This window comes from Bifidobacterium vansinderenii (assembly GCF_002234915.1).
Classification (GTDB): domain Bacteria; phylum Actinomycetota; class Actinomycetes; order Actinomycetales; family Bifidobacteriaceae; genus Galliscardovia; species Galliscardovia vansinderenii.
In genome coordinates this window covers 1-45,069 of the sequence record NZ_NEWD01000012.1, presented here as the reverse complement: position 1 = coordinate 45,069, position 45,069 = coordinate 1, and the positions used below count along the sequence as shown (strand labels likewise).

General features: G+C 60.8%; 27 protein-coding genes, 1 tRNA gene and 1 pseudogene. 16 read left to right on the top strand and 13 right to left on the bottom strand.

Features of this window, described 5'->3' with window-relative positions; all coding sequences use genetic code 11:
- Both Tam10B_RS13510 and Tam10B_RS05685 read right to left on the bottom strand, forming a co-directional pair.
- Positions 1–254, bottom strand: a 254-nt coding sequence (locus Tam10B_RS13510) for a hypothetical protein (RefSeq protein WP_093960296.1), incomplete at its 3' end; no start/stop codon positions are given.
- 422 nt (positions 255–676) lie between these two features.
- A complete protein-coding gene (locus Tam10B_RS05685; protein WP_093960293.1) occupies positions 677–1,207 on the bottom strand; it encodes a type III secretion system chaperone family protein in 531 nt (176 codons plus the stop codon).
- A gap of 394 nt (positions 1,208–1,601) precedes the next feature.
- Here Tam10B_RS05685 and Tam10B_RS05680 point away from each other — a divergent pair, with 394 nt between their 5' ends.
- From Tam10B_RS05680 to Tam10B_RS05645, 8 genes are all read left to right on the top strand, one after another.
- Positions 1,602–2,945: a hypothetical protein gene (locus Tam10B_RS05680; RefSeq protein WP_093960292.1), complete on the top strand. Its 1,344-nt coding sequence runs from the start codon at positions 1,602–1,604 to the stop codon at positions 2,943–2,945.
- Between the two features lie 87 nt (positions 2,946–3,032).
- Positions 3,033–4,541: an Hsp70 family protein gene (locus tag Tam10B_RS05675; RefSeq protein ID WP_093960291.1), complete on the top strand. Its 1,509-nt coding sequence runs from the start codon at positions 3,033–3,035 to the stop codon at positions 4,539–4,541.
- Between the two features lie 51 nt (positions 4,542–4,592).
- Positions 4,593–6,161, top strand: coding sequence for a serine/threonine-protein kinase (locus tag Tam10B_RS05670; protein ID WP_158214142.1), 1,569 nt, complete (start codon positions 4,593–4,595; stop codon positions 6,159–6,161).
- 2 nt (positions 6,162–6,163) lie between these two features.
- Positions 6,164–7,579: a replicative DNA helicase gene (gene dnaB / locus Tam10B_RS05665; protein WP_093960289.1), complete on the top strand. Its 1,416-nt coding sequence runs from the start codon at positions 6,164–6,166 to the stop codon at positions 7,577–7,579.
- A 346-nt stretch (positions 7,580–7,925) separates the two neighbouring features.
- Positions 7,926–9,398 (top strand): Mur ligase family protein, encoded by a 1,473-nt coding sequence (locus Tam10B_RS05660; RefSeq protein ID WP_233133614.1) that lies wholly within the window; start codon positions 7,926–7,928, stop codon positions 9,396–9,398.
- Positions 9,399–9,562: 164 nt separating this feature from the next.
- A complete protein-coding gene (locus tag Tam10B_RS05655) occupies positions 9,563–10,291 on the top strand; it encodes a type 1 glutamine amidotransferase (protein WP_233133613.1) in 729 nt (242 codons plus the stop codon).
- A gap of 280 nt (positions 10,292–10,571) precedes the next feature.
- Entirely contained in the window at positions 10,572–11,060 is a 489-nt protein-coding gene (locus Tam10B_RS05650; protein ID WP_093960286.1) for a phasin family protein, read from the top strand.
- 568 nt (positions 11,061–11,628) lie between these two features.
- A complete protein-coding gene (locus tag Tam10B_RS05645; RefSeq protein ID WP_233133609.1) occupies positions 11,629–13,623 on the top strand; it encodes an ABC1 kinase family protein in 1,995 nt (664 codons plus the stop codon).
- A 284-nt stretch (positions 13,624–13,907) separates the two neighbouring features.
- Here Tam10B_RS05645 and Tam10B_RS05640 read toward each other — a convergent pair whose 3' ends face one another.
- Positions 13,908–15,323, bottom strand: coding sequence for a DUF5067 domain-containing protein (locus tag Tam10B_RS05640; protein WP_158214141.1), 1,416 nt, complete (start codon positions 15,321–15,323; stop codon positions 13,908–13,910).
- 313 nt (positions 15,324–15,636) lie between these two features.
- Here Tam10B_RS05640 and Tam10B_RS05635 point away from each other — a divergent pair, with 313 nt between their 5' ends.
- The gene (locus tag Tam10B_RS05635; protein WP_093960284.1) at positions 15,637–16,368 is read left to right on the top strand and encodes an HAD family hydrolase; all 732 of its coding nucleotides are present in this window, start codon (positions 15,637–15,639) and stop codon (positions 16,366–16,368) included.
- Between the two features lie 261 nt (positions 16,369–16,629).
- Here Tam10B_RS05635 and Tam10B_RS05630 read toward each other — a convergent pair whose 3' ends face one another.
- The gene (locus tag Tam10B_RS05630) at positions 16,630–17,724 is read right to left on the bottom strand and encodes an aldose epimerase family protein (RefSeq protein WP_093960283.1); all 1,095 of its coding nucleotides are present in this window, start codon (positions 17,722–17,724) and stop codon (positions 16,630–16,632) included.
- A 147-nt stretch (positions 17,725–17,871) separates the two neighbouring features.
- Between Tam10B_RS05630 and Tam10B_RS05625 the strand changes: the two genes are divergently transcribed.
- From Tam10B_RS05625 to Tam10B_RS05615, 3 genes are all read left to right on the top strand, one after another.
- Positions 17,872–18,729, top strand: coding sequence for an AraC family transcriptional regulator (locus Tam10B_RS05625; RefSeq protein WP_158214139.1), 858 nt, complete (start codon positions 17,872–17,874; stop codon positions 18,727–18,729).
- A 193-nt stretch (positions 18,730–18,922) separates the two neighbouring features.
- A complete protein-coding gene (locus Tam10B_RS05620) occupies positions 18,923–22,204 on the top strand; it encodes a tetratricopeptide repeat protein (protein WP_158214138.1) in 3,282 nt (1,093 codons plus the stop codon).
- Positions 22,205–22,237: 33 nt separating this feature from the next.
- Positions 22,238–23,902, top strand: a complete 1,665-nt coding sequence (locus Tam10B_RS05615; RefSeq protein WP_332881261.1) for a sugar porter family MFS transporter — start codon at positions 22,238–22,240, stop codon at positions 23,900–23,902.
- 424 nt (positions 23,903–24,326) lie between these two features.
- Here the strand turns inward: Tam10B_RS05615 and Tam10B_RS05610 are convergent, their stop codons facing one another.
- From Tam10B_RS05610 to Tam10B_RS05595, 4 genes are all read right to left on the bottom strand, one after another.
- Positions 24,327–26,882 carry a glycoside hydrolase family 31 protein gene (locus Tam10B_RS05610; RefSeq protein ID WP_093960279.1) on the bottom strand — a complete coding sequence of 852 codons (2,556 nt, stop codon included), beginning with the start codon at positions 26,880–26,882 and terminating at the stop codon, positions 24,327–24,329.
- 110 nt (positions 26,883–26,992) lie between these two features.
- Positions 26,993–27,883, bottom strand: a complete 891-nt coding sequence (locus Tam10B_RS05605) for a YdcF family protein (protein WP_093960278.1) — start codon at positions 27,881–27,883, stop codon at positions 26,993–26,995.
- Between the two features lie 244 nt (positions 27,884–28,127).
- The gene (locus tag Tam10B_RS05600) at positions 28,128–28,937 is read right to left on the bottom strand and encodes a GntR family transcriptional regulator (protein WP_093960277.1); all 810 of its coding nucleotides are present in this window, start codon (positions 28,935–28,937) and stop codon (positions 28,128–28,130) included.
- A 221-nt stretch (positions 28,938–29,158) separates the two neighbouring features.
- Positions 29,159–31,735, bottom strand: a complete 2,577-nt coding sequence (locus Tam10B_RS05595) for a glycoside hydrolase family 31 protein (protein WP_093960276.1) — start codon at positions 31,733–31,735, stop codon at positions 29,159–29,161.
- Positions 31,736–32,077: 342 nt separating this feature from the next.
- Between Tam10B_RS05595 and Tam10B_RS05590 the strand changes: the two genes are divergently transcribed.
- The gene (locus tag Tam10B_RS05590) at positions 32,078–33,103 is read left to right on the top strand and encodes a LacI family DNA-binding transcriptional regulator (protein WP_093960275.1); all 1,026 of its coding nucleotides are present in this window, start codon (positions 32,078–32,080) and stop codon (positions 33,101–33,103) included.
- 379 nt (positions 33,104–33,482) lie between these two features.
- Here Tam10B_RS05590 and Tam10B_RS05585 read toward each other — a convergent pair.
- From Tam10B_RS05585 to Tam10B_RS05570, 4 genes and pseudogenes are all read right to left on the bottom strand, one after another.
- Positions 33,483–33,555 (bottom strand) — tRNA-Ala (locus Tam10B_RS05585).
- Between the two features lie 358 nt (positions 33,556–33,913).
- Positions 33,914–34,660 carry a DedA family protein gene (locus Tam10B_RS05580; protein ID WP_093960274.1) on the bottom strand — a complete coding sequence of 249 codons (747 nt, stop codon included), beginning with the start codon at positions 34,658–34,660 and terminating at the stop codon, positions 33,914–33,916.
- 1,331 nt (positions 34,661–35,991) lie between these two features.
- Positions 35,992–36,705, bottom strand: a pseudogene (locus tag Tam10B_RS05575) (NUDIX hydrolase); the annotation flags it as partial.
- A gap of 181 nt (positions 36,706–36,886) precedes the next feature.
- Complete coding sequence (locus Tam10B_RS05570; RefSeq protein WP_143248556.1) at positions 36,887–38,710, bottom strand: dolichyl-phosphate-mannose--protein mannosyltransferase; 1,824 nt, start codon at positions 38,708–38,710, stop codon at positions 36,887–36,889.
- A 509-nt stretch (positions 38,711–39,219) separates the two neighbouring features.
- Between Tam10B_RS05570 and Tam10B_RS05565 the strand changes: the two genes are divergently transcribed.
- From Tam10B_RS05565 to Tam10B_RS05555, 3 genes are all read left to right on the top strand, one after another.
- Positions 39,220–40,233, top strand: coding sequence for a hypothetical protein (locus tag Tam10B_RS05565; RefSeq protein ID WP_093960273.1), 1,014 nt, complete (start codon positions 39,220–39,222; stop codon positions 40,231–40,233).
- 96 nt (positions 40,234–40,329) lie between these two features.
- Positions 40,330–42,738 (top strand): MSCRAMM family protein, encoded by a 2,409-nt coding sequence (locus Tam10B_RS05560; RefSeq protein ID WP_143248555.1) that lies wholly within the window; start codon positions 40,330–40,332, stop codon positions 42,736–42,738.
- Positions 42,739–42,933: 195 nt separating this feature from the next.
- Entirely contained in the window at positions 42,934–44,160 is a 1,227-nt protein-coding gene (locus Tam10B_RS05555; protein ID WP_198947539.1) for a SpaA isopeptide-forming pilin-related protein, read from the top strand.
- Positions 44,161–44,343: 183 nt separating this feature from the next.
- Here the strand turns inward: Tam10B_RS05555 and Tam10B_RS12915 are convergent, their stop codons facing one another.
- Entirely contained in the window at positions 44,344–44,775 is a 432-nt protein-coding gene (locus tag Tam10B_RS12915; protein WP_143248554.1) for a hypothetical protein, read from the bottom strand.
- Between the last annotated feature and the right edge of the window lie 294 nt (positions 44,776–45,069).

The following is a 45,069-nucleotide window of genomic DNA, read 5'->3' as shown; positions in this document are numbered from 1 at the left end:
TGGACTATTAGCTCCTGATCATAGCCGGCGCGGGATGCGGTTCCGATTTCATACCAGACTGCTCCCGAAACTCCCGGCCCTACGTACATATAGGTGGGTGGGTCTCGATGATAGTTGACGTCCACTGGTCCTCGTGCCATTCGCCAAGCATGCAGGATATCGTTTTCCGATACGCCATGCTTGAATGCGGACGGGAGGATCAGTGGCTCGTCGGGTTCTTCCGGAAGTGTGTTCCCGGCGTTGTCGTAGTGCATTGATCACCTCCATTGGTTGTCGGTGATCGTGACTCTACGGAGATGTCGATGTGGATGGAAGAAAACCGGCCAATGTGGTCGAACGTGAGAAACGCCGAAAATCGAACATGGAAAATGTTCGATTTGAGTGAGATGTGATCTATATCATAAATTTGGATGTTGGCAACTTCGACGATGAAGCGCGCTGATTTATCCCCATGTTTTCCACATAGTTATCCCCATGATGTGGAAAAGTGAGTGGATTATCCACTGAGACACGCCCAAAATGTGGATAACTCCGAATTTCTATCCACAGATAGTGGATAAGTACGTGCAGAGCTGGGGATTACGTTCGATCAAAGTTACGCCATGGTAAACAGAACACAGAGCCCATACATAGGCTCCCCTCCGAAAAGGGGAGCCAAAGCGTGTGAACCTGCTCCTTACAGGATCTCGGGATCGATGGTGGTGGGGGAGGGCTCGGCCGGGGCCTGCGGCTCCGGGTTCTCGGCCTCGTTCACCGCGGTCTCCGGATCCACGCCGGCCAGGCCCACCTTGAGGTAGCCGTCGCCGTAACGCTCCCACATCATGATCGCCACGAACACCACGCGGCCGATCGTGTGGATCGACGGCAGGCTGTCATCATCGGTGAGCATGGCGCTCCAGTAGCGGATCTCGCCGTCACGGAAGTCGAACTGGAAGTTGCCCTGCACCAGACCGTAGTTGGCGCGGGCGGTGTACTCGGCCAGCGCGCGCATGTTCTCCGGGTCCTGGGTGTCGCCGCCGAACTGCGGAACGGCGACCACGCTGAAGTTGTCGTCGTCCACGAAGATGCGCACGCGCACGTTGCGCACCTTGGAGTGAATGTTGATGCCGAACTCGAAACGGCCCTGCGTGGGGTCCTCGTCGTAGTGCAGGCCGTCGGAGTCGAGGTATTCCTTGACGCGAGCGTACAGTGCGGTTGAGTATGCCATGGTGGAGATTCCTTTCCCTAATGCGGTGCCGGCGCGGTGCCGATCGAGATGCCGGGCGTCGTCGCCGTCATCCGTTTGCCGTGTTGTCGTCCAATCGTAGTTCCTGTTATGGCCACTGGCGATTTTCTGCCACGGGAAGCTTGCTCTGTCGAAGATCGTGATCCCGTTGGTCCTCTTTCGCATCATGATGGGATCATGTTGCCTAGATACTTGGAAGGGGGTATGCGGGGCAGGGCAACGATGTGGAGGAAATACGTCGCGGAACACTATGTGACCACTACATTTTATGGGGGATCTTTTTGCTATTCTTGAAGACCTGTAAACAACGACGTAAAGTACACTTGATAGGGGGCAAGATATGGGCGGATGCATCGATGTATGGAAGGATGCGATTATGGCGTTGTTCGGTAAAGGAAAATCCGGTAGGGACAACACGGCCATGCCGGGAAGTCTACAGTTTTATGAGGATGCCCGAATAGCCTATGACGGCAAAATGCGGGACAAAACCGCCAATGATGATCGGCTTGCTCGGATGGGGACGATAATCGAAACGATGGACCGTGAGGTCATTGCGTGGCAAGAGCATCAAAATGTGAACGCGTTCGACTCCAGTCTCCTCAAGATCGCCTATTTGCTCATGCAGGGTGAGCCGGTGCCAACGCAGTGGAAGCCTACCTCATTTGATCTGTACTATCTATTAGCTGGTTTATATCAGCAGTGGTCCGGGAAGGATTACTCCACAAGTTTTGATGGCAGTAGGGGCAATATCGGGTATCTGTTTACCGGAGCAGTTGAATCCGATGAATGGTTGCAACAATTTGTAGATATGTTCCAGCAGCTGTCTCGGTATCATCATGTACGGGATGGCGGTAGTTTGTCTTTGAATACCGCGTTGAGACAGCTCTGTGAACAGCAAGGGTTATTAAGTGGTGCCGATCGAACTGATGCTGCGGATGGCCGTGTGGCCCACGTCGGCCATGACGACGGCGCCACCGTAAGGTCGACAAACGATCGTATTACAGATGCCGACGCGGAATCTACTGTGCGACTTGATGGGAAGCCGGCTGCGGTGAATCCACGCAGACAGCGTCGTCGTGTTGCGACCACGGGGCGGACCGCGCTGAATGACGCGTCTGCGGTGAATCAGAGTGATCGATTCGTGTCAACGGGATCGGACGGAGCGGGGCCGCGGCATGTGGAAACGTCACAGGATATGCAGGCGGTCACCGAACGATGGTCTGCCACACAGCTTGAGTGGCAAACCACTATGCGGCAGATGCAGAGCGGCGCTCGCGAGCTTGTCAGGAGCATGCGTGATTTCCAGGAGCGATACGTCGCTGACGAAACCATTACGCACGCACGCCAGCTTATTGAAACCTACATCATGCTTGATAGTCAGTACACATATCAAAGCGATATGATCAAGCGCAGGAGAAGCGGCAATGTCGTGGCGGCTTTGGACGAGGACCATCTCAAGGCGGTGAAAACCCTGCAGGTGGTTCGAGATGCTGTGGAACGACAGTTGAATATGTACGGGGTGACTGTGGTCCGTTCGAAGCCGGGAACACCGTTTGACCCGGAACTGCATAAGATCGATAGCGCTGTTGGTGATGGAAGGGTCGGAAGTTTTGACCCCGACACGGCGATCGTCGCATCGAGCATGGCGCCGGGGTTCCATTCGGACCAGTTCGCTCAATTGGACCGTAAGGAGATCGTTGTGCTTGCAGGGCAACGTTGAGCAACAGGGCAGACATATTGGGATATGGAAGTGCATCTTGGCAATGGCGGACTGCGTTGCGGAAAGATGATATGAGGGGAGACAGGCATGAGGATCGGCATAGACTTCGGTACGAGTTTTTCTGAAGCCGCATCCGTCGATGAGGAGTTCGGCGGCACGGTGGTGTTCAAACGCAAAAATGACTATGCCGTGCCGTCGGTATTTTATTATGGGCGGAAAAGGGGCGTGCGCACCGGCAAGGAGGCCGAGAAGAGGAGCTACGGCGAAGAGGCGGAACAGGTGGTGCGAGCAATCAAGCTCAATCTTCTTGACCGGCGTGGTGGTGTTGCCTCCCGAGTGATCGATGGACGATCATTCAGTTCGGTGCAGATCGCCGCGGCAATCCTCAAAGAGGTCGCCGATCTTGTCATTTCGGTGTCTCCCCAGGATGGTTTTGATGGCAGGATCGACGGTGTGGTGCTCTCCGTGCCGGCCAAGTTCACGGATATGGAGAAAGAGATCATTCGTCAGGCCGCATGTCTGCCGGCGGAGGCCGGCGGGCCGGGATTGAATGTGATCGGATTGATCAAGGAACCGGTGGCGGCGGCGCTCAACTATTTTCGCAATACTCTCGACAACGATACACGGGTGTTGGTCTACGATCTTGGCGGCGGTACGTGCGACATTGCCGTGGTCACGGCCGACGGCAGCAAGGGTGCCAAGTTTGATGTGCTGACTTCTGAGATGGAACGTTGCGGAGGTCGAGACTGGGACGATTGTTTGGAGCGGTACCTCATCGAGGAATGCGAGCGCGAGTATGGGCCAATACCGCTTACCCCGATGGATAGGAGCTACATTCGGAACGCCGCCGAAGAGGTGAAATGGGAGTTGTCGGATAGGGATGTGGCGACAGCCATGTTCATCCTGTCGGACAAGAAATCGTATGAGATCGATGTGACGCGTGCCAAGTTCGAGGAGCTGACTCACGATCTTCTGGAACGGACAATGGCTGCGGTGGATAGGGTGATTGCTCATGTGGATGGCGGTGCGGTGCAGCGTATCGTCTGTGTGGGCGGATCGTCGAACATGCCGCAGGTGAAGGCGGCCCTGCAAAAGCGGTTCCCGAGTTTGCCTGTCGTCGTGGAACGTCCTGAGTACGCGGTGGTGTCCGGCGCCGCGTATTATGCGCAACATTGCGATCCAAATGCGCGTGACAATTCATTCCTGCGTGACAGGGCCCCGTTGTCATATGGCATCCGTGCCTTTGAACGTGCGGACTCCGATAAAAGAATCATTTCCAATTTGATTCGCAAGGGTGCGGTGCTTCCTGCGAGTGAGATTCGTACTTATGCCATGCATAGCGATAGCGCGTTGGTGACGATTCGCGTATATGAGACCGATGAGGATGTCGCAGCCAGTGAGATATATAACTCGCTTAATGACAATGCCGTTCTCGAAGTGACTTTTGATTTTGGTGTCGAAGTACCTGCGGGCACGAAATTCAAAGTGATGATGACGTTGAATACTGACGGACTGTTGGAGCTCGAAGCGTGGGACGACGCTGGCCACACCGCACAGGGGAAAGTCAAAATTTCCGGCGATGGGTTTGAGTTTTAAGTCTGAATTTTAGATATACAGGAGTGAGAGAACAAAGACATGGTAAAAAGCGTGAGTGTAGAGACGCGGGTACGTGAGCAGAGGAGCCGGTATCTTCAGGCGGTGTCGCATGTACGGCGTGGTACGAACTCCTACGTCGAAGAGGTCTCATGGAGTCTGGGGGACTGCCTGTATGTGGGTTCGGATCGCGCTATTTTCGCGGTCAATGCCGGATACGATGGTGTGCTGGAGGGCGCCGTAAAGGTGATCGAGATGTTCTCCGAGGAATCATCCCATCCGTTGACGGACAATCAAAAAGCTGAACGTGTCCGTAAGGCGAGCATGGAATGGCAGCTCATGGAAAGCTTGCGGGGACGATCCCATATCGTGCAGATCTGGGATCATGCCACGGTGGCATGGAGGAATGACGATCGTTCCGGTCAGGATCTGGTCATTCTCATGGAGTATCTGCCGCGGACCCTGGCGGACGTCATCAATGATGATCGCGACAAGGCCCATCCATATGATGAGAATAAGGTCTTTGCGGTAGGACTCGACTTGTGTGCCGGATTGTTGCAGTGCACCACGACGACGATGAAGATCGATGGCGAGACGATGCACATTCTTCACCGTGATGTGAAACCGGCCAACGTTTTCTATGATGACATCGACAGGCGGTATAAACTTGGCGATTTCAGCATTTCGCGTTTACTCGCCGACGGTGAGGATGCGCCTACGGCCGTTGCCACCATGCAGTATGCAGCACCGGAACGTCTGCAGCACAAGCTGTATGATTCACGTGCCGATATTTACAGTGTGGGCATTATTCTGTTTCGCATGTGCAACGATGGTGCGCTGCCGTATGCCGAAATGCCGTTGGAAATGTCGATGATACGACGATGCACCGGCCCATTGCCTGAACCGGAACATGGCAGTAAGGCCCTGCGTAAGGTGATCGCCCAAGCGACTGCGTTGCGACCGGAGGACAGGTACCAGACCGTTGATGAACTGCAACAGGCGTTGCTGGAGGCGCGGAACAATCCTCGTGGCCACGTATCGGACAGTCAGGGTACGGACGAGGAAAACGGACTCGGATACAAGCCCGTCCGTTTAAGGCAGGACGGTGGAACTCTATCCTCAGCGCATAAATCGCTGCCTGAAACCAAGGACATCGATAAGAAAGACGATCAGCTCGGCGAGACGAAGGCTGTACACGACGGATCCACGCGAACTCTTGGGAAGAAAACGTCTGAGAATTCTGAGGTGAAGCCGACACGAAAGATGCCGGAATCGTCTCGATATCCCCAATCGTCTCGATATCCCCAATCGCGGAGTGAGCAGGATGTCGTGGCCACTATGAGCGAGGAGGAATTCCGGAGTAAGCGATCAGTGACGGACGGTCAGCAGCGTGGCATACGCAGCACGAATCGTGCGGTTGACTACGAACCCAGTCCGGTGGAACGGTCAAAGCAGGAGCGTCGAAAGCAGCGCAGAAGCAGGGTGCTCGCCGTTGTGATGATGGCACTGATAATCGGCGCTGCATGGAAAATCGGAGGTGGATATCCGTTCTCCGCGGCCAATTTAGAAACCGTGAACATTGAGAGCATGAGTGCCGTTATGGTGTCGTTCCTACAATCGTGAGTATGGCAGAACAGACGTTTGAGAGGAACGAGCGCGGAGACGGAGTCCCCTCCGCGCACAACGGGCGGTCGGATCGCGACCCGATCTTCGACCGTGTCCCCCCGCACGACGACAACGCGGAGATGGCCGTGCTCGGCGGCATGCTCATGAGCAAGGACGCGATCGGCGAGGTCAGCCAGATGATCGACGTCACCGACTTCTATCAGCCCAAGCATCAGACCGTGTATGAGGCGATCATCACGCTGTTCTCCGCCTCGCAGCCGGTGGACGCGGTGATCGTGGCGAACGAACTCCTGAAGGAGGGCAATCTCGAGAAGGTGGGCGGCGCCGACTATCTGCATAGTCTGGTCGCGTCCGTGCCCACCGCCGCGAACGCCACGTATTATGCGGACATCGTGCACCAGCGCGCGATCCTGCGCAACGTGATTGCCGCGGGCACCAAGATCGCGCAGATGGGCTACTCCGCGGAAGGCTCGCAGGCTGAGGATATCGTGAACCTCGCGCAGGCCGAGGTGTACGAGATGAGCGTGGGCAAGGTGCGTCAGGACTACGAGGCCATCGGCCCCGTGGTGGAGGAGACGCTCAACCAGCTCGACGCCCTGCAGAACGGCCTGATCCAGAAGGGCGTGCCCACCGGTTTCCGTGACATCGACGACGTGACCCAAGGCCTGCAGCCCGGCCAGATGATCGTGGTCGCCGGACGTCCGGCCATGGGCAAGTCCACACTCGGCATCGACTTCGCGCGCCACGCGGCCCTGCACGCGAACATGACCACCGTCGTGTTCTCCCTGGAGATGAGCAAGAACGAACTCGCGCAGCGCATCATCGCCGCCGAGACGAACATCCCGCTGGGTGCACTGCGCCGCGCCGACGAGATCACGCCCGAACGCTGGAACACGCTCAACAACTTCTGGGGCAAGCTCGCCAACGCGCCGCTGTTCATCGACGATTCGCCGAACATGAGCCTCATGGAGATCCGCGCGAAGTGCCGCCGCCTCAAGCAGACCAACGACCTCAAGCTCGTGGTGATCGACTACCTGCAGCTCATGAGCTCCGGCAAGGCCGTGGAGAGCCGCCAGCAGGAGGTGTCCGAGTTCTCGCGTGCGCTCAAGCTGCTGGCCAAGGAGCTCGAGGTGCCCGTGGTGGCGCTTTCGCAGCTGAACCGTGGCCCGGAGATGCGCAACGACAAGAAGCCGCAGCTGTCCGATCTGCGTGAATCCGGTTCGATCGAGCAGGACGCCGACGTGGTGTTCCTGGTGCACCGACCCGACTTCTACGACAAGGAGGACCGCCCGGGCGAGGCCGACATCATCATGGCGAAGCACCGTAACGGCCCCACGGAGACGTTCGGACTCGCGTTCCTTGGCGCCAACTCCCGCTTCCAGGACATGCCCCAGGACTTCCAGCAGGGCGTGTGAATCAGGTGCCTTAGCCCTCCCTCTGCCACGGCGTGCCGTGACATCTCCCTCCCTTGGAGGGAGAACGCGGGGCGGGGTGAAAAGCGCCTTATCCAACATGATCATCAGACCCCTGTCGACCCTCATAAACGTGACGTGGAATTGGTATGGTTATGGGCAGTCGGATTGATTGACGATCGGTTGATCAGGACGATAATCAAGCCGAACAATCAGGTCGAACAGACAGAACAGAAGGCAGTGAACAGTGAAGAGTAATGGTCAGGCCGGTCTTTCGGCGAACGACAGCGGATCGAACGGTTCGGGCAGCGGCGCGGGTGCAAAGGGTGCGAACGGCACGCGTCCGGCCATTCCGCGCAAACCGTGGAGCGCCTTCGCCACCCCGCTGATCGGCAAGGGCGTGCGTCTGGCCGCCCGCGTGACCCATCACGGCGGCAGCGCGTTCCCCGGCAAGGTGATCGAGGGCATCGACCCCGGATTCCTCGCCCGCACGCTGAGCCGTCTGCCGTACGGCGTGGTGCTCGTGTCCGGCACGAACGGCAAGACCACCACCACGCGCATGGTCGCATCCATGTTCGCGCAGCTCGGCCTCAAGGTGTTCACCAACCCCACCGGATCGAACTTCACACGCGGCGTGGTGTCCGCACTGCTGCAGCAGGTGTCGATCACCGGCCATCTCAACGCCGACATCGCCGTGCTCGAGCTCGACGAGGCGTACGCCGTGCACTTCGTGAAGCAGGTGCGCCCGCGGTACGCGCTGCTGCTCAACGTGATGCGCGACCAGCTCGACCGTTTCGGCGAGATCGACAACACCGCCCGACTGCTCGGCCACGTGGCCGAGGCGACCGACGGCACCGTGGTGCTCAACCGCGAGGATCCGCGCATCGCCAAGCTCGCCTCGCTCGTTCCCGACGGAACCAAGGTGCACTACTTCGGCCTGTCCGACGACCTGCGCACCTTCTTCCCGTCCGACGACGACATGCACGCCGCCGACATGGTCTCTTCCGGCTCTTCCTCTTCCAAGTCGGAATCCACTTCTACCGGCTCCCCCTCCCAAGGGGAGCTGTCCGGCGAGGCCGGACTGAGGGGGTCCGACGCCCAGTCGTCCCACAACCCCCTCCCCGCCGACGTCACCCTCACCAAGGTGGGCGACCACACCGCCGAATTCCTCATCGACGGCACCACCCAGTCCACCGGCGTCAAGCTCGAAGGCGTCTACAACCTCTACAACGCGGCCGCCGCGCTCGCCGTGGTGCGCGCCGCCATGGTCGACGCCACCGTCATGGAGTCGTCGAAGCTCGCCAAGCCCGCCGCCCGCCGTCGCATCCAGAAGTTCGCGAATGCCGGCACCCACGACCTGATCAACGCCGTGGCGCAGGTCACCCCCGCGTTCGGCCGCGGCGAATCCATCGACGTGAACGGCACGAGCGTGGAACTGCTGCTCGTCAAGAACCCGATGGGCTTCCGCATGTCGCTCAAGTCGTTCGACCCGGCCGGTCACGACACGATGATCGTGATCAACGACCAGTACGCCGACGGTCGCGACATGAGCTGGCTGTGGGACGTGGACTTCACCGGACTGCGTGGCACCGGCGTGCGCATGGTCTCCGGTGTGCGCGCGTGGGACATGGCATTGCGCCTCGAATACGACCAGGTGCCCGTCGGCAAGGTCGAGCCCGACATCGATGCCGCCGTGGACGCGTTCGTCAAGGCGAACCCCGGCACGCCGAAGCGCATCTACTGCACGTACACGTCGATGCTCAAGGTGCGCTCGCATCTGGGCCACCTGACCAAGGTGTCGGACGCCGGCGTGGGCCGCTGAGTGAAACGAAACGAGGACTGACGATGACGAACGAAACCACAAACGTGAACGAAACCGCTGTGAACGAACCCGCCGAGACTGCCGAACCCGCCGAGGCCACTGCGACCGCAACTGCCGCAACCGTCGAGACCGAGACTCCCGCCGAGGACCGCCGCCTCGACATCATGAGCCTCTACCCGAAGGACATGAACATCTACGGCGATTCGGGCAACGTGCTCACCATCCAGCGTCGCATGGCGCTGTACGGATACGAGCCGGTCACGCACTACTACAACCAGGGCGACCAGTGGCCGATCGAGGTGGACCTGATCCTCGGCGGCGGCGGCCAGGACACCGGCCAGAAGAAGATCATCAAGGACTTCTTCGCGCGCGCCAACCTGATCCGCGAGCTCGCCGCCGACGGCGTGCCCATGCTCATGATCTGCGGCATGTACCAGCTGTTCGGCGAGTACTTCGAGACCAGCGAGGGCGAGAAGCTGCCCGGTATCGGCATTCTCGACGCGCACACCGTGGGCGAGGAGGTGCGTCTGATCGGCAATCTGGTGGAGGAGTCCGACGACTTCGGCACGGTGATCGGCTACGAGAACCATTCCGGCCAGACGTTCCTCGGCGACGGCGCGAAGCCGCTCGGCAAGGTGCGCGGCGAGGGCGCGGGCAACAACGGCAAGGACGGATTCGAGGGCGCGCGCGTGAACAACGTGATCGGCACGTACATGCACGGCTCGCTGCTGCCGAAGAATCCGCGTATCGCCGACTTCCTGATCGCCAAGGCCGCCGAGCACCGCTACGGCGTATTCGATCCGCAGGTCACGCCCGCCGCACGTGAGGAGCTCGACCGTCTCGACCGGTTCGCGTCCGAGGCGCGCCGAGTGGCCGAATCCCGCCCGCGGTAACGTTTGACAAGTCGGTAACGCTTAACGAATTGAGTGTTTGGTGATTGTCGTGCCGCCTTTGCTGACGACACTTCCAGCGGGACGGCACGGCAATCGCCGCCGGGCGTTTGAAGCGACGACATGACACCCGAGTGTGTTCAGGGGGAGACGGGGGCTGCTGGGGTAAAGTTGGAGTCGATGCGGGAATCGTGCGCAACCATATACGACCGCGTGCGGTCCGCATAAGCAGTACGTAACAGCCGTATGGCCGGGCATCCGGCGGATATGAAGGAGTGTCATCATGGCTGATTTCAACTTCAACAATCTCGGTGATGGCCTGCGCACCATCTTCCTTGCGGGCGTGGGAGCCGTGGCCGCCAGCGCCGAGAAGAGCCAGCAGATCGTCGATGAGCTCGTGAAGAAGGGCGAGCTGACCGTGGAGCAGGGCAAGGTGCTCAATTCCGAGCTGACGCGCAAGGCGCAGGGCGCCGCCAAGGGCGCGTTCGCCGGTGCCACCGACGCCGCATCCAAGGCTCGCGATGCCGTCGACGACGTGAAGGATGCCGCGCTCAAGGCCCGTCTGTCCGTGATGAGCGAGGAGGAGCGCGCCGAATACGTGGCCCGTGTCGCCAAGATCGCCGAGACCGTGAACGCCGAGAAGGCCGCCGACGCCGCAGCAGCCAAGAGCGCGGATGAGGACGCAGCTCCGGCCGAAACCGACGCACCGGCCGAGGGCGAGCCCTCTACCGACACCGCTGAGGCCGACGGCGCCGAGGCCAAGGCCGAGTAAGGATAAAAGGTTCGGAGTCTATCGAAGCACACCGGTTCCAGCCCTGCGTTCTCCCTCCATGGGAGGGAGATGTCATGGCGCACGCCATGACAGAGGGAGGGATCCAGCCTCCGAAAGGCCCGCAATCCCTCCCTCAGTCCGACTTCGTCGTCCAGCTCCCTCCCTAGGAGGGAGCACGACGGGAATGAGCGTGCCAGCGTCCCGCAAGAATGGACGGCCTGCGGCCGGCCTTCCTTCCGGTTCGTCTGTCGGCTCACCCGAGTCCTAAAAACGCCGCTGGCGTTTTCTCTTAACGGACTCAGCCTCCCTAGGAGGGAGCACACGGATTCCAGCCCTGCGTTCTCCCTCCGGGGGAGGGAGATGTCATGGCGCACGCCATGACAGAGGGAGGGATCCAGAACCGGGAAGGCTCGCAATCCCTCCCTCAGTCCGACTTCGTCGTCCAGCTCCCTCCCTAGGAGGGAGCACGTTGGGATGGCCGATCTTGCCGGCCAGCGTTCCGCAAGAACGGACCTGCCCGTGGCCGCCCGGCCCTCTCGCCACAACCGCGAACTATCATTGGTGAACTATGGCACACAAGGCGCACGCGAATCAGCACAATCAGCGGAAGAAGCACAGCCCGCGCCGTCAGCAGCGGTCGCGGCTGAACCAGTCGTCCACATCACAGACCGCACAGGACGTCACACAAAACCCCGACGTCACACGCAACCCCGACACCATGTCGACCAACACCAACGCCGCCACCGCATCATCATCCGAGCGCAAGCGCCCCAAACTCCCCAGATTCACCGCCCCCGTCACCGACGCCCCCAACGATCCGCTGATCACCGACGAACAGGTACTCGACGCGATCTCCGGCACCCCGGTCACCGAAGAGGAGGACAATCTCACCGACGCCGCCGGTCATGAACGCACGATCGGCCTGTTCGGCAGCAACGAGCCCACGTTCGCGCAGCAGTACCATCTCACACGCAAGGGCCGTATCCACCGCATCCGCGAGATCTTCGGCATCGCCCGGCAGTTCGACATCTTCCACGGCCTCACGCCGGTCAAGATGCGCCTCATGTTCGAGGCGCTCGGTCCCACGTTCGTCAAAGTCGGTCAGAACCTCTCCATGCGAAGCGAGATCCTGCCGCAGGAGTTCTGCGACGAACTCGCCAAACTGCGCGCCGACGCCGACCCCATGCCCTACGAGACCGTGCTCGACACACTCTCGCGCGAATACGGCCGGCCCGTCGACGAGATCTTCGAATCGATCGACCGCACGCCGCTTGGCTCGGCGTCGCTCGCCCAGGTACATCGCGCCCGACTCGTCACCGGCGAGGACGTGGCCGTCAAGGTGCAGCGTCCGGGCGTGCGCGAGACCATGGCGCAGGACATCGACATCATGCGATCGGTGTCGAAATACGCTACGAAATTCGTCAAGTCCGCGCAGATCGTCGATCTCAACGGCGTGATCGAGGAGCTGTGGGAGAGCTTCCAGTCCGAAACGAACTTCCTCATCGAGGCGCGTAATCTGGTGGATTTCCGCGAATTCGCCAAGGACTACAAGTACATGGACTGCCCCAAGCCGTACATCCATCTGTGCACCGAGCACGTGGTGGTGATGGACTACGTGGAGGGCATTTCCGTCTCGCATCCCGATCGTCTGGTGGAGGCCGGCTACTCGCTGGAGGAGATCGGCAACAAGCTCGTCGACAACTACGCGGCGCAGGTGCTCGACGAGGGCTTCTTCCACGCCGACCCGCATCCGGGCAACATCATCATCCACGACGGGCAGATCGTGATGATCGACCTCGGCATGACCGGCCGCCTGTCCGCGCGTACGCGGTCGATTCTGCAGGACATCATCTTCGCCGTGGGCAAGCAGGATTCGCCCGCATTGGCCGAGGCGTTCCTGCGGTTCGCCGGCCCCACCGACACGTCCGAGGTGAACTATCCGGGACTGCTGAGCGATCTCGACGCGATCGTGCAGGACTTCGGTACGGTGAGCCTTCAGGATCTCGACATCGGTGCGTTCGTGAACGCGTTGGTGCAGTTGTCGCGCAAGCATCACGTGGAGCTGCCGGGCATCGTGACCACGGTGGCGCGCGGCCTGGTGACGCTCGAGGGCGTGCTCGACGAGTTCCTACCCGAGACCGACATGATCGCGATCATCACCGCGCACATCGCGAACACGAAGGGTCTGCGTTCCGCCGCCAAGGAGGAGGTGAAGACGCTCGGCATCGAGGGGCAGAAGGCGATTCACGGCGCGTTGGGCGCGCTGTCCGAGTCGCGTACGGCGATGCGTATGCTCACGCGCGGGCAGATCAAGGCAAACGTGGAAATGGTCGGGTCGGAGGAGCCGATTCGACAGATGAGCTACATGGTGGACCGTCTGACCATGGCGTTGATCGTGGTAGGTCTGTTCGTCGGCTCGTCGATCGTGTATTACGCGGGCATGAAGCCGGTCGTGTTCGGCATTCCGGTCATCGGATTCCTGGGATACGTGGTGGCGTTCGTGCTGTCGCTGTGGATCGTGATCGACATCTTCCGCAAGAACCGCCCCAAGCGCCGGCAGTAGGCCGTCCATTCTTGCAGGACGCTGGCACGCTCATCCCCGTTGTGTTCCCTCCTAGGGAGGCTGAGTCCGTCAGGGAAACGCCAGCGGCGTTTTAGGACTCAGGTGAGCCGACAGGCGAACAGACGATATAGCCGGCCATAGGCTGTCCATTCTTGCGGGACGCTGGCACGCGTAGCGTGACTGAGGGAGGGGGCCATGGGCCCTTCTGGTTCCGGATCCCTCCCTCTGTCATGGCATGCGCCATGACATCTCCCTCCCTCGGAGGGAGAACGAAGGGGTTGAGGCTATTCCAGATTCAGTTTCCAGCTGGCTTTGCCGCCGTCGGAGTTCGCGTAGCCCTGCACGTCCACGCTCACCTGGCTCGTGTCGTCGCGCAGCTCGTATGCGATCGTGGTGGTCGTGGGCACGTCCGGCATCACGGGAGCGTCGCGCGTGGCCACCGAATACGTGTCGGTCGGGTCGGAGAACACGGTCTTCTCCAGTTCCACGCCGTTCTGGTACGCGGTCTCGGTCATGGCGTCGTTGAACGTGAGTGGGATCTTCGTGTGGTTGATCCACTGATAGGTCACGATCACCGTGTGCCGGCCGTCGTACGTGTCCGGCCCGCGCTTGGCGCTCACTGCCTTGACGTCGATCTGCTTGTTCGCGCCCAACACGTCGCTATACACGTACGAGTTGCCGATGATCCGCTGCAGTCCGTTCTTGAAATCGCCGGTTGCGGACGACGTCTCGATCGTGCGCGGCTTGGTCACGTCGGTGGGATTGAAATCGTTCGCGTCCTGCGGCAGCGTGATCGTGGCGCCGATCGACGTGGGCAGATTACGTGAGTAGTTGCTGATCCGCACATCGTATGTGAGATCCTGATCGATCTGCGTGATGTCCTGTCCGGTGTTCTGCGATTGGAATGTGCGCACGGCCTGATCGGGCATCTCGTAGGCGACCTTGAACTCGTGCGTGGCCTTGGGCTGCACGTCCTTGGAGATGTCCCTCATGTTGTAGCCGTCCGGGTTGCTTTTGGCGAAGCAGCCGATCTGCCGCAGGCCCATGCCCTGGTGGTACACGCTGTAGGAGAGGTAGTCCTGTGCGCTGGTGATCTCCTTGGACAGGTTCGTGAACTGGTAGGTCACGAGCATGGTGGGCTGACCATTGCAGTCGGACGGCCCGCGCTGCGCGCCGACGATGGCGAACTTGCCGGCCAGCGTCTTGCCGGTGCTACCCGAGCTTTCGTAGTATTTGAGTTCGCCGCTGATGTCGAGCGTCTTGTAGGTGGTGTTGTCCACGGCCTCCGTGGTCTGGGAGGAACCGGACGAGCTGTCTGACGAATGGTTGTCGGTGATGCTGCTGATGAATCCGGGGGCGAACGCGATCGCCATGATGATGAGCGCGGGGATGAACCGTGTGGGGCTGCGTTTGGCGGATGAGGTGTCGTTCGAACTGCGGGAACCGGAATCATCGGATTCGCCGTTGAATACGTTGCCGACGGGATCCGGCAGGGGTGTCTGCTTTGGCGCGGAGGACGGGGGAGTTTCGTATCTTCCGTCGACGCGAGAGGACGACCGTGTCTGCCCATCGTTCGTTCCGCCACGGCGATCATTATGCACGGTACTGTGTGCGGGGTTCTGTCTGGCGTTCTGCCCAGTGTCGTCGCTGTAATTCACATAATTGGCGTCGGCATTGGCGTCCCCATCGTCATGACTCACGTATCCGTCGTCGGAAAACGGCGAAACATATCCGTCGCCGCTGCTCCCAAACCCATCGGAACCGCTGTTTCCCCTGTCCCGTCTGCCCATCACGAACCCCTTTGCTCGCTGTTCTCGGCTTCCGCTTCCAGTCTACCGGCGGAGACGTCGAGTTTTGTGGTTTTCGTTGCCGTCATACCGGCCTAATCGAATCGATTCTGGCGGTTTTCGACGGAAAAGGGACGTGGATTCCGGAACAAAACCACAAAACTCGCATCCCTGCCACGCGAGTCTTCCAGCGAACCGGACCACGGGCCTCCGTAAAGTTGGAGTCATGACGAAAGCGACTGCATCGAAGACGACAACGACCGCTGCCAAGCTGCCGCGCGCGGCGTTCTGGGACATGGACGGCACGCTCATCGACTCCGAACCGATCTGGCATGAGGCCGAGCTGTGGTTCGCCGAACAGTATGGCGGCGACTGGTCGGAGGAGATGGGTTGGAAGGTCACCGGCACACCCGTGCCCAAGGTGGCGCAGATGATGATCGACCGCGGCACCAAGCTCGGCGTGGAGGAGCTGGGTGCGGGACTCATCGACTTCGTGGCCAAGCGTGAGATGGAGCAGATGCCGTGGATGCCGGGCGTGCTCGACGTGCTGGTCGCCGTGCGTGACGCCGGCATTCCCAGTGTGCTCGTCACCGCATCGCCGCGCGCCATGGCGGAGTCGGCCATCGCGCAGGCCCCCGAAGGCGTGTTCGCCGCGTATGTGTGCGGCGACGACGTGAAGGAGAAGAAGCCGAATCCCGCGCCGTTCCTGGCCGCGGCCGCCAAACTCGGCATCAAGGGCGACGAGATCCGCGAGTGCATCGCGCTTGAGGATTCCGCGGTGGGTCTGGAGTCCGCGGCCCGTTCCGGCGCCACCACGATCGCGCTGACCGGCTACATCCATTCCGACAATCCGCCGTCGAAGAACGGTCCCCAGTTTGCCTCCATCGAGACCTGGGACGGCGTGACCCCGCAGATGTTCCGAGACCTGGTGACCCTCCGCCTCAAGTCCGGCAAGTAGTCGTCGCTATTGCGCCTTCCTTGCCTCCTCTTCTCCCCCTTCCCCTTGAGAGGGGAAGGTGTCCGGCGCAGCCGGACGGATGAGGTGGAAGCGGCGTCAGCCGCAATAAAAACATCGCCGAAGGCGATTCCAATCCCCGTGCCGGAGCCCGGCGGAGTTTTGAATCGCCTTCGGCGATGTTGTGTTTTTGCGACTTCGTCGCAATCACCTCATCAGTCGGCTGCGCCGACAGCTTCCCCTCAAGGGGAAGCCAAAAGGGCTCTAGCCGAAGCGGTAGAGGACGGTGAGCTGGTATTCCTTGCCGGCGGGCAATACGGGACGCTCGCAGTCCGTGCGGTTGATGGCGTTCGGCACGAATCCCGGTTCCAGACACAGTCCCGCGGACGGGCCATATCGGTGACCGTTCTTGCCAGGCACATCGTCCAGAAACCCAGCCGTGTACAGCAGCACCGCCGGCGCATCCGAGTACATCGCCATGCGGATGCCACTGCGCTCGCCGACCGCCTTGGCCATGAGTTTTAGCCCTGTCCATTCCTCAGCGCCTGTGCCATATGCGTCTCCGTTCTTGGTCGCTTCGATCGGAAACGCGTGGTTGTAGCCGCGGGCGATGGCAAGTTGTCGATTGTCTCGCAGGGCCCCAATTCGCAGCTGTTCCCCGATGCCGACCGACCTGCGAAAATCCATGGGTGTTCCATCCACGCGACCTGCCGGACCGGCCAGCGGAATGAATTGTTCATCGGTTGAATAAAACCGATCGGCCGGTATACGCAATCGGTGGCCGAACACGTCGCCGCTGCCCTCGCCGTTGAGATTCCAATACGTGTGCGTGGTCAGATTGGCCACGGTCGTCGCATCGCACGTGCCGCGCACGGTGATCGTCAATCCTGACTCGACCAGCGCATACCGAACACTCACCCGGAACCGTCCGGGGAATCCCTGATCCATATCGGGGCTGTCCAGTCCGAACCGCACGAACGAATCGCCGGCCTCGAGAATCGTCCAATTCCGATGCTCGTATCCGTTCGGCTGACTGTGATTGCTGTTCGGTCCCTCGTTCGCCGTCAACCGGTATTCGCGCCCGCCGAGCGTGAACCGTGCGCCCCGAATGCGGTTGGCGTTGCGTCCCACGATCGCGCCCATCAACGTGTCGTCCGCAACGTAATCATGCGGATCGTCCTTGCCGAGCACCACATCCACCGGCTTGCCGTCGCCGTCGGGAATCGTCAATGACATGAGTCGGGAGCCATGATTCGTAAGGCGTGCAGCCATGCCGTTCGGCCCGGCAATGGTCGCCGCGCGAATATCGTTCGATGAGGTAACTAATTCATGATCGTCTGTTGTGCGCCATTGCTCCATGAATCCAGACTAGGGTGACAGCCGAGCGGCATACTATATAGAAAGTGCACTGTCGTTATCGAAAAGTGCGCAATGCGGTCAGTCGTAATGACACCGGTCGTGGCAGACCAACTCGGGTCCGCAGACCGACTCAACGAGGAGTGCATCATGAAGCCAGCGGAACGGAACGTGGTCAATGAACAGTCCGAGCATTACCGGTACCATCCGTCGAATTCCGGCGCGAAGGTGTTCCTCTACCCGGAGTGGCTGGGATCGTACCGATACGTGGCCGGGTACACGCTCAACCGTGGCCCGCTCGACAACTTTCTGCTGTTCTTCATCCGCTCGGGCAGGTTCGGCATCGACATTCCCGGGCGTGATCGCATCGTTGCGCGCGCCGGCGACTTCGTGCTGATCGACTGCTACGAACCGCAGTCGTACGAGGCGCTGGCCGACAGTGAGGTGCTGTGGATCCACTTCAACGGCGTATCCGCGCGCATGTACTACGACTTCATCAGCGAGCGTGTAGGCAACGTGTTCTCCACCGCCAACTCGCAGTTCGCGGTGAACCGTCTGCGGCGCATCGGTGACGGTTTCCGTGAGGGGCAGCGGATTTCGGAGCCGATGATGTCGCGGTATCTGACCGACATCCTCACCGAATGCGCCGGCTCGGCGGAGGAGTCACCCATCGAGGAACCGGAGCATCAGTACGCCATGGATGACGTGCAGGATTTCATCGTGGCGAATCTGGCGCAGCCGCTGACGAACGACGAGCTGGCGGATATGGCGTGCATGAGTCGCGGCTATTTCATCAAGGAGTTCCGCAAGGCGACGGGGATGACGCCGCACGCGTTCCTGGTCAACGCCCGCATGGACGCAGCGAAGCGGCTGTTGGCCAAGACCGACGATTCGCTGAAGCGGATCTGCGCGAAGTGCGGGTTCTCCTCGTCCAGTGCGTTCTGTCTGGCGTTTCGCAAGGCGGAGGGCATGACGCCGTTGGAGTATCGGCGATCGGTACGCGAATAGTGACGATGATGACGTGGCGTGATCGTCGTCGATTCCGCACATCGTCGCTGTTCGTTTCGCTGGATGTTTTTTGCATATCGCAGAGCACTTTTTATAAATAAACGCCTTTGCTTCGCGCATAACGTTGATGGTGACAGCGCAGTCAAGAACAACGCAAACATCAACCAACGCCTACGAAATAAAGGAGTTTCCAATGTCTCACAATCCTGTGGTCACCGGCGTCGAGAAGATGATCATCCCGACCTACGAACCGCCCGCACCCGACGAAATGCCCATGTACTCGGAGTTCCGTCAGCATCAGGGTTCCACCGGCTACGCCTACCCGAACCGTGTGACGCTCGGCGTGGAACGCGACAAGCTCACCGATCACGAGTACACCGTGGTCCGCCTGGAGAACGACTACATCCGCCTGCTGATCCTGCCCGAGCTCGGCGGCCGCATCCTCGAAGGCTACGACAAGGTCAACGACTACAACTTCCTCTACCGTCACCACCGCATCAAGCCCGTCATCGTCGGCTCCTACGGCAACTGGATCTCCGGTGGCATGGAGTTCAACTTCCCGTTCCATCACCGTCCCGGCACGTGGATGCCCGTCGACTACAGCATCGAAAAGCTCGATGACGGCACCGTGATCGTCTGGTGCTCCGAGGCCGCGCCCTCGCCGGGCCAGTACCGTCTCAAGGGCACGTGGGGCGTCAAGCTTCGCCCGGACGTCTCCTACTACGAGACCGTGGTGAAGATCGACAACCGCACGCCCGTCAAGCATCCGTTCCTCTGGTACGAGAACGCCGGCATCCACGTCAATGCCAACTACCAGCTGTTCTTCCCGCAGGACGTCGGCTACGTGCACCACCACTACGACCGCCACCACGCCACCTTCCCGATCACCAAGGGCTGGTACGCGGTGGAGAACCACGAAGAGGAAACCGACATCAGCATCCACAAGAACACGCTGAAGGGCAACTCCTACTTCGCCGCCCCGTCGAAGTACGACTTCTTCGGCGGCTACGACCACGACCGCGACTGCGGCACCGTGCACGTGGCCGACCACCACGTGGTGCCTGGCAAGAAGCAGTTCATGTGGGCACTCGAGGACCTCGGCGACGCGTGGAACGCCAACCTGACCGACAACGACGGCGAGCACGCCGAGCTCATGGCCGGCGCCTACTCCGACGACCAGCCCGACTTCACGTACATCGCCCCCTACGAGGTGAAGACCTGGTCGCAGTTCTGGTACCCGATCCACGGCACCAAGGCCCCGACCTTCGCCAACATCCACGGCGTGGTCAACCTCGACAAGGCCAACAGCGAAGTGCGCATCGCCGTCACCAAGAGCGTGGCCGACGCCGTGCTGGAAGTGTCCGACGGTGAGAACACGGTGCTGCGCGAGACCATCACGCTCGACCCCGGCGACTACCGCGAGTTCGACGTGGCGCTGCCGGCCGACGTCTACACGCTGCGCCTGACCGCCGCCGACGGCACCGTGCTCATGGACTACACCGAGGACAAGCCCGACGTGCTGCGCATCCCCGAGGACAACCCCGGCATCCCCACCCCGCACGAGCTCACCACCGCGCAGGAGATCTACGTGGCCGGCGAGCACATCGACCAGTACCGTGACCCGTCGTTCAAGGGTCGCGACTACTATCTGGTGGCTCTCGAACGCGACCCCGAGCACCTGCCGTCCCTGCTCGCCATGGCCGAGGACCGCTACAACAACGCCCTGTACGACGAGGCGCTGCAGTACCTCGACCGTGCCGACAAGGTGCTCAACAGGTTCAACCACAACCCGTACGACGGCACCTACAGCTACCTCAAGGCGCTGTGCGAGTACGGCAAGGGTCAGGTGGACGCCGCCTACGAGACCTTCTTCAAGGCCGCATGGAGCAACAACGTCATCTCCCCGGCCATGACCTTCATCGCCGGCATCGACGGACAGCGCGGCGACTGGGCCAAGATGAAGGAGCACGCCGAGCAGGCGCTCAAGAAGGAAGCCGACCACGCCGTCTGCGGTGCCTACAAGGCCATCGCGGAGATCAAGCTCGGCGACCGTGAGACCGGTCTGGCGGAGCTCGAAGGCATCATCGCCCGCGACCAGCTCGACCATCTGGCACGCTTCGCGCACCTCTACTACTCCGGCAAGGACCTGGGCGAGTTCTACTCGATCCTGCTGAGCAACCCCGCGCAGACCATCCTCGACGTCACGTTCGACCTGCTGCGCGCCGGGCTGAAGGAGGAGGCCGTCGCCCTGCTCGAAGGCGCCAAGCTCGCCGGACAGTCCACCCCGATGACCCACTACACGCTCGCCTTCGTCTACGACTCGCTCGGCAAGAGCGAAGCCGCCGCGTCCAACCGCAAGGCCGTGTCCGACAGCCCGATCGTGGACGTGTTCCCGTACCGCCTCGAGGAGCTGCCCGTGCTCAAGGCCGCAGTCGAAGCCGACCCGACCGACTACACCGCCGCCTACCTGTACGGCTGCCTGCTGTACAACAAGCTGCAGTACAAGGCCGCGGCCGACCAGTGGAAGAAGGTCACCGAACTCAAGCCCGACTTCTACATCGGCTGGCGCAACCTCGCCATCGCCTACTTCAGCAAGTTCGACCGCCGCGAAGAGGCGCTGGAGCTCATGAAGAAGGCCTGCGAGGTCAACCCCAAGGACGACACGCTCGTGCGCGAGACCAACTACGTGGCCGCCAAGCTCGGCGTGGACGGACGCGAACGCCTCGACTGGCTGCTCGCCAACCTGCCCGACAAGCCCTCCGACACGCTCGCCTGGGAGGTGGCCGACGCCTACAGCAACGTGTTCGAGTTCGACAAGGCGCTCGACGTGCTCAAGAACCACGAGTTCGTGGCCGCCGAATGCCAGGAGACCTACCTCACCGAGTCGTACACCTTCGCCCTGTGCTGCAAGGGACGACTGCTCGAACGCGACGGCAAGGTCGAGGAAGCGCTCGAATGCTACCGCAACGCGCAGATCGTGCCCGCCAACTTCCGCGCAGGCTGGTGGGACACTCAGCAGCTGTACTACGCCCGCTGGTTCGAGGCCGCCGCGCTGCAGAAGCTCGGCCGCGAGGACGAGGCCCGCAAGGCCGCATCCCGCCTGCTGCCCTTCATCCACAGCAACTACAGCCCGTACATGGGACCGGAAACCGACTACTACGTGGCGCTCGCCGAACGACTGCTCGGCGACAACATCATCTCCCGCAAGGACATGAGCGCCTCCGTGGTCAAGTGGGAGGAGGACGTGAAGAACGACCTCGACCGCAAGCCCATCGTCACCTCGCTGCACCTGTCGTTCGTGCCCGACGGCGTGACCGAGCACAAGGCCGAAACGGTTCGCGCGCTCGCCTACAGCCGCCTGTTCTTCAACGACAAGGCCGGCGCCCGTGAGCTGTTCGAGAAGAGCCTGGAGCTCAACCCCGACAACCTCAAGGCCCGCTTCGAGCTGCACCTGCTCGGCGCGCTCGACGCCTGACGGTCAACGCCAGGCACCGGGTTCTTGTTGCCGGTGCGGATCGGATTCCGATCATCCGCACCGGCAACCGAACCCATCCCCATTCATGGGGCGTCCTGTCCTTCACCCTTCAGGACGCCCCTTTTTCGTCTTTTTTGCTTCTACCCTGTGTTCCCTCCCTCTGTCACGGCGTTCGCCGTGACATCTCCCTCCCAAGGAGGGAGAACCCCGGTATTCTCCACCTCGCGGCAACGCAGCCGCTCCCATCAATCCCCATCAACCATCACAGTAAGGACCCCACTCATGTCCACAACCCAGGCCGTCAACGGAGACGGCACGACCAGGGAGGCCGCCCAGCCGGCCGTCGCCCAAGGCTCCATGAAATATGTCATCATCCTGGCGCTCAGCGCCGGCATGGCCGGCCTGCTCTACGGCTACGACGCCGTCAGCATCTCCGGCGCCATCGGATTCCTGCAGGAACTCTACGATCTCACCCCCGCGCATGAAGGACTCATCGTCTCCAGCATCTTCATCGGCGGCGTGGTCGGCGTCGGCGTCTCAGGCTTCCTCAGCGACCGCATCGGACGACGCAAGGTCATGATGTTCGGCGCGCTGTTCTTCTTCATCGCCGGACTGTTCTCCGCGTTCACCCAGTCGCCCGAGCAGCTGATCGCCGCCCGAATCATCGGCGGTCTGGGAATCGGCCTGTCGTCGTCGATCTCCATCACCTACGTCACCGAATGCGCGCCCGCAAAATGGCGCGGCACACTGTCGTCCATGTACCAGTTTCTGTGCATCATCGGCATCTTCCTCACCAACATCATCAACTTCTGCATCGCACAGTCCGGCTCGCACGAATGGGGTGTGAGCACCGGATGGCGTTGGGTGCTGGGCATTGGCGCCGCGCCCGCGCTGGTGCTGTTCGTGTTCATGCTGTTCGCGCCGGAAAGCCCGCGATTCCTGATGCAGTCCGGCAAGGAGGAGCAGGGCTTCCGCATTCTCGAACGCATCAACGGCACGGCCGGCGCCCGCGAGGAGGCCAAGGCAATCGAGGCGTCGATCAAGCTCGACCAGAGCGGCAGCTTCGCCGAACTGTTCGGCCCCGGTCTGCGCAAGGCGCTGCTGGTGGGTATCTTCCTGGCCGTGTTCAATCAGGCGGTGGGCCAGAACACCATCTCCTTCTACGGTCCCACGATCTTCCGCAACGCCGGATTCGGCGGCAACTCGGAGTTTCTGGCCTCCACCATGGTGGGCGGCGTGGAGCTCGTGTTCACCGTCGTGGGCATGGTGCTCATCGACCGTGCCGGCCGCAAGCCGCTCATGTTGTGGGGCACGTCGCTGATGGCCGTGTTCGCCGTGGCGATGGCGCTCACGTTCATGTTCGACGCGCCCGGCGTGCTCGTGGTGGTGTTCGCCTGCGGATTCATCGCCGCGTTCGCGTTCTCCATGGGACCGGTTACGTGGGTGATGATTCCCGAACTATTCCCCACGCATCTGCGCGGCCGTGCATCCGGCCTGTGCGGCGTGTTCATCTGGGGCACCGCATGGCTGATCGGCCAGTTCACGCCTATGATGTTCGCCAGTTGGGGCGGACAGGGCATGTTCCTGTTCTTCGCCGTGCTCGACATCATCGGCTTCCTCGGCGTGCGGTTCCTGGTCCCCGAAACCAAGGGCAAGCGCCTCGAAGAGATTCAGGAATTCTTCCGCCCCGCCAAGTAGCTTTTCCCCTCCTTCCCCTTGAGGGGAAGAGCCAAGCAGTCCTTTCTCTCTTCCCTTCCCCTTGAGGGGAAGGTGTCAGCCAACGGCTGACGGATGAGGTGGCAGCGGCGTCAGCCGCAACAAAAACATCGCCGAAGGCGATTCCAATCCTCATACCGGACTCCGGCAGAGTTGTGAATCGCCTTCGGCGATGTTGTATTGTGCGACTTCGTCGCAGTCACCTCATCCGTCCGGCTACGCCGTCCACCTTCCCCTCAAGGGGAAGGAGAGAAGAGGGACTGTTTCCGTCCACCTTCACCAGTAAGAACGGACGGCCTGCGGCCGAGAATCCTGCTCGCCTGTCGGCTCGTCTTCGCCTATAAACAGTCCACCGGACTGGTTTACTTGACGGCTCAGCCTCAAGGGGAAGCCGGAAGTCGGCCCGCTACTCCCTCGTCAGCACCTCGGTGAGGGCCTGGATCACCGACTGCGGCATGTGGGATTCCGGATAGGAGCGCTCGGTCGGATCCGGTCCGGCTTCGAGCGTGCTTAGTGCGGGCAGCGCGTTCACTCCGAGCTGGTCAATCATACGGCTGGCCTTCTCCTTGGTCAGGTAGCGCATCTGTGCATCTTTGAGCACAGCAAACACGTCATCGGCCACTGGATTGTCGGCGATCTCCAGCGCGTTCGTGAATCTCACCGTAATCGCATCGGTCACAGAAACGTTTTCCACACGCACGATCAGGCTCAGCGTCGATTGGTCGTAACGCACGCTTACCGTATCCGCCACGTCCTTGGCGCCTGTGCCTACGTTCACCACTACGTGTCCCATCGCGTTGCGTGACACCCCGCGGAATACGAGATTCCACGATCGGTGTCCCGGAACGACATCGCTGGCTCCATCCACACCTGCCACGTTGAACACGGCGGAATCGGTGTTCAACGTCAACGTCAGCGCGGTGCTCGCCCAACGGGCATCCGTTTCGACATCGCCGTTATCCTCCCACAATGTAAACGATCCACTTGCGCCGGGGAATACGATCACGTCGAGTTCATCCGGATTGCTTACCGCATTGACCAGACCGTGTTCGGGAACGCGCTGCAGCGGTACGATTGCGCCTGCCTTGGCGAATACCGGTATGCGATCGATCTGGCGCCATGCTTCAATTCGCCGTCCCTCGGCAGGCGTCGAGTCGTATCGACGTCCGGTGAAGAAGTCGAACCACGTGCCCTGCGGCAACCACACGTCGGCCTTGGCCATCTGCACGTCGCGGTCAGCCGGCTGCACGATCGGCGAGACCAACAGCTCGGTGCCAAAGCGGAACTCGCTCGGCACGTTGTATGCCTCCGCGATCTCCGGTGCATCCCAATACATGGGCTGTACCAAGGGCTCGTTGTCGAATGCGGCACGACGATTCATCGTGTACAGGTATGGAATCATGGCATGGCGCAGTCGCAGCACATCGGTCATGGCCATGCGCACCTCGGCATGGAAATTCCAAGGTTCCTTGCCATTGAACGTGGAATCGGTGGAATGCAGACGGTTGATCGGGCTGAATACGCCGAGCTGGTACCAGCGCGCCTCCAGCTCCTCGTCACGGTAGCCGAACATGTGGCCGCCGATGTCATGGCTCCACCAGCCGTAGCCGATGTTGCTCGCCGTGGCGGTGAAATACGGCTGGAATCGCAGGGACTCCCACGTCACGATCGTGTCGCCGGAGAATCCCACGGGGTAGCGGTGCGAGCCCGGGCCGGCGTAGCGCGAGAACGTGAGCGGACGGTTGCCGGCGCGCTCGCCGTCCTGCCTGCCGGAGTCAAGGTAATGCAGATAATTCAGCATCCACAGCGGGTCGAGTCCGCGCTGACGGGTCACGCCGCCCTGCTGCCAGTCCAGCCACCAGAAGTCGACGCCCTCATCCTCGATCGGATGGTGCACCAGATCGAAGTACGCCGCCATGAACTTTGGATCGGTCAGGTCGAACTGCACAGCCTCGCCGGTCTTCGGATCGATATCCATCGCCTTGGCCACGGTCTCGTACGAGTCCTCGAATTCACGGATGCCGTCGCGTGGATGTGTGTTGAGCGTGGTCTTCATGCCGTGGTCGTGCAGCCAGTGCAGGAAGCGCTGCGGGTCGGGGAAGAAGTCCTTGTTCCACGTGTAGCCGGTCCAGCCGGAACCGTACTTCGGATCTACGTCGTCCACCAGATGCCAGTCCATGTCGATCACGGCCGTGGTGAACGGCAGTCCCTCATCCTCGAACCGTTTCACCAGCTGCATGTACTCGGCCTCGGTGTAGCGGTGGTAGCGGCTCCACCAGTTGCCGAGCGTGTATCGCGGCAGCAGGGGAGTGGGGCCGGTGAGCTTGTAGAAGTCGTGCACGGCCTCGCGGTAGCGGTGACCGTAGCCGAAGAAGTAGAAATCCTCGGTTGCTTCCGGCTTGGGGGTGACCCATGTGCCGAACGGATTGGCATGACCATTCACCTCATCGGATTCGATGATGAGGTTCGACTGCGAGTCATCGATCACGGCCCATCCGTCAGTGCCGATGACACCGGGATCGAGCGGTGTGGCCCCGTTGACCATGTCGAGTGTACGGGCCGTGCCGCCGAGGTTGCGACTCTGTGCATCGCCGTAATGCCAAGTGTTGTCGATCACCGACATACCCTTGACGGTGACGTACAGTCCCTCCTTGGTGAACGGCTGCTGGTCGTACGAGACATGCAGATGCGGGGTGTCGATCTCCAGCCAGCCATCACGTTCAAGCACGGTAAATTCAGGGACCGGTTCGTTGTATGCCACCTGGAAGTTGCGTACGAACGCGGTCTGCGTGGGATCGTCGACGAACTTGCCGGAGTCGGACCATTCGAATCGGATGAGCGATTCGGTGATCAGTCCGATGCGCCAGTGCTTGCCGTCTACTTCGCCGCCAAGTACGACCGCCGGATTCATCGTTGTCTTGCCGTGCAGGTTCTTGATCGAGAACAGTGATGCGTCTACCATGATTGCTCCTTTGCTATTGGATTGTGTTGTTTGACGTTGTGCTGGCAGATGGTTGTCGGCGGTCGGCGGAGCGGTGTTCGTTCTCGTCGATGCACCTCAAACGGTGCCCGTCATGCAGATGCGAATGCCGGTTCCGCCGCACGTGTCATATCGCCGAGGGCCGCATTGATGAACGCCGACGCCTGCCGGACCGCATCCGGAATATCCACATGCGTTATGAACCCCTTGCCGCGCGGTCCATATCCGTGCTCGTCATCGGAGAGGCGCGACACCTCGCCCATGAGCAGACTTACATAGCGTTCGATCGACCACATGCCTTCGGGTTCGTCGACGTAGACCAGATGATCAAGTATGGCCACGGGATCGTTGCCGAACTGTATGGTCTCATTCTCGATCGGCGTCACGCGTGTCCGGTACGCAGCAAAGTCAATCGTTGTCATATCGGGCGCAAACTTGCGCAGTCCCGCGGTCATGCGTCGCTGCATGGTGGCGTCTTGACATAGGATCAGTGACCGACAGTCGGGCAGATGGTCTCGCAGCAGGTCGAGCAGATTCGTGATGTTGTTGCCGCAGTTCGTCGATTTCGTTTCCAGCCAATCGGCCGACAGGCCGTGTCGTTCGCGTAGGCACTCGGCGAAGATCTGTGCCTCCGGCTTGCCGTCGGTGCTGATGTTCGGGAATGCGCGGCCTGCCACGTCGCGTAGTGTCTGCGTGGTGTGGCCTGCTCCGCCGACGATCGCGTAATGTTTGGCCACGTCATTGCGGATGCCCTGCGCGAGCACGTCAACGCCATGAAGAATACTGCCGCCGAACAGCACCATCACGTCGGCTTGGTCGGCGTTTCCCGTCGGTGCCACGAGTGTTGCCAATTGTGTGCTGACCGCGGTCTGTGTCAGCGCCGACACGTCCCGTGGGCCGCAGAACTCGCTGATCGTATTGATCGCCTGGGTCAGTTCGCCGAGACGTACCGCAGTCGTGTCTTCGGTCTCGGTGTAGTACATGACGCCTCCTTGCGGGTTTTGCAACGTTCGAGTCAACAACAATTTGAACGATATATACTAAATGTATCAAACAAATAAAACAAATGCAATGCGGCGCGAGAGAGTTATTGAGATTTCCATCAGGGTTACCGAGACCAGAATGATTGCCTGGCGCGGCATCGCTGGGGGTACAGACGTCGTCTACGACTCCAGATGATTGTGTGGTGGAGGCTACATGATGAAAGCTGCGCGTGGACGAACTCGCCTACAGGCTCACTTTGCGTTCCACTGCCGTGGATTTCTTTGCTGCGGCAGGGTTGCGGTACAGCTCCATCTGGAACATGCAGCGTTCGGCGTTGGTCACCGATTTTGTGTATTCGAATACCAGTCCGGTATCGAGGTGCGACGTGCGCGTAATGCGGTAGCCCGGGGCCGGGCTCTTGCAGTCCAGCAGTTGCGCGTCGCTGGTGTTGATGATGATCGCCTCGATGGTCTCCGTTGCGTGGAACAGATTCAGCGAGTAGCTGGTGGCGAGAGTCTGATACAGCGAATGCGTGGAGAAGTCGGTGTCTTCGATGCCTGGACACAGGTGATAGGGGACGAACGTGTCCTCCAGCAGAATTGGATTGCCGTCGGCGCAGCGCAGACGCCATAGGTGGAATACCCGACGCTGCGTGTCGGGCAGCTGCAGTTTTTCGGCGATTTCCGGTCGGGCGTCGTCGACCGTGCAAGCCAGTACGCGGGATTGCGGCGTGGCGCCGAGCTCCCGCATGTTTTCGGTGAAGTTGTAGAGGTAATTGAGTGGTCGGCGCATCTTGGGGCTGGCCACGAATGATCCTCGTCTGCGCTGTCGGATAATCAATCCTTCATTGACCAACGAATCCATGGCCTGCCTAATGGTGGTGCGGCTGATGCCGAGATCCTGCGACAGCGACGTTTCGGTGGGAATCCTGTCTCCCGGATTCAGCGCACCTGACTGGATCTTCTGCTTGAAGAATGAGGCCACTTGCTCATACAGGGGAATATTCCCGATCTGCGATGGAGTGAACGATGCCATCAAATCATTCTCGGTCATGGCCCATCCTTGCGATTGCGATAATGGTTCCGCGGCGCGGAGTCAGTGCACGATTATATCGTGCGGTACCAATTGCCATGATTTGTTATATATGTATAAAGCATTATGCGCCATACTTTGCGCCGGATGGAAGAGAGCCGGATGGAAGAGAGCCGGGCGGTCGGTGATGTTGGCCGCCCGGCACGCGTGTGCTACCGGCGTCTGATGCCGATGAGCATCGGCTACTCCCGCGTCAGCACCTCGGTGAGGGCCTGGATCACCGACTGCGGCATGTGGGAGTCGTTGAAACGGCTCTCGTCCACGCCGTGCATGTCTTCGAGCGTGGCGAGACCCGGCAGCGCGGCCACACCCAGATCGTCGATCAGCGCCTTGGCCTTCTCCTTGGTCAGGTAGTACATCTGCGCGTCCTTGAGAATACGGAACACATCGTCGGACGTCGGGTTGTCCGCCACGGCAAGACCGTCGGTCAGCGTAAGCGTGACCGACTCCGTCGTGCTCACGGCAGGCAGCTCCACCACCAGGCTCAGCGTCTCCGGATCATACGACGTGCGGGCCTCGATCGACGCCGAACCATCGACGGACACCGCCACCGCGGACTCCTTCACGCCACGGAACACTACCGTCCACGTGCGCTCGCCGGGCACCACGTCGGTCGCGCCCTGAGCCGCGCCGATCGTGAACGCAGCCGTCTGACCGGCACCGGCACCCACGTTCCACGTGAACGCCGTGGTGGCCTTGCGTACGGCGGACTCCACCGCACCGTCGTCCTCCACCATCGTGAACTCGCCGTTCGCGCCGGGGAACACGACCACGCGCAGAGCGGACGGGTTGGCCACGGAGTTCAGCGCGGTGCCCTCCGTCTCCTCCTGCAGCGGTACGATCGCGCCAGCCTTGGCGAACACCGGCACGCCGTCGAGACCGCGCCATGCCTCCAGGCGACGACCATCGGCCGGACGGGACACGTAATGGCGTCCGGTGAAGAAGTCGAACCACGTGCCCTGCGGCAGCCACACGTCGGCCTTGGCCATCTGCACGTCGCGGTCGGCGGGGGAGACGATCGGCGCGACCAGCAGCTCGGTGCCGAAACGGAACTCGTCGACCAGCTTGTACGCGTCGCGGATCTCCGGGTAATCCCAGTACAGCGGCTGCACGATCGGCTCGCCGTCCTCGGCCGCACGCCAGTTCATCGTGTACAGGTACGGGATCAGCGCGTGACGCAGACGCAGCGTGGCGGTCATCGCGTCGCGCACCTCGGTGTGGAAGTTCCACGGCTCCTTGCCGTTGAACGGAGAATCGGTGGAATGCAGACGGTTGATCGGGCTGAACGTGCCGAGCTGGTACCAACGTGCCTCCAGCTCCTCGTCACGGTAGCCGAACATGTGGCCGCCGATGTCGTGGCTCCACCAGCCGTAGCCGATGTTGCTCGCCGTGGCGGTGAATTCGGGCTGGAACTTCAGCGACTCCCACGTCACCACGGTGTCGCCGGAGAAGCCGATCGGGTAGCGGTGCGAGCCCGGGCCGGCGTAGCGCGAGAACGTGAGCGGACGGGCATCCATGCGCTGCGCCGGATCGTCGCCCTCACCGCTACGGCTGGCGTCAGCGCGCGCCGAATCCAGGTAATGCAGATGGTTGAGCATCCACAGCGGGTCGAGCCCGCGCTGACGGGTCACGCCGCCCTGCTGCCAGTCCAGCCACCAGAAGTCGACGCCCTCATCCTCCATCGGATGATGCAGCTTGTCGAAGTACGCGTTCATGAACGTCGGATCGGTCAGATCGAACTGCACGGCCTCGCCGGTCTTCGGATCGATGCCCACGGCCTCGGCCACCTCGGGATACAGCTCCTCGAACGCGCGCACGCCGTCGCGCGGATGCACGTTCAGCGTGGTCTTCATGCCATGGTCGTGCAGCCAGTGCAGGAAGCGCTGCGGGTCGGGGAAGAACTCCTTGTTCCACGTGTAGCCGGTCCAGCCGGAACCGTACTTCGGATCCACCGCGTCCACCAGATGCCAGTCCATGTCGATCACGGCCGTGGTGAACGGGATGCCCTCCTTCTCGAACCGCGTGACGAGCTCCTGATACTCGGCCTCGGTGTAACGGTGGTAGCGGCTCCACCAGTTGCCCAGCACGAAGCGCGGCAGCAGGGGAGTGGGGCCGGTGAGCTTGTAGAAGTCGTGCACGGCCTCGCGGTAGCGGTGACCGTAGCCGAACACGTAGAAGTCCTCGGTGGGCTCGCTCTTCGGCGTGACCCACGTGCCGAACGGGTTCTCGTGGCCGTTCACCTCGCTGGCCTCGACGATGATATTGGACTGCGAATCGTCGATCATCGCCCAGCCGTCGGTGTTGATCACGCCGGGGCCGACGGGCGTGCGGCCGTTCACCATGTCGAGCGTGCGTGCGGTGCCGCCGAGGTTGTGCGTCTGCTCGTCGCCGTAATGCCACGTGTTGTCGGTGGACTTCACGCCCTTGACGGTGACGTACAGGCCTTCCTTGGTGAACGGCTTCTGGTTGTACGAGATGTGCAGGTGCGGGGTGTCGATCTCCAGCCAGCCGTCGCGCTCGATCGCCGAGAACTGCGGCAGGTTGTCGCCGTACGCGGTCTGGAAGTCGCGCACGAACGCGGTCTGCGTGGGCGCGTCCACGAACTTGCCGGAGTCGGACCATTCGAAGCGGACGAGCGATTCGGTGATGATGCCGATGCGCCACTGCTTGCCTTCCGTCTCGCCGCCGAGTGTTGCGGCGGGGTTCATGGCGGGGGCGGTGCCGAGTGCCTTAAGTGAGAAGAGGGATTTGTCGACCATATGAACTCCTTCGTTGCATGTGTCAGTAAAACGCGCACTATTATGCTAGCGCTTGCGCAATTGATACGCAAGCGGTACGTCGTGTTGTTGCCTTTATGTATGCAAACGTTAGTATCGTGTTCGGCATTGTGCGTGGCGCTATGCTCGGCGTTGCCTGCGACGTTATGCATGACGTGAGATTGCGCACGGTTGCCGACTTGCGCAAATCACTTGCGCACGCCTATGCTTGTTTGCGGTTCATCCGTGTATTTCGAGCGGAACAAGCGTTTGAATAATTCGTTTGAATAATTGGGTGGCCGGGAAGTCCTGCGTATACGACATCGAGCATAAAGGAGTGGGGGCGTGGCGAGTCTCAAGGAAGTGGCGGAACAGGCCGGAGTCTCCGAATCCACGGTATCGCGTGCGTTGCGCGGCACCGGACGAGTGAGCGCCAAGACGCGCGCCCACGTGCAGGAGGTCGCCAACCGCCTGCATTTCACGCTGTCGCGCAGCGCGTCGTCGCTGGCCAGCGGCAAGACCATGCGTGTGACCATGGTGTTCACCGATACGCTCAACACGTGGTTCAACTCCGCCGCGCTCGAAGGCGCCTACGAGGTGCTCAGTGAGGCCGGGTACGACCTGGTGCCGATGATCGTGCGCACGCAGGCCGACATGCAGCGCTTCTTCGAGCGACTGCCCGGCAACCGCAATCTTGACGGCATGATCGTCGTGTCCATCATGCTCGACAACGCCCAGGTGGGCATTCTTGAGGATCTTACGATTCCGTCCGTGGGCCTCGACGCGCGCGCCATCGGCGGGTATAGCGCCACCGTGCGCGTGGACGACGCCGACTCCATGCATCAGGCCGTGCAGCTGCTGCACTCGCTCGGTCATGAGCGCATCGGATTCGTGGAAATGCCCGACAACCCCGACTTCCTGTTCAGTGCCAAGCTGCGTTCCGGCGCATTCATGGACGCCGCGCGCGAGATGGGGTACGAGGAGAAGAATCTGGCGCTGTTCGAGGGGCGCGACTCCAGCAAGTTCCGCAGCTTCCAGGACGCCGTCTCGGAGACCGCGAACCGTATCATTTCGCGTCCGAACCGGCCGACCGCCATCTGCGTGGAGACCGACGACTTTGCTATCGCGTTGATCTATGCGATGCGCCGCGTGGGCATCCGCGTGCCCGAGGATCTGGCGATCATCGGCTTCGACGACAACGACCGTTCCTCCATGGCCGAGCTGACCACGCTGCATCAGGACCCGGTGATGATGGGCCGTATGGCAGCGGAGAAGGCGGTCGCGCTTATGCACGGCGAAACCCTGCACGAGCCTCACAGCATGTTGCGCACCTCGCTGATCATGCGCTCCACCACCTGCCGTCGAGGCTAGTACTTGGCCGTTCGGCACCGACATCCGTGTGCTCCCCTCCTGGGGAAGGGGCTGGTGGCGATCATGCCGATGGGCGAGCCAAGCAATCGGTGTGCTCCCTCCCTGGGAGGGGCTGGCCCACGACGGGCGAAACCGCATGCAGGCAAGTTCGCCTGTGTGCTCCCTCCTAGGGAGGGAGCTGGCCGACGCAGTCGGTCTGAGGGAGGGGTGCAGCGCAGCGCCGGTTCCGCTTCCATGCTGAGCTTGCCCGTGGCCTTTTATTGCGTTATTGCGGGCCGGAGCGGATTCGGGGTGGCCGGAGTAGACGCTAGGCGAATGCCGAGTTGGTAGCCCCAGATACGAAAAAAGGCCTTCCGAGGTGGAATTCGGAAGGCCTTCGTGGAGCTAGGGGGAGTCGAACCCCCGACCTCTTCGATGCGAACGAAGCGCTCTACCAACTGAGCTATAGCCCCAAAGGTCGTGCTGCCATATCTGACAACTCGCCCTAATATAGTACGGCGCGCGGATTTGCGCAATTCAATCCCGTGTCACGTTCACAAACCGTTCGCATAGTGAACGTCCCGATTTTCCCCTCGTGCTCCCTCCATGGAAGGCTGAGTCCGTCAGGAAAACGCCGGCGGCGTTTTTAGGACTCAGGTGAGCCGACAGACGAACCGGAAGGAAGGCCGGCCGCAGGCCGTCCGTTCTTGCGGGACGCTGGCCGACGCAGTCGGTCTGAGGGAGGGATTGGGCGCCGGTGCCTTTCCGGTTGTGAATCCTTCTGTGGGAAAGATTCACAATTACACACCGATTGTGGCAATCCGCGTTCAATCACGCCGCGTGATGCGGGGTGGAGTCGCTGAACTCGGCGGCGTCGATGGCCTCGGCGCTGGTTGCGGCGCCTTCGGTGGCGATCTCCTTCTTCTTGCCGAACTTGGCCTTGAGCAGGCCGATCACGGTCGGCAGCAGCGACACGAGCAGGATCAGCACGATCACCAGCTCGAAGTGCTTCTGCACGGCCGGAATGTTGCCGAAGAAGTAGCCGAGGAACGTGAACAGGGAGGACCAGGTCAGGCCGCCGAGTACCGAGAACGGGGTGAAGCGGCTCCAGCGCATGCCGGAGATGCCGGAGATGAACGGCATGAACGTACGGATGAAGGGGAAGAAGCGGCCCAGGAACACGGCGAGCGGGCCCCACTTGTCGATCATGGCCTCGGTCTTGGCGATGCGCTCCGGGGTCATGGCCTTCACCTTGCCGGACTTGATGATGCGGCGGCCGAAGAAGTGGCCGATGAAGTAGTTGCACTGGTCGCCGATGATCGGGGCGCACCACACCACGGGCAGCAGCATGCCCAGCGGCAGCGCAGACTGGCCGGTGACGGCGTCGGGGGCGGCGAACACGCCGGCCGCGAAGAGCAGGGAGTCGCCGGGCAGGAACGGGAAGAACACCACGCCGGTCTCGATGAAGACGATGAGGAAGATGAATCCGCAGGCCACTCCGGGGCCCATGGCGATCCAGGCCGCGATCGCCGCGCGCGGATCCTTCAGGAGTTCAAGGATGAAATTGACAAAAGCCATGCTGTACTGTTTCCTGCCGCTCTATTCGCTCTGGCGCCGTGGCACCCGCCGTGGCGCGTCTCGTGATTCTTAGGTTCTTGGGTTCTTTCATGGGTGTTGCGGGCGTTGCCGGCATCCCCGATCTGCGGGTGTGGGCGGTTAAATTTCCGCGGTCCCGCGAACCACTACCACACCCTAGCAGCAGCGGTAAGACGGGGGTTCGTGGCGTTTCCTATACGCACAAGTCCCGCATAAATCGAACACTTTCGCACAAACTGTCGGGGCGTGCGGTTGAGCAGAGCTGGCGAGGCCTCTCGCCGATGGTGGACGAAGGATATCCTCCCCTCGCTAGGTGCTTGCCGGGGCATGCAGATGTCTAACTGCGCTTCCCTAGGCACTCCAAAAAGTAGACCCTGAAAGGATGGCGGCCATGGCAGATAGCTTTCCGGGAAAAGCTGTCTGCACGGATGCGGGATTCACGTTTGGTGCGGTTCCTCTAGTTTGAGAAGCACCTAAGGAAGCGAGGTTAGGTATCGGCTGGTTCCGCGAACCGCCTAGCGAAGCGCAGTTAGCCCAGGATCCGGGGAGACAAGCCCGGTTTGAGTTTCACCTGAGCGGCCCGATTTCTCCATTCGAATGCGCGATTGAACCGGATCGCGGTCCTCCGAGAGCGTTTTGCCGTCTGAAAAGGATCTATCCCCCGATTTGGAGGTTCTTGAGCAGTCATGCAAATCTCTATCCCTCGATTTGGAGGTCCTTCTTCAAGTAGCCGGAATCGCCGTATGCCCCAGAGTGGTGCAACATCAATGCGGCATAGCTAGGTTTTGATGAAAAACTATGGAAACCGAACTTCTAGGGAGTGCTCTCTCGCCGTTTCTACCTGGCAAAGGGCCTCCAAATCCATGGATAGATCTCTGCAAGGCCGCCAATTAACGTCCCAACTCGAAGATAGGTCCGAATACGAGGTGGCGAATACCGCCGATTCGCATTCGGAGCCGGAAATCCGGAAGGAGTGCAGGCGAAACCGGGCCAATACGTCAGCGCCGCGAAGGCACGAGTGCTGCGAGCGGGTCCTCCCGATCAAGGTGCTCCGTCCCTGCTCCGGCTCCGGCAGCAGTCGGCCCCGGCGTCGTGCCATCCCAGCGCTTATTTGCGGCTGCCCCGGAGGCATGTGAGCCAGACTGTTCGCCCTTGGTTCCGACTCCTATCTCGCCTTCGACTTCGCCACCGGTTTCGACACCGGCACTCAGGCCCAAGTCGGTCGGACGCCTCGCCCCCGTGACTCCGCTCGTGTCCCCGGCGTTCCCGGTTCCGGCACTTGCGAAACCTCCAACCGAGTCCCCGGCGCCCTCCTCCGGCATATACCGGTACGTGGCGGCCGGCCGGTGCCGTCCCTCGCGTTGCTTGTTGCCCGTGGCCTCAAGCTGCCCGGAGGCAAGCATCTTGCGCCGGAAGTTCGCCAGATCGATCGTCTCCCCGGTAATCGCCTCATACACGCCATGCAGCTGCGCGAGCGTGAACTCCTCGCCCACGAGCCGCGTGGCCACGAGCGGGTATTCGATCTTGGTGCGCAGCCTCTGCAGCGCGTAGTTGATGATCTCCCTATGATCGAATGCCAGCTCGGGCAGTTCGTTCTCCGGGAACCACTGCACGTTGTCTCCGGCCTTGAGCTCGCGCGCCTCAGCCCGTCCCGCGAGCGCCCAGTACACGATCGAAACCATGGGCAGTCCGCCGTGCGACCGCGTGGGTCCGCCGAAGGTGTACAGCTGCTCGAGGTACCGCGGATGCAGATCGGTGGTGGATTCCAGTGCCGCGTAGGCCGCCTGCTCGAGCGTGCGGTCGGCGCGCAGATCTCCGCCCGGCAGGGCCCACATGCCTTGGAACGGCTGCCGGACGCGGCGGACCAGCGGCAGCCAGAGGCGGTTGTGATTTCCGCCGTCTCGTCCCTGCCGTTCTCCGGAATTCCCGCAGGAATCCCCGCAATCCTCCCCGAGCGCAAGAATCACCACGGATACGCCCACCTGCGGCGGCTGGCTGCGTCGTTCCGAAACATTGCCGAGTCCCATACTGCACTACTTCCTTCGCTGGGATTAGAGGTCAGAAAATACGACCGAAAACCATAATGGCGCAACGAGGCAAAGACCCGCCAGAAGGGGCTTTTGACCTCGCGTGCCCCCGGCCCCGGCCGCAGTCCTTCGGGCGTCTCACGGCCGTCTTTCCAAGACCCCTTCGCCTATATCTCCTCGCCTATATCCAACTGTCGAACCACATGTGCGACAGCCAGAACGAATACGGCACCGGGATCGCCGTCCAGATCGGGTAGAAGAACACCGACACGAGCGTGATGATCACGAGCACGCCGCCCATCACCCACCAGAACGAGAACGCGTCGAACAGCCCGTGCAGCCAGTCGGCCACGTAGATGAATCCGAGAATGATCCACGGCAGGATCACGATCGCATAGAACGTGAACGTGGTGCGGTTGAGATACTGCGCCCACGGCAGCCAGCCGCCGAGGAATCCCGCGAGCACCGCCCAGATGCGCCAGTCGCCGCCCTTGGCCACCGTGGCCACGATCACGCCGAGCACCACGCACACCGTGCCGAGCCACCAGATGAGCGGATTGCCAAGCGAGGTGACCGCCGCCACGCAGGTCTCGTTCGGCCGCAGCGAGCAGAAGCCCGGATGTCCGGCAAGCTCACGCCAGTAGAAGCTGGTGGGCCGCTGCTGGATGGGCCAGGTGAGCGGGTTCGCCTTGTAGTCATGCGGCGCGTCGAGCGTGGTGTGAAACTGCCACATCTGGATGTGATACTGCACGAACGACCGCAGCCCCTCCGGCAGCCACGTGACGCCCTTGCCGGGGTTCGTACGCGCCCAGTCGTGCATGTATGAATCGGGGTGGATGAACCAGCCGATCCATGTGGCGAGGTACGTGGCGATGTACACGGGCACCATGTAGAGCGCGGCGAGAATGCCGTCCTTCCACAGTCCGGTGACGAACCATGCGCGGAAGCCGTTCTGCCGACGCAGCCACGCATCCCAGAACACGCTGATCAGGCAGAACACGGCGAAGAAGTAGGCGCCGGACCATTTGACTCCGGTGGCAAGTCCAAGCAGGATCGCCGCGGCGAGACGCCACCAGGAGAACGCGATAACCGGTCCGGTGGAGTCGAGGATGAACCGGATGGGCGGCATGGTCTGGGTGGCGTCGGGGTCGAATTCGTCGGAGGCCTTGCCGTTCGGACCGTTGCCGTCCCCGACACGTCCGTTGCCGCCGGCCGCGCTCGCATCCCCCGCGTCCCCATTCAGCCGCGTCCGCCACGGCACCACGGGTATCCATTTGGCATGACGGCGGCGTGACTGCCGTCGGTAGGCTGCGGCGAGGCGCCGGTTCGCCCAGTCGCGATGGGCGAGCATGCAGCAGAATGCACCGAGCGCGAGCACCATGATGAAGTTGTCGAGCAGTCCGGTGCGGCTGAGCGTAATGCCCATGCCGTCGATGGACATGAGGAATCCGGCGATGAGTGCCATCGGCAGCGATCGGAAGATGCGCAGCACCACGCGGCACAGGATCAGGATGGCGAGCGTGCCGGCCACGGCGGTGGATACGCGCCAGGCGAATGGGTTGGCCGCGCCGCCGAACAGCTGCAGTCCCAGCGCTATGCACCATTTGCCGAACGGCGGATGCACCACGTATTCGGCCACGGGCAGCCAGTCGGTGAGGTTATGCCCGGCGGCGAAAAGATCGTCTATTTTGATGCCGCCGATCGTGGCGGGCCAGTCGCGTGGTTCACCCGTGTTGAGCATGGTCCACGCGTCCTTGACGTAGTAGGTCTCGTCGAACACCACGGCCTGCGGCTGTCCGAGTCGGATGAATCGCAGCAGTCCGCCGAACAGTGCCATGAGGATGGGCCAGATCCAGCCCGCGGCGCGTTCGGATGCGGTGCGCGGGTCCACGGCTCCGGCGAGCGACGGGATTGTGCGCGTGTTGGCGCGTAGTGATGCCGCGGTGTGCCGTATGTGCGCGCCGTGACTTCCCCTGATGCGGCGTGTGCGAATCTTCGAGCCCATGGTTCCAAGGGTAGTCCAGTGTTGTGGTGGGCGTCGAACGGGGAAGCGGATTGGCTGATTTGCAACGGTGAGAACGTTCTCATCCGGTAGCAGAATATACGATTTTTCTGTGATGAATCCGTGAATATATTTAACATAAAAAATGTTTGATAATGACCTGATTGTGCGCGATCAAAAGTGACTGATTTGTAATTATGGAATCTTGCAAGTCGATTGCCAAATCTTGCATAGCCCCCGTTTTAGTAGGTATTTCGGGTGGTTATGCGCGACTTCGACCCCCGTTGTGTCGTCTGATTCGGGGGGGGGGGTAACGGATGTGAGATTGTCGTCGCGGGAAGTTGGATGTGGTCGCCACTCTTCTTTGGCAAACGTGATGCCGCTATAGGATAAATGTGCAAAGCGTTGGAATTACTGCATTTGTCTGATGTCGTAATTTTCAAACTCGAGAGAGGATCGGGTGTGGGCCGACGCTTGTGAAGTGATAGAGAGTTACGTAAGGACTTGCGCTGATGCGAAACGGTGCGTGGCGTCGCCGCGACGACACCCCCGAAAGAGAAGGGGGTAAAAAGGTGCCCTTCAAGGGGTTGCGAACTCTCTTCGGTAACCGACCGGTTGGTTCTCAATATATGGGATCCGATATCCAAGATCCTCATGTGAAGCGTTCTATCTCACATTTTCGTACCCGCACGTTTGCCGCGAAGATCGCGGCTGTGATTGCGGTGGTGGCGATGGGCCCGCTCGCCGTGGGCGTCGCCTACGCGGATGATCCCGTATCCACCGCGGCCGATGCTGCATCGTACACGGCTTCTGATGCGGCCAGCTTGGCGACAGCGTTGACGTGTGGCGGCTCAACTGCGTCACGTACCGTGACCGTCACCAGTGACATCACGGTGAATCCGGGTGATTTATCCAGTGCCAGTGCGCAGATTGATTGTCCGATCACGATTGTGTCCGACGGACAGGCGATGCATACGATCACGTGGACGGGCACGGGCTCGATGCTCTGGCCTCAGAAAGGCGATGACTCTCTGACCATCCTGACCATCGGCGTGCAGGGCGTGGACCCCGACAAGGGCGGGAACATGCTCACGTTCACGCACCCGAAGGACGGGGAAACGCATGGTCCGCTCATGCACTCCTACGGTACGGTGACCATCAATGGCGGTACGTTCACTGGTCTGAGGGGAGGCAAGGGAACGGTCGCGTTGAATGAGGGCGCGCTTACGATCAATGGCGGTGCGTTCTCGGAGAATATCGCAGAAGACGGTGGCGTGGTTTACCAAACATCCGGGTCCACAACCATCAATGGTGGTAAGTTCTCTGGCAACAAGAGCACGGGTGCCGATAGCCGGGGGAATAGTTCAACGTCCGGTGGTGGTGTGCTGTACGGGACCAATGGCGCCTCGCTGACGATTAATGGCGGCACGTTCGAAAACAACAGCGCGGTGAACGGCGGTAATGGCGGTGTCATCCACAGCCATGGCAACGGCAGGATCACGATCAGTGGAACGGCCGGCAAGTAGATCGTATTCAAGAACAACGTGCAGGACGCGGGCGATTGCTCGTTGAAGTCCCATGCCGCGTGCGACACCCAACGCAACGGTGGTGGTGTCGTGTACATGAACGAGGACGATGCCCGGAATCAAGGCGTGCTGACGGTGCGTGGCAACGTGCTGTTCGACGGCAACGGGGAGAAGTCGTCGGAACTGTATTCGGGCGGTGGCGCAATCTGGGCCCGTGGCACTCTGTACATAAAGAACGGGGCGGATGGCTCGAAGCCGGTGTTCCGGAACAACTGGGCCATGATTCGCCGCCCGTCGGGTGATGCCAAGGAACAGATCGAGCGTGGTGGTGCCGGTGGCGCCGTCTTCCTGATGATGAGGTCCACCGCGACCATCACGGGCGGCACATACGAGGGCAACACGTCGGGCTATCTAGGTGGTGCGATCTATACGGAGGAGTCCACGACCGCGTATGTGGGCAAGACGGTCGCGTTCGGGAACACGGCCGGTCATTTCGGTGGCGGTCTGTGGTTCTGTCCGTCGGGCAACTCGACCGCATCGAAGGGCGGTAACATCGCCCTGTTCGGCAACTCGGTGAATCCGGATCTTGATGCGAATACGGATAACGCTCCGAAGGAGAACGGCGCGGAGGTCACGTACGCCGGTGCGGACTTGGCGATCATGAACCCTCAGGCGAAAACTCTGGGCGATAATCAGTTCCTGCTGATGAACACGTGGTTCACGGACCGAAACGAGGACGCCGTGACCTGGCACTGGGACAACACGCCGCTGCGGGAGTCCTCCGGTTTCAAGGACTCGTGGCTGGGTGGCGATCGTGGCCAGTCCGTTCTGGCCAGCACCACCCTGCATCCATCCACCGAAGTGCAGAAGGAAGGGCTGATCGCCCTTACCAAGGATTCCACGCCCGGCGCGTACCAGACGGGCGTGGCGTTCAAGGCCACTGTGAATGGCAGTGAGAGTCAGGCGAACGCGTTGAAGGAGAACGCGAAGAAGTCGGCGCAGATCACCATCGACGGCAATCGTTCGCGTATGTCCGGCGGCGGTTTTGGCTCGAACGGCGTGGTCGTGTTCGATACCCCGTATTCGATGAGCTGGCAGAAGGTCGACTCATCAGCGGATCCGGCCGAACCGGTGACGACGTCGTCCACGTGGACCCTGTCTGTCACGCTCGGCAAGGACAATCAGAAGAAATGGCTGACCCCGTACAACGACGACGACATGCGTCCCACCGACTGTCAGACAACGGGTGCGACCGATGCGGACTGCTGGAAGGTCGCGTCCGCAACCGACGACTCGCAGACGTGGACGGTCGATATCGTGGACAACGGTCGCAGGGACAACGACCCGGACATGGGCGGCATCAGCCTCGACAATCTTGCCCCCGGTAAGTACACGCTTACGGAGAAGACCGCGCCGAACGGCTACCAGAAGACCGAAAACGAGTACACGTTCACGATCGTCGCGGTCACATCGGACAGCAAGGAGATCCCGAAGGAACCGAACCTCGAATACGCTCCAGGCTCGCCCAAGACGGACTCGAAGGGCAATCGGGATGACAACCTGTCCGGTGATGGCTCGCAGAACGCGCAGCGCATCATCGGCAACAAGCCGGTCGATGGCAAGCTCGAGTGGACGAAGACCGACGATGGCAACAAGCCCATCGCTGGTAGCCAGTGGACCTTGACTGGACCCGACGGGCTGAAGTACGAGAACATCACGGACTGCACGAAGTCGGGGACGTGCTCGTCGGACGCCGGGGCGGATACGAACGATGCGGAGGGCAAGTTCGCCCTCGACATCAAGCTCACCAATGCTGACGGAAGCTGGGTGTTCCCGGACGGCGACTACACGCTTACCGAAACCCAGGCGCCCGACAAGTACTGGAAGACGGACCGTACGTATACGTTCACGCTTGGCATCGATGCTTCAGGCAACAGGACTGTCGCGTGGAACGATGGTGTGACTGGCGAGTTCGCGAACAAGCCGACCCGTTTCGCGTGGTCCAAGGTCGATAAGGACAGTGCGGCGACCCTGCTTGGCGGGTCCGAGTGGACGATCACGCAGCTCGATGATTCCGACAACCCGGTTGGTGACAAGTCGTGGGCGGTCGTGGACTGTCAGCCTGGCTCGTGCACTACGCCGAAGAACGGTCTCGCTGATGTCGATACGAGCAAGGGTAGATTGGCGGTCGAGAAGCTGCTGCCCGGTAAGTATCGCCTGACCGAGACCAAGGCTCCCGACGGCTACGCGAAGACCGACAAGACGTTCGACTTCACGATCGGCGCGACCGAAAGTTCGATCACCCTTTCCGGTGACGGCATCGTGACCGGCAACGGCGCTCCCGCCAACGCGATCGGCAATGCGCGGATGATCTCGGTGCTGCCGTTCACGGGCGGATGGTCGGCGCGCAGCTGGCTGATTGCCGGCGGAGCGCTCGCCGGAGTCGCGGCTTTGGTCGCCGCCATCGTGGCCGAATACCGCCGCCGAAAGGCCGCCATCATGTAGCCGGCTCGGAATTGAGCGGGAAGCCCAACCCCCTGCGTGCTCCCTCCCAGGGAGGGAGCTGTCCGACAAAGTCGGACTGAGGGAGGGCGCCCGTCCCACTCACCCCAAAGATTTGCGGATCGCGGAGCGCCAGTTCCCCCTCCGCGACAGCAGAAACCAGTAACCAATCAAAGGAAAAGAAAGAAGGGTTCTCTCATGAAGATGAGGAAACTGTTCGCCGGCCTCGCCGCAGCCGCCACGCTGCTCAGCGGCCTCGCCCTCGGCGCCACCACCGCCAGCGCGGCTGAGGTGAGCTTCGAGAACAATAAGACGATCACTGTTACTGCGACTGACGCTCAGCAGTTCTACACCCAGACTGTTGATACGACGAACCTGCAGTCGAATCTGCGTACGTTCGATTACGTGAAGCTTGCGGGTTATGAGAAGGTCGCCGGAACTGGTGTAAAGCTGGTTAACGGTCTTACCGGTGATGCTGCCAATGCCGCATTCGCGGCTGCCGGTTATGACGCTACCAAGAACGGCAGCGATCCGTGGCAGTGGCTCGGCACCACGTCCGGTTCGTGGACGGCTGACCAGACCAAAGGCTTTGTCAATGCCCTGAAGGATTCCGCTACGACTGGTGTCACGCCTGTCGCCTCCAATGAGGGCAAGACCCTGACATTTACTTTTGACAGTGCTGGCCTGTACCTGATCGTTGATAAGAGCGGCGACTTGACTATTACGGATACCGTTGATAGCAAGCTGGTGTGGAAGGCCAACGGTCCGTTCCTTGCCGGTACTAAGATCGAGAATGCCGATCCGGCTATTCAGAATGCTCTTGGTGCTCTCTCTGAAGGAACCATTGATGCTAAGAGCGGTTCTGTGGAGACTCACAAGGGTGGTTTCACCTTCAAGAAGGTCGATGCCAACAATGCCAAGGTTAGCGGTGCCGTGTTTGTGGTGAAGAACAGTGAAGGTAAGTATGGTCAGTACTCCAACAACAACTGGACTTGGACCGACACCAAGCCTGGCAAGGATAACATTCCCGCTGATGACGCGCAGCGTAAGGCTGCCGGTCTGTTCGTGAGTGGTGACAACCTTGGTACCGTGCAGGTTCAGGGTCTGACTGCTGGCACGTACACGGTCGAGGAGATCAAGGCTGCCGAAGGTTACCTGCAGACCGCTCTGCCGTCCTTCACTGTGACCATCAATGATCAGGGTCAGGTTACTTCCTACGATGTCAACACGCTGGATACTTGGAGTCTTGTGGATGGTGATGTGAATAGCGGTGTGACGGTCAAGAACGTCAAGTCCATCACCCAGCTGCCTCTGACCGGTGCTGCGGGCACGATCCTGTTCTCCGCGGTCGGCGTGATTCTCGCCGCTGCCGCCGGAACCGTGTTCCTGAAGTCCCGCTCCACCAAGCGCGCCCTTCGCGCCTGATGCGGCCCATAGCGCGAACACCATTCGCGCTGTAGTTCTACAACGCAAAGGCCGGTGCTGGCACCACGTCAGCCACCGGCCTTTTTGTCATGTATTTGCGAGAATTCCGCTCGTTCGGTGGTGTGGTTCGGCTCTGAAGCACGAGACCGAACCGACGCTTTCGACTACTAGTTGTTCTTGCTACTAGTTTTCTTGTCTTGGTTGCCGGTGTCTTCTTGTCTTGGATGTTTCGTTCCAGCGCAGGAAGAAGAGAAACAGAATAAATAGAAGACAGAGGAGAAGGTAGCCTACATCAATCTTTTTGTGGAATGAGAGTGGGGCTATACCTTTTGTAATAAAAGAAGCAAGAGCATAACCAGTGGCGCCATATGCCAGCCAGGAAAAAAGGTTTTTGTTTATTTTAAACCTTTGTGGCTGTGTTTCTTTTGCAGCAAATGAGGCAAGCGCAGCGAATTGCACGATGGTCGGTACGAGTTGAACAAGGTAACCCGCAATTGAATTATGGGCCATACCTACAAAAAGTAGGATAGTGATAAAGAAACCAATTGCTGCTCCAATGCCGAGGGCAATAGTGCGTGTACGCGGGCTTACGGAATTTTCTGTATTCTTATCCAATCAAATCCTTTCTTGTTTGGGACAGTTGTATTGTGCAATGAAAAAATCTCCATGGCGAAAAACTGCCATGGAGATTTTGCGGTGTGTTAGTTGTGATGCGAGAAACGTGTTGAAGTCAAACGCTAAGTATAAAACCTTTTTTTACTGTTGACTTGTGGCCGACGCCTCATCGATCAGTTTCTGCTCTGCGTTCCAAGCATCGTTGAACAACTCCTTCAGGGTTTTGTCTTTATCCTTCTTGGGCTTATCGGGCTCGCCGAACTTTTTGATGATAGGGGCTTCGGCCTTAATCAT

Bases quoted from the DNA above. Each gene is read 5' to 3' on its own strand.
- Tam10B_RS05610 (WP_093960279.1), bottom strand. From the start codon at position 26,882: ATGGTAGACGCATCACTGTTCTCGATCAAGAACCTGCACGGCAAGACA.
- Tam10B_RS05625 (WP_158214139.1), top strand. From the start codon at position 17,872: ATGAAGCCAGCGGAACGGAACGTGGTCAATGAACAGTCCGAGCATTAC.
- Tam10B_RS05675 (WP_093960291.1), top strand. From the start codon at position 3,033: ATGAGGATCGGCATAGACTTCGGTACGAGTTTTTCTGAAGCCGCATCC.
- Tam10B_RS05635 (WP_093960284.1), top strand. From the start codon at position 15,637: ATGACGAAAGCGACTGCATCGAAGACGACAACGACCGCTGCCAAGCTG.
- Tam10B_RS05555 (WP_198947539.1), top strand. From the start codon at position 42,934: ATGAAGATGAGGAAACTGTTCGCCGGCCTCGCCGCAGCCGCCACGCTG.
- Tam10B_RS05605 (WP_093960278.1), bottom strand. From the start codon at position 27,883: ATGTACTACACCGAGACCGAAGACACGACTGCGGTACGTCTCGGCGAA.
- Tam10B_RS05560 (WP_143248555.1), top strand. From the start codon at position 40,330: ATGAACGAGGACGATGCCCGGAATCAAGGCGTGCTGACGGTGCGTGGC.
- Tam10B_RS05570 (WP_143248556.1), bottom strand. From the start codon at position 38,710: ATGGGCTCGAAGATTCGCACACGCCGCATCAGGGGAAGTCACGGCGCG.
- Tam10B_RS05650 (WP_093960286.1), top strand. From the start codon at position 10,572: ATGGCTGATTTCAACTTCAACAATCTCGGTGATGGCCTGCGCACCATC.
- Tam10B_RS05565 (WP_093960273.1), top strand. From the start codon at position 39,220: ATGCGAAACGGTGCGTGGCGTCGCCGCGACGACACCCCCGAAAGAGAA.
- Tam10B_RS05620 (WP_158214138.1), top strand. From the start codon at position 18,923: ATGTCTCACAATCCTGTGGTCACCGGCGTCGAGAAGATGATCATCCCG.
- Tam10B_RS05655 (WP_233133613.1), top strand. From the start codon at position 9,563: ATGAGCCTCTACCCGAAGGACATGAACATCTACGGCGATTCGGGCAAC.
- Tam10B_RS05680 (WP_093960292.1), top strand. From the start codon at position 1,602: ATGGCGTTGTTCGGTAAAGGAAAATCCGGTAGGGACAACACGGCCATG.
- Tam10B_RS05595 (WP_093960276.1), bottom strand. From the start codon at position 31,735: ATGGTCGACAAATCCCTCTTCTCACTTAAGGCACTCGGCACCGCCCCC.
- Tam10B_RS05645 (WP_233133609.1), top strand. From the start codon at position 11,629: ATGGCACACAAGGCGCACGCGAATCAGCACAATCAGCGGAAGAAGCAC.
- Tam10B_RS05580 (WP_093960274.1), bottom strand. From the start codon at position 34,660: ATGGCTTTTGTCAATTTCATCCTTGAACTCCTGAAGGATCCGCGCGCG.
- Tam10B_RS05630 (WP_093960283.1), bottom strand. From the start codon at position 17,724: ATGGAGCAATGGCGCACAACAGACGATCATGAATTAGTTACCTCATCG.
- Tam10B_RS05600 (WP_093960277.1), bottom strand. From the start codon at position 28,937: ATGACCGAGAATGATTTGATGGCATCGTTCACTCCATCGCAGATCGGG.
- dnaB (WP_093960289.1), top strand. From the start codon at position 6,164: ATGGCAGAACAGACGTTTGAGAGGAACGAGCGCGGAGACGGAGTCCCC.
- Tam10B_RS05685 (WP_093960293.1), bottom strand. From the start codon at position 1,207: ATGGCATACTCAACCGCACTGTACGCTCGCGTCAAGGAATACCTCGAC.